Origin of the sequence: Actinopolymorpha singaporensis (genome assembly GCF_900104745.1) — a bacterium.
GTDB classification, from domain to species: Bacteria; Actinomycetota; Actinomycetes; order Propionibacteriales; family Actinopolymorphaceae; genus Actinopolymorpha; species Actinopolymorpha singaporensis.
Genome location: NZ_LT629732.1, coordinates 281,814 through 339,484 on the forward strand (window position 1 = coordinate 281,814; position 57,671 = coordinate 339,484).

A 57,671-nucleotide genomic window follows, 5' to 3' on the forward strand; every position below is an offset into this window, starting at 1 on the left:
TCCAGCGCCGGGTGTGGGCGGCGCTGAGGGAGATCCCGTACGCCGAGACCGAGACCTACGGCGAGCTGGCCAGGCGGATCGGCTCGCCCACCGCCTCCCGCGCGGTCGGGGCGGCGAACGGGCAGAATCCCATCGCCATCGTCGTGCCCTGCCACCGCGTGGTGGGCGCCAACGGCAAGCTGGTCGGTTTCGGCGGCGGGGTCGACCGCAAGGTGGTCCTGCTGGAGCGGGAGGCGAAGGTCCGGCTCGAACGCGACTTCGGCTGATCGGCGACTCCTCGGGACGACCGGCCCGGCCCGGCGGGACGGTCACCCGGGCCCGATCCGGCCGGTTCCGGGCCCACCGGCCGCTCGGTGCGGGCCGACCGGCCGGTCAGCGTGGCCGAACCCAGCCAGGTTCGCCAAGCCGGGGATAAGCGCGGACCCCTGTGCCAAAGTGAATTCTCATGCGGGTGGTGGTGATCGGCGGGGGCATCGTCGGAGCGAGCGCGGCGTACCACCTGGCCGAACGCGACGTCGAGGTCGTCCTGGTCGACCGGGGGGACCCCGGCCGGGCCACCGACGCCGGCGCCGGAATCGTCGCCCCCTGGTTGTCTCGTTCGACCGCCGACCCCGACGCCTTCCGGCTCTACGTCGCCGGCGCCTGCTACTACCCCGAGCTCCTGGCCCGGCTGGCCGACGCCGGCGAACCCGACACCGGCTACGAAGCGGTCGGTGGCGTGCAGGTCGACGCCGACGAGGACAACCTGGCCGCGGCGTACGAACTCACTCGCGAACGCGCCGCCCGGATCCCCCAGGTGGGAACGGTCACCCGGCTCACCCCCGCGGAGGTTCGCAGGTTGTTCCCGCCGCTGCACCCGGACCTGGCGGCGGTTCACGTGAGCGGCGGCGGGCGGGTCGACGGCGCCCGGATGCGCGGCGCGCTGACCCGCGCGGGCGCCCGTCGTGGAGTCCGGCTGGTGACCGGGTCGGCCCGGTTGCTGCTGGTCGACGGACGCGTCGGCGGCGTACACCTGGACAGCGGCGCGAGCGAGAACGGCGGCGACGGCGAGACCGGCACGATCATCGGCTCCGACGCGGTGGTGGTCGCCGCCGGCGCCTGGTGCGGCGAACTCCTCGAACCCGCGGGCGTCAAGCTCGCCTTGGCACCGCAGAAGGGCCAGATCGTCCACCTGTCGCTGACCGGCGCCGAGACGTCCGCGTGGCCGGTCGTCCAGCCTCCCGGCGGCCACTACCTGCTGGCGTTTCCGGGCGGCCGGGTGGTGGTCGGTGCGACTCGCGAGACGGGTTCGGGGTACGACCACCGGGTCACCGCCGCCGGCCTGCACGAGGTGCTGAACGCCGCGCTGACGGTCGCACCCGGCCTCGCCGACGCGCGGGTGCTGGAGACCCGGGTCGGGTTCCGGCCCACCAGCGAGGACGGACTGCCGTTGCTCGGGTGCGTTCCCGGGATCGAGGGTCTGGTGCTCGCCACCGGCCTCGGCGCCACCGGGCTGACCGCGGGCCCCTACACCGGCGCGGTCGCCGCCGCGCTCGCGGTCGGCGAACGCCCGGAACTCGACCTGACCGCGTACGATCCGCTGCGCCGGTGACGACCCGACCACGATGTGGCACACGGATCGGCACTGTCGGCGACTACCGGTAGGTTCGAGCACGGTTCGCCCCACCTCGACAGCGCAGTCACTTCGGAGGTAATCGTGGACGGCATCCGCAGGGTCTACATCGGCTCGTTCACCAAGGACGCGGGCGGGGAGGGCACCGGCATCAGCCTGGCCCACCAGGACACCGGGACCGGTGCGCTCCGTTTCGTCGACGTGGTGGCGCAGACGACGTCTCCGGCGTTCCTGGCCTGGCACCCCGACGGCACCCACCTGTACGCGGTCAACGAACGCGGCGACGCCTCCGTCACCGCCTACGCGGTCGGCTCCGACGGCGGCCTGAGCGAGCTCAACACCGAACCCACCGGCGGCAACGGCGCGTGCCACCTGACCGTCCATCCCTCCGGCCGGTTCCTGCTCACCGCCAACTACGGCAGCGGCCACCTGTCGGTGCACCCGATCCGGCCGGACGGCTCACTCGCCGAACGCTCCGACCTGATCCAGCACGAGGGGTCCGGGCCGCGCCCCGACCGGCAGGAGGGCCCGCACGCCCACCACATCCGGGTCGACCCGAGCGGCCGGCACGTGCTGGCCGTCGACCTCGGCCTGGACGCGGTGCTCACCTACACCCTCGACCTCGACGACGGGACCCTCGCACCCGGTCCGGTGGCCGAGACCGCACCGGGAGCGGGGCCGCGGCACCTCGCGTTCGGGCCGGACAACCTCGTGCACGTGGCCGGTGAGCTCGACTCCACGGTCACGACGTACGTCCTCGACCCAGCCACCGGCGCGCTCACCCACCAGGGCGTGGCGCCGTCCACCCTGGCCCAGGCGCCGGACGACAACTACCCCTCGGAGATCGGGATCAGCGACGACGGGCGCATGCTCTACGTCGCCAACCGCGGGCTGGACGTCATCGGCGCGCTGTCGGTACAGGGCGGGCGGGTCAAGCCGGTCGCCGACGTGCCGACCGGAGGGGCGTGGCCGCGGCACCTCGTGGTGTCCGGGCAGCACCTCTACGTCGCCAACGAGCGCTCCCACCAGGTCACGCACTTCGTGCTCGACGCCGCGACCGGGGTGCCCGAGCAGGCCGACGACGTGCTGGAGATTCCCAGCCCGGCCTGTGTCCTGCCCGCACCGCAGTAGCCACCGGTCACAGCAGGGGGGTCCGTACGTGCGTGACGCCCGGTCGGTTTCCCGACCGGGCGTCGTGCGCGTGCAGCCTGCCGTCAGCCGGCGACGCCGGCCGGGAAGACGAGCACCTTGCTGGAGCCGTCCCTGCCCTCGGCCAGCGCCCGGAACGCCGACGGCGCGTCGGCCAGGCTGACCCGGCCCTCGACCAGCCGGGCGAGCTCGGCCGGCCCGTCCGCGACCCAGGCGGCGGTGCCGGCGAAGTCCTCGCGGGTGTAGCAGTAGCTGCCCACGACGCTGCGCTCGGCGATGCTGACGGCGTACGCCGACAGGCTGACCTGCGGCTCGTGCATGCCCACCAGCACCACCCGCTCGCCCTCCGCGGCCACCGTCAGCGCGTCCCCCAGGGACCGCGACGATCCGACCGCGTCCACGACCAGGGTGGGGTTGGCGGCACCGGCCTCGGCGAGGGTGTCGGCCAGCGGTGCGGCCGCCGGGTCCACCGCCGTCACACCGATGTCGGCGAGCAGCGCCCGCCGCCCCGGATGCGGCTCGGAGACGGTGACCCGGCCGGCGCCCAGGCGCCCGGCTGCCAGCGCGCAGGCCTGCCCGATCGGGCCGCCGCCGACCACCAGCACGTTGTCGTCGGGTCCGCACCGGCCACGCACCATAGCGTGGTAACCGACCGTGAGCGGCTCCACCAGCGCGCCGTACTCGGCCGGCATGTCCTCCGGCAACGCGATGGCGTTCGCGGCCGGCACCACCATCAGGTCGGCGAACGCCGCGCTGATCGCGGGCGCGACCCCGATGATCTGTTTGGTCGGGCACCGGTGGTCCTGTCCGGACCGGCACGCGTCGCACGTGCCGCAGGCGAGCACCGGGTGCACGGTCACCAGCGCACCCTCGGTCAGCCGCGCGGACGCCGGCACGTCCGGCCCGACGGCGACCACCCGGCCCACCGTCTCGTGTCCCATCACCTGGCCCGGGAACCGCCGGCCGTTCTCACCGGTGTAGCCGTGCAGGTCCGACCCGCAGATGCCGGTGGACACCACACCGACCACGACCTCGCCCGGACCTGCCACCGGGTCGGGCCGATCCTCGACCGCGAGGTCCCAAGGACCGCGAAAAACGAGTGCACGCACCGGACGCCTCCCCACGTTGAACGATCCCCGCACCATACTCAGGCGGCCGCGGCGATGGCACCGCCGCGTCAGCAGGCTGACACCAGTACCGCCGAAGGCGTCCTGAACCGGTCGGCGCCGGTACGCCCCCTTCGACCGTCAGGCCGCGAGCAGCGCGGACCAGCGTTCGTGGTCGCGGGGTTCGTACGTGCGCAGGTCCTGGGTCCGCCGTACGACGTCCCTGGCCTCGGCGCGGTCGACGAGTACGCCGTGCGCACGGGCCTGGACGAGCAGGTTGCCCAGCGCCGTCGCCTCCACCGGCCCGGCGACCACGGGAAGCCCGCAGGCGTCCGCGGTGAGCTGGCAGAGCAGGGAGTTCTGCGCGCCGCCGCCGACGACGTGCACCACGTCCACCCGACGTCCGGACAGCCGCTGGGCGGCCGCCACGTTGCGCGCGTGGGCCAGCGCGAGGCTGTCCAGCACGCATCGGGTGACCTGGGCCGGCGTGGTCGGCTCGGGCTGGCCGGTGTCGCGGCAGTGGGCGCGGATCCGTTCGGGCATGTCGCCGGGCGCCAGGAAGTCCGGGGACTCCGCGTCCACCACGCTGCGCAGCGGCGGCTCGGCCTCGGCGTCGGCGAGGAGCCGGGCCAGGCCGACCGGCCGGCCCTCGTCCCGCCAGGTGCGCATGCTCTCCTGCAGCAGCCACAGCCCCATCACGTTGCGCAGGTAACGGATCGTCCCGTCGACGCCGACCTCGTTGGTGAAGTTGGCCGCCAGGCCGGCCGCCGACAGCACCGGCGAGCCGAGCTCCATGCCCACCAGTGACCAGGTGCCACAGGAGACGTAGGCGAAGTGGCCGTCGTGCGCCGGGACCGCCGCGACCGCCGACGCGGTGTCGTGCGAGGCCACCGTGGTGACCCAGACGTCGCGGGAGACGCCGAGCGGCCCCCGCAGCTGCGACCGGATCGGCCCGAGCAGGTCGCCGGGCTCGCGCAGCGGCGGGAGCAGCCGGCGGGGCAGGCCGAGCCGGCGGACGAGGTCTTCGGACCACGTGCGGCCCCGGACGTCGTACAGCTGGGTGGTGGAGGCGTTCGTGCGTTCGGCACCGATCCGTCCGGTGAGCCGGTGACAGATCAGGTCCGGCATCAACAGCATCGTGCGTGCCTTCCGCAGCGTCGCCGGATCCTCGGCCAGCAGCTGGTAGGCGGTGTTGAATCCCATGAACTGCACGCCGGTGGTGGCGTAGAGGGTGCGGTCGCCGACGTCGGCGCGTACCCGCTCCATGATCCCGTCGGTACGGGAGTCACGGTAGTGAACCGGTGGCGCGAGAAGCCGCTCGGCCTCGTCCAGCAGACCGTAGTCGACGCCCCACGAGTCGATGCCGACCGACGTCACGCCGCGTTCGCCGGCCTCGCGGATCCCGGCGAGAATCCCGCGCCACAACGAAGGAAGGTTCCATGACAACCGGCCGTTGACATCGACCGGTTCGTTGGGAAACCGGTGGACGACCTCGGTGTCGAGGTGGTCCGGGCCCACCGTGCCGACCAGCACGCGCCCGCTGGACGCGCCCAGGTCGACCGCGGCGGCCCGAAGTCGCACGTCGTCGCTCATCCCCCAGCCCTTCCGTAAGCCGTGCCTGCCTGTCGTGGAAGCCGGTCCTCCCTCAGCGCAGGAAGGCCGCGGCCACCCCGCTGTCCACCGGGATGTGCAGACCGGTGGTCTGGGCCAGGTCGCCGGCGGTGAGCGCGACCACCGCCGCGGCGACGTGTTCGGGCAGCACCTCCTTCTTCAGCAGGGTGCGCTGGGCGTAGTACTCGCCGAGTTTCTCCTCCGGTACGCCGTACACCGCGGCCCGCTGCGCACCCCACCCGGAGGCGAAGATGCCGGAACCGCGCACCACGCCGTCGGGATTGATGCCGTTCACCCGGATGCCGTGCTCGCCGAGTTCGGCCGCGAGCAACCGCACCTGGTGGGCCTGGTCGGCCTTCGCCGCGCCGTAGGCGACGTTGTTGGGACCGGCGAAGACGCCGTTCTTGCTGGAGATGTAGATGATGTCGCCGCCGAGTCCCTGCGCGATCATCGCCGCCGCGGCCGCCCGGGACACCAGGAAGGACCCGCGGGCCATCACCCGGTGCTGCACGTCCCAGTCGGCGGTGGTCGTCTCCAGCAGCGGCCTGGAGATCGACAGGCCCGCGTTGTTGACGACCAGGTCCACTCCGCCGAAGGCCAGCGCCGCCTCGTCAAGCGCGGCTTGCACCTGCTCCTCGTCGGTGACGTCAACGGACACGGGTACGGCGACGTCGGTGCCGCCGATGCCCTTGGCGACCTCCGCGGCGGCCTCGGTGTTCAGGTCGGCGACAACAACACAGGCGCCCTCGGCGGCGAGGCGTTCGGCGATGGCCCGTCCGATCCCCGACCCGGCGCCGGTGACGAACGCGACCCGCGTGGCCAGCGGCTTCGGCTTGGGCATACGGGCCAGCTTGGCCTCCTCCAGTGCCCAGTACTCGATCCGGAACTTCTCGCGTTCCTCGATCGGGCGGTAGGTGGAGATCGCCTCCGCACCACGCATGACGTTGATGGCGTTGACGTAGAACTCCCCCGCCACCCGGGCGGTCTGCTTGTCCTTGCCGAAGCTGAACATCCCGACACCCGGCACCAGCACGATGGCCGGGTCCGCGCCGCGCATGGCCGGCGTGGCGTCGTCGGCGTACCGCTCGTAGTAGGCGCGGTAGTCGTCGCGGTAGGCCGCATGCAGGGCGCGCAGCCGCTCCTCCACCTCCGCCAGCGGTGCGGTCGCCGGCAGGTCGAGCACCAGCGGACGCACCTTCGTACGCAGGAAGTGGTCGGGACAGGAGGTGCCGAGCGCGGCGAGGCGGGGGTGGTGCTCGCGGGCCACGAAGTCGAGCACCGCGTCGCTGTCGGTGTAGTGGCCGACCTGCGGGCGGTCGGTCGAGGCGAGGCCGCGAATCAGCGGTGCGAGCGCCGCCGCCCGGGCCCGGCGCTCCTCCGGCGGCATCGGCTCGTACCCCGCCACCACCGGGCCGAACGGATCGGGCCTGCCGTTGCGCTCGATGTACGCCTGGCAGGCCCGGATGATCTCCAGCGCGTGTTCCTCGCACTCCTGCGACGTCGCACCCCACGCGGTGATGCCGTGCCCGCCGAGCACCACACCGATCGCCTCCGGGTGCTCGGCGTGGATCCGGGCGATGTCCAGCCCCAGCTGGAATCCCGGCCGCCGCCACGGCACCCAGGCCACCCGGTCGCCGAAGCACTCCTTGGTGAGCGCCTCCCCGTCGGCCGCGGCGGCGAACGCGATCCCGGCGTCGGGATGCAGGTGGTCCACGTGCGGGGCGTCCACCAGGCCGTGCATCGCGGTGTCGATCGAGGGAGCCGCTCCGCCCTTGCCGTGCAGGCAGAAGTCGAACGCGGCCACCATCTCGTCCTCGCGTTCGACACCGGGATAGACGTCGACCAGCGCCCGCATCCGGTCCAGCCGCAGCACCGCCAGCCCGGCCTCGGTGAGTGTGCCGAGGTCGCCGCCGGAGCCCTTCACCCACAGCAGTTCGACGTCGGACCCGGTCACCGGGTCGGGTTCGGCACCCTTGCAGGACGCGTTTCCGCCCGCGTAGTTGGTGATCGTCGGGTCGGCGCCGAGCCGGTGGCTGCGCTCGATCAGCTGGGCGACCTCAGGGTGCATGCTGGCCTCTCCTCGACATCTGTGGGTGTGCGGTGGTCGCGACCGTGGAGGTCAGGCGCCCCAACCGGCGGCCTGGCCGCCGCGGCGTTCCTCGCGTACGCGCTCGGCGTGGCCGGTTCGGCGGTAGGCGGCGATCGGGTCGGGGTCGAGACCGAGCTCCTCGCGAACCTCCTTCAGCAGCGGCCGGACGTCGTTGTTGTAGGCGTCCATCAACACGGCGTTCGCGCCGAGCACGTCCCCCTCGCGCTGCGCGACGGCGAGCGCGTCGGCGTCCACCAGCAGCGCCTTGGCGGTGGCCTCCTGGACGTTCATGATCGACCGGATCATCGCCGGCACCTTCGGCTCGAGGTTGTGGCACTGGTCGAGCATGAACGCGATGTCGGCCGACTCCTCCAGGGCACCGGCCTGCACGATCTCGTGCATGATGCGGAACAGCTGGAACGGGTCGGCGGCACCCACCATCAGGTCGTCGTCGGCGTAGAACCTGCTGTTGAAGTGGAACCCGCCGAGCTTCCCCTGCCGGAGCAGGAACGCCACGATGAACTCGATGTTCGTCCCCGGCGCGTGGTGGCCGGTGTCGACCAGCACCTGCGCCCGCTCGCCGAGGGTGACGCAGTGTGCGTACGACGTTCCCCAGTCGGGGATGTCGGTGGCGTAGAACGCCGGCTCGAAGAACTTGTACTCCACCAGCATCCGCTGGTCCGCACCCAACCGGTCGTACGCCGCCGACAGCGCCTCGGCGAGCCGGTCCTGGCGGGCGCTCAGCGAGTCCTGCCCGGGATAGTTGATCCCGTCGGCGAACCAGAGGCTGAGGATCGAGGAGCCGGTGGCGTCCATGATGTCGACGCACTCCAACAGGTGGGCAAGCGCCTTCTTGCGTACGGCAGGGTCGGGGTTGCAGACGCTGCCGAGCCGGTAGTCGTCCTCCTGGAAGACGTTGGGGTTGATCGCCCCGAGCCGGATGCCGGCGTTCTTCGCGTGCGCGGCGAGGTCGGCGTAGTCGTCCACCTTGTCCCACGGGATGTGCAGCGCCACGCTCGGCGCGACCCCGGTGAGCTTGTGGACCAGTGCGGCGTCGTCGACCTTCTCGTAGGCGTTGCGCGGGATGCCTTCCTGCGCGAACACCTTGAACCTGGTGCCGGAGTTGCCGTACGCCCAGGATGGGGTCTCGATCTGCTGCGCGCGCAGGGCGGACTTGACAGTCTCGATCGTGGTGGCGGCCATGCCCTTCATCTCCCGTCCAGCCGGCTCAGTCGAGGTGGAAGACCTCGGTGAGCGGTCGCATGTCGGTGTCGGCGCTGCCCGACTCCAGGTCCTCGAAGAAATCCGCCATCTCACTTTGCCAGCGGCGGTTGATCTCCCGCTCCGCCATGCCCGCCTTGGCCGCCTCGAAGTCCTCGGTCTCGAGATAGCCGACCAGCAGACCGTCGTCGGTCAGGAAGAGCGAGTAGTTGTGCCATCCGGTCTCCCGCAGCGCCTGCTGCATCTCCGGCCAGACGGCTCGGTGGCGTTGTCGGTACTCGTCCAGGCGGTCAGGCTTGACCCGCAGCAGAAAGCACACCCGTCGCACGGCACCGCCTCTCGTCGTCATGTCGTTGTCGTGGTCGAACTTCCCGGTGGATCCCGTGGGCCGTTCGGGTGGTCGGCTCGTGCGGTCGAAAGGGTCGAAACGGTCGACTGAATCGTTTCACGGATGGTAGGGACCTGCCGGGAACGCGGTCAACGACCGGGTCCCGGGCCGGACAGGCCGGTTCCGGAACGCTCGGAATCAGCGTTGCTCGCCGCCCCGTCGCGTCCTGGTCGCGGCCCGTCGCGGGATCACTGCGGTCCGCTGCCGGAGGTCCACCAACCGTGTGCGATTCGTCGCCGAACTGGAGGTGAGTGCTCCCAGCGGTGAGCTAGTGCGCAAGAAAACGCATTCGCCTGGCACCATCGGGAGCGGACCACTGACGACCGGTGGGCGGCGCCGGATCATCCGGACGCCGAGCGCCCCACCCGCGACACCTGGGAGCACATGGTGACCGAGGAAACCCTTCCGACGACCGGGCGGCCGGTGACGATCGCCATCCTGGGTGCCGGCAACCGCGGCTCGGTCTACTCCCGGTGGGTGGCCGCCAATCCCGACCGGGCCAGGGTGGTGGCGGTCGCCGAGCCGCGCGACTACCAGCGCAAGACCCTCGCCGAACTCCACGGCGTCCCCCCCGAGCGCACCTTCTCGTCCTGGGCCGACCTGGTGGCCGCCGGCGACGCCGGCAAGCTGGCCGACGCGGCCGTCGTCGCCACCCAGGACAACGACCACGTCGAGCCGGCCACCCGGCTGGCCGAGCAGGGCTACCACCTGCTGGTGGAGAAGCCGATGGCGCCGACCGAGGAGGGCTGCCGGGCGCTCCTGGACGCGGTCCAGCGCACCGGCGTGATGCTCGCCGTCTGCCACGTGCTCCGCTACACGCCGTACACCCAGCTGCTCAAGGAGGTGCTGGACTCCGGCCGGATCGGCGAGATCATGAGCATCCAGCACCTGGAGCCGGTGGGCTACTGGCACCAGGCGCACTCCTACGTACGCGGCAACTGGCGGCGCGAGGACGAGTCGTCGTCCATGCTGCTGGCGAAGTCCTGCCACGACATCGACTGGATCCGTTACGTCGTCGGCGCGCCGATCGAGAAGGTGTCGAGCTTCGGCCGGCTGTCGTACTTCAAGCGGGAGAACCAGCCCGCCGGCGCCGCCGACCGCTGCCTGGACTGCGCGGTGGAGCCCACCTGCGCCTACTCCGCCAAGAAGCTCTACCTCGGCATGATCAAGCGGGGCGAGACCGGCTGGCCGCTGCACACCGTCACCAACGACATCACCGAGGAGGGCGTCACCAAGGCGCTGGCCGAGGGTCCGTACGGCCGGTGCGTGTGGGCCTGCGACAACGACGTGGTCGACCACCAGGTCGTCTCGATGGAGTTCGCGGGCGGGGCCACCGGCACCTTCACGATGACCGGGTTCGCGGAGAAGGGCCACCGGCGTACGCAGATCTTCGGTACGCAGGGCACCGTCGACTGCGACGGCGAACACGTGACGGTCTTCGACTTCCTCACCGACCGGACCGAGGTGCTGTCCGTGCCGCCGACCGGACACGACGCGGGCTCGGGCCACGGCGGCGGCGACGCCGGCCTGATGGACTCCTTCACCGCCGCGCTGGCGGCGGGTGATCCGTCGCTGATCAGGTCGGGTGGGCTGGAGTCGCTGGAGACCCACCTCGCGGTCTTCGCCGCCGAACGCGCCCGGCACGCGGGCTCGGTCGAGCCGGTCGACGTCCCTGCCGCCCGCGGCTGACGTTCTCCTTCTCTCACCGGCCCAGGGCTGGTCCTGGCGGAGCCTCGACCAGCCCTGCGGCGGCTACTACAGTCCGGCGGCATGAAGCCTGCTGATCTTGGCCTGGTGCGTACTCCCGGCCCGCCTACTCTCTCCCCGGACGGGCGCACCGCCGTCGTGGCCGTCACCCGGCTCGACCTCGAAGCCGACGCCTACCGCGCCCAGCTGTGGACCGTGCCGACCGACGGCGCCGAGCCCGCCCGGCCGCTCACCCACGGCTGGAGCGACCAGGCGCCGTCCTTCTCCCCCGACGGGCGGTGGCTGGCGTTCCTGCGCGCGGCCGGGAAGAGCGGCAAGGAAGCGAGGCCGCAGCTGTACGTCATGCCCACCGACGGCGGCGACGCGCGGCCGGTGACCACGGTCGAGCACCACCCGCTCGGCGCCGGCGCACCGGTCTGGAGCCCGGACTCGACCCGGATCGCCTACGTCGCGAGGGTTCCCGACGAGGGCCGCTACGGCACCCGGGAGGACGTCGCGCCCGAGCAGGAGCCGCCGCGCCGGATCACCAGCCTGCGGTACCGCCTGGACGGCGTGGGCTTCGTCCTCGACCGGCGGCCGCAGGTCTTCGTCGTCGACCCGTTCCACGACGGGCCGGCACCGGTGCAGGTGACCTCGGGCGACTTCGACCACGCCGACGTCGCGTGGAGCCCCGACTCCAGCCTGCTGGCGTTCACCAGTGCGCGCCACGACGGCCGGGACCGCGACCTGCGTGGCGACGTGTTCGTGTGTACGCCGGACGGCAAGGACCCGCGCCAGCTCACCGACACCACGCTCAGCGTGAGCCAGCCGGCGTTCGGGCCGGACGGTCGTACGGTGTACTTCCTCGGCAGCGAGGTCGGCCCGAGCGGGCTGGACTTCGTGGCCCGCCACACCGGGCTGTACGCGGTGCCCGCCGACGCGGCCGAGGGCACCCCGACCCGGCTCACCCCGGGCGAGACCCACCACCACGGCGACAGCACCGGGCGTACGGTCGTCACCGCGGACGGCGTGCTGTTCGGCAACGAGAACCGCGGCGCCGTGGATCTGTTGCTGGTCCCGTTCGACGGCGGTGAGCCCCGCCTGGTGTTGGGCGGGCAGCGGCAGGCCGTCGGCTTCGACGCGGCTGCCGGAGTGGTGGTGGCCAGCGTCACCACGGGCGACAGCGCCGGTGAGCTCGTCGCCGTCAGCGACGGGACCGAGCGTGCCCTCACCGCCTTCGGATCGGAGCTGGCGCGAACCGGGCGGGTGCGCGTCCCGGAGGAGCTCGACGCCACCGCACCGGACGGCTACCCCGTGCACGGTTGGCTCGTCCGGCCCGAGGGGCCCGGCCCGCACCCGGTCCTGCTGCTGATCCACGGCGGTCCGTTCGCGCAGTACGGCTGGACGCTGCTGGACGAGGCGCAGGTCTACGCCGGAGCGGGCTACGCGGTGGTGATGGGCAACCCACGCGGCTCCTCCGGCTACGGCCAGGCACACGGCGCCGCCATCCGGTACGACGTCGGCGAGCGTTCCGCGGCCGACCTGCACGCGCTCCTGGACCATGCCCTGGCCACCCGACCGGACCTCGACGCGGACCGGATCGGTGTGATGGGCGGGTCGCACGGCGGCTTCATGACCACCTGGCTGGCCGGGCACTCCGACAGGTTCCGGGCGGCGATCAGCGAACGCGCGGTCAACGCGCCGGACAGCTTCACCGGCTCCAGCGACATCGGGTGGTACTTCGCCGAGCAGTACTACGGCGACGCCGACCTACGTGCCCGGCGGTCCCCGCTGGCCGCCGCCGACGACATCTCGATCCCGATGCTGATCATCCACTCCGAGCACGACTGGCGGTGCCCGGTCGAACAGGCACAGCGACTGTTCGTGGCACTGAAGCTGCGGGGCGTGGAGACCGAGTTGCTCCTCTTCCCCGGCGAGGGACACGAGCTGTCCCGGTCGGGCCTGCCCAGCCACCGGATAGCCCGCTTCGACGCCATCCTCGACTGGTGGGAACGCCACCTGCGGACCAGTTGATCCCCCGGGCGGTCGGCGGTCAGGAGCGAAGGACGCGTCGCTGCGGATCGGACCATTCCGGGGGTGTGTATTCGGGGTGGCCGTGGGTGCCCATGCGGACTTGCCAGCCTTTGTGGTGGATGGTGGTGTGGTGGTGGCGGCACAGGAGTACGCCGTTGGCGAGGTCTGTCGGGCCGCCGTGGTCCCAGGCGGTCATGTGGTGGGTGATGCAGCGTGGTTCGGGGATCTGGCAGCCGGGGAAGTTGCAGTGGTGTCCGTCGCGGATGGCCAGTGCACGGCGTTGTTGTTCTTTGAAGAACCGGTCGGAGCGGCCGAGGTCGAGGACTTGCCCGTCGCCTGCGAGGACGGCGGGGATGAGGTCGGCCTCGCAGGCGAGCCTGCGCACGGTGGCGGCGGAGATGGGTTTGCCGTCGGTGCCGAGGTAGCGGGCTGACCCGCCACCTCCACACGTCGGGCACCCGTCATGCGGGTCGACGGCAGCCCCCGGGCCGAGGTCAGCCTTCGACGCCGCCTCACCCTTCTCGGGTTCAGCTGATCGCCGTTTCTCCTTACCTACTTGACCGTTCGGCTGCGGCCTCTCCTTCGGCTCGCCGGTATCGGCGGGCTTCTCGTTGCTCTGTTTGGCGTACTTGGGGTCTGTGCAGGGGCAGGTGCACGGCCTGGGACGCACAACAGTGGCGGTGTCGTCGACCGTCCCCGCACCCGTGCCCTTCAGGAGGGTGTCGAGTGGGATGGTGACCGCGACCTGTGGTGGTCTGCCGCCACGGACGGGTGCTTTCGCAGCAGCGGCGAGCATGCCGATGAGTTCGGCGAATGCGTCGCCGCGGCGCTGGTCGATCGGCCGCCTGTCTGGGTCTGCTCCTTTGACGGGTTCGGCGAGGGGTTCGATGAGTTTGCGGAGCAGTTCCATCTCCCACACCGGCAACGTGATGTGCACCGACTCCGACTGCGGAACCCCGTTCGGGGAGTAGCGCAGGGACCGTTTCTGCTCGGCTCTGCGGTCCTTCCTGGCCAGTTCCTCGCCCAGCTGCCGGTAGTACTCCTCCGGCGCGACCCGTTCCAGAAGCTTCGTACCCAGCACCCGCAGCTCCTCCGGATTGTGGAAGCAGGCCTTGCCGATCAGGAACCCCTCCGCCTCGACCCGTTCCTCCGGACCCACGTAGTCGGGGAGCTTCTTGACCGCGTCGGCGATGACCTGCGCCTGCCGCACCGACACCGCACCCCGAGCCAACGCCTCCCCGGTCGACGGGACCGCTATGTCCAGGTCGCGGGCCAACCCCACCACAGCAGAGGACTCGTGCCTGCTCATCCGCAGAGCCGTCCGAAGGTAGACGGTGGCGTTCGGCGCACCGGTGATCTTGCCGACATCACAGGCCTCCGCCTGGCGGACGACCTTCAGCTGGGCCGCCTGCAGTCGGGCGATCTCCCGGCCCAGTACCTCCAGCGCCTGCCCGGCCTGCTCGGCCGTCAACGACACCACAGACGTCGACAACACCACGTCGTTGCCGGCGGTGACCATGCCCAAGGCATCCAGCAACGGATGCGGCGGCCTACCGCCACCCCCATCACCGGAAGACACCTGGAAGCTCGAAGACATGTTCGAACCCTACCGGCCACCACCGACAAGAACCCGTGGTCACAACCGAGATTCGTCAACGTACAAAGGGCTTTGTCGTGCTTGCCGTCGACTACCGGGAGACTCCGCGCCTCCAGCGTCTCGACCCTTACCGGCAGGTCCGCGAGCGGCCCAGGGGCCTGGCAGGCGAGGAAGGCACCCCCGGCCAGGCGGTGCATGATCGGGGAGGGTTCCAACCAGTTCGTGGAACGCACTCTGGTCCAGACGACTCGGTTCTGCGAAGATCGGCGTTTACAGCGATGTAATGATCGTCGCCGGCGATGCCGACGACCCCTGCACCGACCACGCCCGCATCACGCACCGCACCACGCAGGAGCCCCCGTGCCCGAGGAGCCCACCACCATGACCTCGACCGCGACCTCGACCGCGACCTCGACCGCGACCGCGACCGCGACCGCCCAGCCTCGCCCGGAGTACCCGCGACCGCAGTTCGTCCGTCCCGACTGGCTCAACCTCAACGGACGCTGGCAGTTCGAGATCGACCGGGGCGACTCCGGCCTCGAGCGCGGTCTCCTCGAACGCGACCTCGGCAGCGAGATCCTGGTGCCGTTCTGCCCGGAGTCGGAGCTGTCCGGGATCGGTGACGTCGACTTCATGGAGGCGGTCTGGTACCGCCGTACGTTCGCGGTCCCCGAGCAGTGGCGCGGACGGAACGTGCTGGTCCACTTCCAGGCCGTCGACCACGACACCACCGTGTGGGCGGACGGCGTCGAGGTGACCAGGCACCGCGGCGGATCGACGCCCTTCAGCGCGAACCTCGGCGACGTCGCCGGCCGCGAGGTGACGCTTGTGGTCCGCGCCCGCGACCACAAGGCGGGGCCGCAGGCCCGCGGCAAGCAGTCCGACCGCTACGCCAACCACGACTGCCACTACACCCGGACCACCGGCATCTGGCAGACCGTGTGGCTGGAACCGGTGCCCACGTCGCACCTGAACAGGCCGCGGATCACGCCGGACGTCGCCGGCAGCGCCTTCCACGTGGAGGTCCCGCTGGCCGGGCCGCGTCGCGGGCTCACCGTCAAGGCGACCTTGTCAGACGACGCCGGTGTGGTCGCCACCGCACAGGCACGCGCCGACCTCGACCTCGCCGTCCGGCTCACCCTCGCCGTGCCGGCCGAGCGCCGCAAGCTGTGGTCGGTGGGCGCGGGTCACCTGTACGACCTTGCTTTCGAACTCGTGGACGCAGACGGCACCGTGGTCGACCAGGCGGCGAGCTACGCAGGTCTGCGGTCGGTCAGCATCGACGGCAAGGCCGTGTTGCTCAACGGGGAAGCCGTCTTCCAGCGGCTGGTGCTCGACCAGGGCTACTACGCCGACGGGCTCCTCACCGCGCCCGACGACGCCGCCCTCGTCGCCGACATCGAGCTCTCCCTCGCCGCCGGGTTCAACGGTGCCCGCCTGCACCAGAAAGTGTTCGAGGAGCGTTTCCTCTACCACGCCGACCGGCTCGGCTACCTCGTGTGGGGCGAGTTCCCGGACTGGGGGTGCAACGTCGGGCGGGACGGCGACAACCAGCAGCCCACCGCGACGTACGTCACGCAGTGGCTGGAGGCGGTCGAACGCGACTACTCCCACCCCTCGATCGTCGGCTGGTGTCCGCTGAACGAGACCTGGCAGCGGTTGCACGACCGGCTCACCGTGCTCGACGACGTGATGCGCGGAATGTTCCTCGCCACCAAGGCCGCCGACCAGTCCCGGCCGGTGCTGGACACCTCCGGCTACTCCCACCGGGTGCCCGAGACCGACATCTACGACTCGCACAACTACGAACAGGACCCGGCGAAGTTCGCCCAGGCGATGAAGGGCCTCGCGGAGGGCAAGCCGTACGTCAACGAGGGCGGACTGGACAAGCCCTGGTCGGTGCCGTACGCCGGCCAGCCCTACTTCTGCAGTGAGTTCGGCGGGATCTGGTGGAACCCCGACGCGCGACCGGACGAGGACTCCTGGGGGTACGGCGAACGCTGCCGCACGCTGGAGGAGTTCTACGCCCGCTTCGAGGGACTGGTCGCGGTGCTGCTGGACGACCCGGACATGTTCGGCTACTGCTACACGCAGCTGACCGACGTCTTCCAGGAGCAGAACGGCATCTACCGCTTCGACCGGTCGGAGAAGTTCGACCTGGCACGCGTTCGCGCCGCCCAGATCCGGACGGCCGCGATCGAGAAGGGCCGCGGCTGAAGCGCGGCTGAGACGGCCGCTGGGGCCGGGGCCGGGCGAAACCGTCCGGCCCCGGTCACTCGTTTCCGGTCGCGAACCCCTGCCGGCCGGTGCGCGTCCCACTGTCATGACCACTGATCCCGTCGCCGTCCTCACTACCGGCGTGGACAGCTTCTCGCCGTACGTACAGACGTCGGGCGAGTTGCACGATCCGGTTTTCGACGAGCCCACGCAGTACGGCACGGCCTACCACGCGTACTGTCAAGCCGTTCTTGCCGAGGCCGGGCCGACCGGCGAACGCGCCGAGCGGCTCGAGCGGGCCGGGCGCGGACTGGACGCGGCCCTCGCCCACACCGAGAATCCCGACCTCCCGCCGACCGGTGCGTCCTTCTCCCGCGCCGACGGGTCGGTACGCCGGTCCAACCACCGCGACTTCACCTGGCCGCCGATCCTGAAGACGTTCCGCGTCCTGCGCGACGCCGGTGACGAGCGGGCGGCCGGGTTCGCCGACCGGATCGCCGCGGTGGACATCCTGCGCTCGTTCCGGTCCAGGCCGCCGTCCAACTGGGCCTCGGTGTGGCTGTCCGGTGAGTGGATCCGCATCCGGGAAGGACTCTCGCCGTACTCTGTCGAAGACGTGGACGAGTGGCTGACGGTCTTCCTCGCCGACCTGCTCCGCCCCGAGGACGGCTTCTACTTCGAACCCGGCAAGCCGAACTCCTACGACCTGTTCACCCGCCTGCACGTGGCGGACCTGCTGGTCGAGGGGTACGACGGCAGGCACCGCCCCGCGCTGGAACGGCTGATGGAGACCGGCCTGGAGCGCAGTCTCGCCGTGCAACTGTCCGACGGGTCGCTGGCCTCCGCGCACCGCAGCGCCGGGCAGACGTGGACGCTCGGCGCGCAGGTCGCGTACTTCACCCGCGCGCGGGCGTACTTCGCCGCGCGGTGCGACACCGAGCGCGCGGACCGGGCCGCCGAGGCCGCCACCCGGTCGTACGTGTCAATGCGGCGTTGGCAGCGGCCGGGTGCGACGTTCAGTCCGGTGGAGAACGTCCTGCCCGAGGGCTGGCGGGTGGGGTACGAGGCCTACACGGCCGACGGCCACTACGCCAACCTCGCGCTGGCGTTCCTGGCTGCCGCGGTGCGGGCCGGGTTCACCGGGGACCCACAGGTGACCGCGGACCGGACGCCTGCCACCCGGGTGGAGCACGCTCCGATCTTCCGCGGCGTGGCGAGCGCCGGCCGCTACTCCGTCGCGGTGAACGCCGACCCGGCGCCGGCGTACGACGGGTTCGGCATCACCGACCTCACGGCCGGACCGGACCGGCACCTGCAGTTCGCGTCCAGCGTGCGGCACCCGGAGACCGGGCGGTTCCTCAATCTGGGAACGGCTCTGCGCTCGGGAGGAGTCCGCGGTGAACTGGACGTACTGGCGCAGCGCACGTTCACCCTGGACGCACCGATCGAGGCTCTGGACCGGCCAGGCGCGCGTGCCGGCCTGCGTCTGCGGGGACGGGCCGACCGTGGCGACGGTGACGACGCGATGCCGTACCTGCTCGAGCTCGGCGTGTACGACGACGGCGTCCGCGTCGAGGAGGCCACTCCGGGGGTGGCCGGCGAGCGGAGCCTGCTGGTGCCGTACCTGCGCAACCCCGGAACCGGCGTGCACACCGAGGTCGAACGCACTCCCTACGGCGTGCGCCTCGTGCATGGCGCGGAGGTCGTCGCGGTGACGGTCGAGGCTCCGGTGCAGGCGATGGTGCACCTTCCCTACGGGTTCGAGAACCGCCGCGGCCTGTGCGGCCTGGTCCGCCTCGACCTGGCAGGCATGCACGACACCGTGCGCTTCACCGTCGCCGTCGCACGCTGACCACCTGTCCGCGAACACGGAAGGGCCCCGCATCGCCGAAGCGATGCGGGGCCCCGAGGCGCCAGGACATCCCCGGCCAGGCCAACCAGGCCAACCAGGCCAACCAGGCCAACCAGGCCAACCAGGCCAACCAGGTCGACCAGGCCAGGCAACCAGGACGCGTCTCGCCCTAGTCGCGCAGGTCCAGCCAGCGCACCTCGTCCGGGGTCAGCTCCACCTGCAGGCCGGGCAGCGAGCTGTGGGTCTCCGCCAGCGCCCGCGGCCCGATCAGCGGGAACGTCGGGAAGTCCTGGTGCAGGACGTACGCCAGCGCGATCGCGGTCGGGTGCACGCCCCGCTTCTGCGCCAGCGACGTGGCCCGCGCCAGCCGCTCGAAGTTGTCGTCGCTGTACCAGCAGCGCACCAGCTCGGCGTCGGAACGGTCCTCGGGCTTGGCCCGCCCGGTGAAGAAGCCCCGCGCCTGGCTCGACCAGGGCATCAGCGCCAGCTGGTTCTTCTCCAGCCACTGCCGGGACTCGTCGTCGCTGACGGCCAGGCAGCCGGCCCAGGGAACGTCCAGCGCCCTTGCCAGGCTGAAGTTGTTGCTCACCGCCACCATGGGTTGACGGCCGTTGGCCTCGGCGTAGGCGTTGGCCTCGGCGATGCGCTCGAGGGTCCAGTTCGAACCCCCGTACGCCTTGATCCGGCCGGCGCGGTAGTGCTCGTCCAGCACGTCGATGAACTCACCGACCGGGTAGTCGAGGTTGTCCCGGTGCATGAAGTAGACGTCGACGTAGTCGGTCTGCAGGCGTTCCAGCGACTCGTGCAGCTGCCGGGTGATCGACTCGGGGTCGCAGTGCGGCGTGTGCGCGCCCTTGCCGATGACCACGACGTCCTCGCGGACGCCGCGGTTGCGGATCCACTGCCCCAGAACCCGTTCGCACTGCCCTCGCCCGTAGATGTAGCCGGTGTCGAAGGTGGTGCCGCCGCGCTCGAAGAAGTCGTCGAACATCGCGGTGCCGTGCGAGAGGTTCATCTGGTTGTCCACGCCCATCACCAGGCGGGAGACCTGCTTGTCGACACCCGTGATCTTGCCGTACTTCATGGTGTGGTCGTCGCGTCGCCGCAGCGGCCGCCGGTGCACCGTGGGCCGGTTGGCGTCGAGCCGCTCCGACGGATACTCCAGTCCGATCTCGGCACGCCACTTGTCCAGGGTGGCCGCCGTGCCGAGGGAGTCCGCCCAGGTCATCGCCGGCGCCTGCCGGTCGGCCAGGTGCGCGGCCACCGTGTCGGCCTCGGCGGCGTACAGGGGAACCGTCTCCACCTCGACGTGCCGGTCGTCCTCGCCGACGCGGTGCACCTCGATGCCCGCGCTGCTCCCGTCGCGGGCCGGCAGCCACGGGTTGGGCACCACGAGGTAGCCCTCGCTGCCGGTCACCCGGACGACGTTCTCCGCCGACTTGCGGATGCCGGTCACGACGTGCGCGGACACCCCACCAGGGAACGTGAGGTTGGCCGCGGCCCACTCGTCGACGCCGGTCTCACCGACGCGGCCGACCGCGGTGACCGAGGTGGGTTCGGCGAACGGCTCACCGGTCGCGACGCCGGCGATCAACCGGGCCATCGTGACGGGATAGCCACCCACGTCGAGGATGCCGCCGCCGGCGAGGTCGGCGTCCCACAGCCGGCTGCCCGGCCGCGGTGACCCGCCGAACGCGAACGACGCCTCGATCTGGTGGACCTTCCCGATCGCGCCCTCGCGCAGCAGGTCCAGCAGGGCCGCGGTCTGCGGCACGCAGCGGTACATGTACGCCTCCATCAAGAAGACGTCATGCTCGCGGGCCGCCTCGATCACGGCCATCGTCTCGGCGTGGTTGACGGTCAGGGGCTTCTCGCACAGGATGTGCTTGCCCGCCTCGGCCGCCCTGATCGCCCACTGCGCATGCTGAGGGTGGGGGGTCGAGATGTAGACCGCGTCGACCTCGTCGTCGGCGAGTAGCTCCTCGTAGCTGCCGTAGGCGCGGGCGCCGCCGAACTCCGCGGCGAACGCCTTCGCCTTGTCGAGGTCGCGGCTGCCCACCGCCACGAGCACGCCGGTGCTCGACGCCGGAAGGTCTCCTGCAAAGCGGCGGGCGATGTTGCCCGGGCCGAGAATTCCCCAGCCCAGCTTTCCGTCCGCACGTGTGATGTCTGGTGCCATGAGCCCAAGCCTTCCAGGCTGTCCGGGCAACCTCGGCGCCGAGCCGCTACCGGTCGCCGGACTGGCCGAACTCGGACACCGCAAGGCGGGGTTGGCGGTTTTCGGCGACCCTGGGTCGTCTCCACCCACCCCGGCGTGTTCGGCAGTGTGATCGTCCCTTGCCAGATGCGGGGCTCGATGTCATCTTCTGGTGCTCACACGGGGTCAGCGAAGTGTGCGGAGCGCGACGATCAAGCGCGACAACAAAGGAGTGCGATGGTCATGCCGGCAGCACGCATCTCGCGCCGACGGGCGATCCAGGCCCTCGGCGGGCTTGGCCTGGGCGCGATGGGCCTCCTCACCGGAGGTTGCACGTTCACCAAGGGCACGCCGCCCATCACCGACGTCGGTCTGGACAAGAAGCCGGCTCCGGGTCGCAAGACGAACATCGAGATCTACAGCGTCTGGGGTTCGACGGTCGGAGCGGGGATGGTCAAACTCGCGACGCTCTTCGAGCAGGCCCAGCCGGACATCGGCGTTCGGGTCACCTACGCACCGGCCGGGATGGGCGGCGGAGCGGTCCAGCAGAAGCTGTTCACCGCCATCGCCGGTGGCAACCCGCCCGACATCGGGCAGCTCGTTCCGTCCCAGGCACCGCAGTGGGTCGAGCTCGGCATCATGACCGACCTCACCGATCGCTACCGCGCCGCGGGCCTTTCCAAGGACGACTTCTTCCCGCCGGTCTGGGAGAGCATCACCTACCAGGACAAGGTCTGGCAGATGCAGTGGGACGCCGACCCGAACTTCCCCTTCTTCTGGAACAAGCAGGTTTTCGAGGACGCCGGCCTGGACCCGGAAAAGCCGCCGAAGACGCTGGACGAGGTCGACGAGTACTCCGCGAAGATCCTGAAGAAGTCGGGTGCCAACGTCACCAGGATCGGCATGATCCCGTGGGACTCCTACGGCTACTCCAACTCGCTGTTCACGTGGGGCTTCGGTTTCGGCGCGGAGTTCTACGACAAGGAACGCGAGGAGGTGACCCCCGACCACGAGTACGCCGTGAAGGCGCTGGAGTGGATCGTCAGGTACGCGAAGTCTGTAGGCGGCGCGGACCGGGTGACGGTGACCCCGCCGGGCCTGCAGCTGCACCCGTTCAGCACCGGCAACATCGGCATGGCCCCGCTGGTCGCACCGAACTACCGCGACATCAAGACCAACGTCAAGGACATGAAGATCGGCGCCGCCCTCCTTCCGTTCGAGCCGCCCGGGGCGAAGGCCCCTGGCGCCGGTGCCTGGATCGGCGGCTGGGGGATGTTCATCCCGGCGACCGCCCGGCACAAGGACGAGGCCTGGGAGTTCATGCGCTGGGCCGGCGCCACCGACGAGGGCACCAAGGCCCAGTGGGAGACGATCGGGTTCCCGCCCGGCTACCGCAAGGCCGCGGTCCTGGCCGAGATCCGCGACGACCCGGTGATGGCGCCGTTCTACGACGTCCTCACCACCGCCACCAACATCCGGCCGCCGGTGCCGGTGGCCGACTTCTACTTCACCCAGCTCGACGAGCAGATCAGCAACGCCGTGCTCGGCTTGAGCACACCACTGCAGGCCCTGCGCACGGTCAAGGAGAACGTCATGGGCGAGTGGGACAGGTTCCGTAAGGAGGTCGAGGCATGACCACGACCACCGCACCGTCGACGCCGGCCGGTGGCCGGTCTGCCACCAGACGGTCCACACGCACGCCCCAGCAACGCCGCAACTTCTTCTGGGGCCTGGTGTTCACCTCCCCGGCGATCATCGGGCTGCTGTGGTTCACCGCCTATCCGGTGCTGGTGTCGCTGTACTACAGCTTCACCTCGGCCACGATGATGAAGCCCGCGGAGTGGCTCGGGCTCGGCAACTACGAGTCGCTGCTGTCGGACTCCTCCTGGTGGAGCTCGCTCGGCAACACCCTCTACTACATCGTGGTGAGCGTGCCGCTCGGCATCGCGGTGGCGTTGTTCCTCGCCATCCTGCTCAACCTGAACGTCCGCGGGCAGTCGATCTACCGGGTGATCTTCTACCTGCCGGCGATCGTCCCGCTGGTGGCTTCCGCGGTGGTGTGGTTGTACGTCTTCAACCCGCAGTACGGCGTCCTCAACACCGTCCTCGGGTGGTTCGGCATCACCGGGCCGGGCTGGCTGGCCAGCCCGGAGTGGGCGATGCCCGCGCTGATCATCTTCAGCACCTGGGGCGCGGGCAACCTGATGATCATCCTGCTGGCCGGCCTGCAGGACGTGCCGCAGGACCTGCACGACCAGGCCAAGGTGGACGGCGCGGGGGTGTTCCGGCGCTTCCGGCACGTGAGCCTGCCGTTCCTCAGCCCGCACCTGTTGTTCGCCCTGGTCACCGGTCTGATCGCGGGATTCCAGTTCTTCACCCCGGTGTTCGTGCTGACCAACGGAACCGGCGGCCCGGCGGGCAAGACCCTCGTCTCGGGGCTGTACCTGTACCAGAACGCGTTCCAGTTCTTCAAGGTCGGCTACGCGAGCGCGATCGCCTGGGTGCTGTTCATCATCGTCGGCCTCGGTACCGCGCTCGTCTTCCGCCTGGTCGGCCGGCGCGTCTACTACGGCGGAGCATAGGAGGGCTGAGAAAAGATGGCAGTCGCACAACGCACCGCCCTCCCCGCCCAACGCGGCGCGGGCTGGAACAAACTCGCCGAGAAGATCGTCGCGCACGCGTTCCTGATCGCGATCAGCGTGATCTTCATGGTGCCGTTCTTCTGGATGGTCTCCGGCTCGATCAAGACCGGTGCCGACCTGAACGCCTTTCCGGTGGTGTGGTTTCCCAAGACGCTGACGCTTGAGAACTACATCGCCGGGCTGCAGGTGTTCCCGTTCGCCCGGTACCTGTTCAACACGCTGGTGATCTGCGCCTTCTCCATGCTCGGCGCGGCGCTGTCGAGCTCGTTCGTGGCGTACGGGCTGTCCCGGATCGAGTGGCGGTGGCGCACGCCGTTGTTCGTGGTGATCCTGTCCACGATGATGATCCCGTTCTACGTCACGATGGTGCCGCTGTTCACGATGTTCCGAGCGATCGGGTGGACCGACACCTATCTCCCGTTGATCGTTCCGCACTTCTTCGGCGTGCCGTTCTACATCTTCCTGCTCCGGCAGTTCTTCCTGAGCATCCCGAAGGAGATGTCGGAGTCGGCCCGCATGGACGGCGCCAACGAGCTGGTCATCTACTGGCGGATCATCCTGCCGCTTGCCAAGCCGGCCTTGGCGGCGGTGGCGTTGTTCCAGTTCCTCACGTCCTGGAACGACCTGCTGGGCCCGCTGATCTACCTCAGCGACGCCGACAGCTACACGCTCTCGCTCGGACTGACGTTCTTCCGCAGTGAGTACAGCTCGCAGTTCGGGCCGCTGATGGCGGCCAGCACGGTGGTGGTGATCCCGGTGATCGTGGTGTTCTTCTTCGCCCAGCGGACGTTCATCCAGGGCATCACCCTCACCGGCGTGAAGGGCTGACCGCGGCCGGCCTCGGCCGAACCTCGGGCAGTCGTCAACCCGAAGCTGCCACAACCTGTCCTGCCACCTCCTGAAAGAGCCAGAACCCGAAGCAGGAACGACGAACGCCCGGCCGAGACCATTCGGCCGGGCGTTCGCGTTGCGCTTTTCGTCACGCTCGGTGGTAATTCCGGCCCGATTCCCGGCCAACAAGGTCGATCACAACCTGGTAACGATCCCACACGGAATGCCGTTCGCCCTGGAAAGCCCTCTCCGAGCACGGAGCCCTCACCAAAAAAACCGCTGGGCGGATGCCGTCTGGCACCCGCCCAGCGGGAGGTTCGGTAGGCGACCGACGGGCCGAGCGCTTCGTTGCGCTGCGACTCGCCGGCGCGGGGAGAGCTGCTTCGAACCCTGCTGGGGTTCTAGATCAGCCCGTTCCTCGCGGCCCAAGCGACGACCTGAATCGGCGCCCGGGCACCGAGTCGGTCGCAGAGCGCCCGCGAACGCCGGCGCACCGTCCGATCGGAAAGCGCTAGCCGACGCGCGATGGCTTCCACCGGAAGCCCGTCGGCCAGCAGTGCCAGGAGCCTGATCTCGTCGTCGGTCACACGGCGCCGTAGATCGGTCGTCGTCGTGACGTGACTTGGAACGTGACTCGGAACATGACTGGGAACATTGTGATGCGTCGTGGTGACAGCTGGCGCACTATAGATGCCCTCATTGGCGACACCAGCCGGTCGAAGAGCCCTCACTACGCCATGGCTGAGATCTGACATGCCCATCCGCCTTCGCGTTGACCCCGTACCCTGCGTTCGCGTTAACCCCGTGTTAAAAGAAGCGGCCTGAGTCGTTTCAATGTCCACCTAAGGTACGGGCGCCGCATCGCCTAGTCAACGGTCGGACGCACGCTGTTCCCGACTACTTCCCGCTATCAATAAACGCTTCGTGAGCGCGCGAACTCGCCTTGTCACGTTGGGTTCGTTTCCTGCAGGTAACACCGATCAAGCTACGCGGACACCGTCCGATGACTGCCGTTCCACGCCCGGTCACCTCGACGCGTGACCGCCGCGAAGTCCGTCCCGCACCCCCTTCCGGATGCGGACACCGGAAAGCCGACGGCCCCCACACCGTGTGGTGTGGGGGCCGTTGGTGGCGTCGTGCGTCGAACGCTTCAGGCCGCGGCTCAGGCCACGTCGGGGGTCGCACCTTCCGGTACGGCCGCCGGGCGCTCCACCGTGCTCTCCACCTCGACCGGGGCGCCGCCCCGGGTGCCGGACTCGAGCAGCGACTCCATCACGTCGAGCACGTGGTAGGCGAGCTCGCCGCTGGCCCGGTGCCGTCCGCCGTCGCGGATCGCCCGTGCCATGTCGGCCAGGCCGTAGCCGCGGCCGGAGTCGGCGTACCCGCCGGCCACCTGCGCCACCGACCACTCGTGGCTGCCGGGCTTGAACACCTCGACGTCACCGGCGAACGTGTTCGGGTCGGGCACCGACAGCGAGCCCTCGCTGCCGTAGACCTCGATGCGGGGCAGCTTGGCACCCCACACGTCGAAACTGGTGACGATCGAGGTGAGGACACCGGACTCGTGCTCGAGGACGCCGGTCACGTGCGTGTCCACCTCGACGGTGAACGTCGTCCCCTCCTTGGGACCACTGCCGACAGTGCGCTCCTGCCGGGCCCGGCCGACCCGCCCGGTCACCCGGGCGATCGGGCCGAGCAGGTTGATCAGCGCGCTGAGGTAGTAGGGGCCCATGTCCAGCAGCGGGCCGCCGCCCGGCTTGTAGTAGAACTCCGGGTCCGGGTGCCACGGCTCGGGGCCGGGGCTGACGAAGAACGCGGTCGCCGCGATCGGCTGGCCGATCTCCCCGCGGTCGAGCAGGGCCCGGGCGGTCTGTGTACCGGTGCCGAGCACGGTGTCGGGCGCGCAGCCGATCCGCAGGCCGGCCTGGGCGGCGGCGTCGAGCAGCGGCCGCGCCTCCTGCCGGGTCACCGCCAGCGGCTTCTCGCCGTAGACGTGCTTGCCCGCACCGAGGGCGGCCAAGGTCACCGAGGCGTGTGCGGCCGGGATGGTGAGGTTGAGGATGGCCTCCACCTCCTCGTCGGCGTACAGCTCGTCGGGAGTCATCGCCCGGACGCCGTACTTTTCGCCGGCGGCCTTGGCCCGCGAGATGTCCAGATCGGCGGCGGCGACGACCTCGGTCCCCGGCAGCTTGGCCAGGTGCTCGAAGTACGTCCTGCTGATCGTGCCGGTGCCGACGACGCCAACCTTCAGCGGCTCGCCCATAGCAGTCCTCTCTCGATGATCGTGCGAACCTCGGGGGTGTCGAGGTCGTCAAGCTTGTGGCCGACCGTACAGACGAAGACCCGGCCCGAACCCCAGGGCTTGGTCCACACGGCCGGCATGGTCACGCCGTCGATCCAGGGGTAGTCCGGGTGAGCGGCGAAGGTCGTGGACGCGAGCACGTCGATGCTCGGGTCCGCGTGTACGTAGTACTGCTCGGTGTGGACGGCAAACCGGTCGACACCCGCGACGATCGGGTGGTCGGCCCGCTCAGGAAGCACCCGGACCTCGTAGTCGACGAAGCCGCCCGGGTGGCAGATGAACTGCCCGCCGACCATGAAGTTGTACTCGAGGTCGGCCCGGAAGGCGTCGGCGATGCCGCCGTGCCAGCCGGCGAGCCCGGTGCCCGCCCGGACGGCCGTGTCCAGGCCCTTGCTCTGCTCGGGGGTGATCTGGCCCATCGTCCAGCACTGCACGATCAGGTCGGTCGAGGCGAGGAGGTCGGCGTCGAGGTAGGAGTCCAGGGTGTCGGAGACCTCCACGGTGTAACCGCTCTCCCGCAGGAACGGGACGAAGCGATCGGTTGCCTCCACGGGCACGTGGCCCTCCCAGCCTCCGCGTACGACCAGCGCGCGGCGCGATCCGGCGGGACCCGGCGATGTTGTCACGGGCGTCAGCTCCTCCTGTGCGAGCCCAAAAGCGAGGGCTTGACGGTATGGCGCGCGGTCACGCCCGGCAACGCCGCCCCCCTTCGCGTTCACCATGTGAGAACCGCTCCCGCGCGGGGTGTCCGGAGCTCGCCAGCAGCGGGTCCCGTTGGAGCGTTGGCGACCTGCGTCCTGCGGCAGGGGGCACGGCGTCCTGTGGCTGAAATGTGCCAGCGCGCTGCCGAACGGTTTACGACTGCCGGTGAGCATGGCCATACTCCCCGTCGACCGGGCCGCCGGCCTGCTCTCTCCCGTCGGCATGGTCTGTTCAACGTCTCCGCACGTGGTGCGCGTCGTCGTAGCGCTGGCGCCTGCACAACTTCGTCGCGGCGGCCTGCGGGTGTGGTTCGACCCTGGTGGCCGACTACCTGCCCACGCTCGGCCACACCAGGACCGAGTACGTCACGGCCCGTCCGGACGTCGGCGTCCAGCCCAGCTGGCAGTACCTCTACGACAACCCCGGCGACGTGATGTACGCCCGGGACCTGCCGGCGTACCAGCTCGGGCAGCACACCGGCGAGGACTGGCTGGCCGCGCCGTTCTCCCCCGGGCCTGCCAACTCCGAGTTGACACTGAGCGGTGCGCGGCGGGCGAGCACGCGGTTCGGCGACACGCTGACCTACGACATCGCCCCCTGGACCGACTCGGCCGGGCACTGGACCCAGTCGCTCGGGCCGGCGACTCGCGGAGCCGGGGTCGGTGTCGTTGCGGGTCACCGCCGACGACGGGGCGGGCAGCACCGTTGACCAGACCCTGGTCCGGGCGTACCACCTGACCCACCGCTGAGCGCCTGGCGCCGAGCACGGGCGGAGGGAAGCACGGGCGGGGAGCGGGCACCCCTAAGCTGAGCGGATGCCCGCTCCCGCGTTCGAGGTCGTCTGCGAGGTCGAGCCGCCTGCGCGGCCGGACCTCGCCCACGTCCGCCGGCAGATCGAAGTGCTGGGTCCGGTCGCCGACGCCTTCCTGGCGCCGGACAACCATCTGGGCCGCGCCACGATCTCCAGCGTCGCCGTCGCGCACGAGATCCAGCGCGCCGGCGGCCGCGGGCTGGCCTGCCTGAACGCCCGGGACCGCAACCTGCTCGGCCTGCGCCGCGACCTCCTCACCGCGGCGGCGTACGGCGTCGAGCGGTTCGTGTTCGTCTACGGCGACAAGCCCACCTCCGGCAACCGGACCGGTGACCTGACGGTGCGCGCCATGCTGGAGGAGGTGAGGAGGTTCGCGGAGGAGCCGGAGCTACGGGGCGGCGGGTTCCGCGCGGGGGTCGCCGCCGGCCCGGGCCCCCTGCCGGCGTGGAAGCGGGCGGCGGACTTCGTGTTCACGCAGGTGGGGTTCGACGTGACCGGGCAGGTGCGCTGGCGGGAGACGCACGGCCCGGACTGCCCGGTGTACGCCGGGGTTCTCGTACTCTCCAGCGAGGCGATGGCCCGCCGGCTCGCGGCGAGCATCCCGGACCTGAACGTCCCCGAGGAGCTGATCCGCCGGGTCGGGCAGGACCGCCGGGCCGGTGTCGAGGCGGCGTGTGAACAGGTCGAGCGGATCCGGGACAGCGGCGCCTTCGACGGTGTTCACCTCGTCACCGGCGTGCGCTTCGGTCCGATGGCCGAGGAACTCACCCGACGCGGACTGGCACGTCCAGCGCAGAGCGGTCCCGGGCTCGGTCCAGCAGCACGGTGAGTCCCGACCAGTCGGGCACGTAGTCGGGCCAGACCCGCGCGGCGAGCTCGTCGAAGAGTCCTGCCGAGGCGTCCACCAGGTCGAGCACGCTGTCCCGCCCGGAGTCCTGCTCGGGCATCAGGTCGAGGACGTGGTCCCAGACGTCGTTGCCGGCGCCGCCGAACCGGTGGTGCACGTCGTCTTCCGCGCGGTCGCGCAGGAGCATGGCGAGGACCAGGCACAGCCGGGGCAGTTCCAGCGCGAGGTGGCCGCCGATCAGCAGGTCGTCGCGAGCGTCCTTGGCCACGGCGAGCGCGGCGGTGAACCGGAACTGGTGCACCAGGGCAGGTAGCTCCGCCTCGTCCGAACCAGGACCCTCGTGGCCCGCGGCACCCGCCTCGCTCACTGTCAGGTCGATCCGGCGCCGGTCGGCCGGAAGCACGTCCGGGTCGTCGACGGCACTGAGGTCGACCCGCCGCCCGTCGCGGAACACCGCCCGGACCAGGGCGCCGCCATCCCGGTCGGAGCACTGGAAGGTCCAGAGCGGGCCGAGGAACGCGAGCCAGTCCGGCGCCGCGATCTTGTGCGGGTCCTCACCGGCGACCACCAGTCCGATGTCGAGGTCGCTCCACTCGTCGAGCTCACCACTCGCCCCGGAGCCGTACACCCAGGCCTGGGTGACCGCACGGTCGGCTGCGGCCGCCGCGGCGATGCGGTTCAGCGCGTCCGAATGCCAGCTGCGCATGAGCGCCCCCTTGTCGTCGTACTCTGCCTGCCACCAGGGCATGTCCAGGGCATGTCAAGGACACCTCTCGCTTCGGCGCCGCCGCGATGTCCTGGCGTGTCGACGTCTTCGCGCAGCGTTACGACGCACCGTCGCCACATGCTGGTTCCCATCCTGCCGGGGCCGATTCCGGGCAATCCGGCCAGGGCCGGTCCTCCTCGCCCGCTCCGGCTGGGCTGCTTGCCGGAAACCTTCCCTGCTCTTGGACTAAATCACAGGTCGCTCTCAGGTTGACCCGCGAAGCTCCCCCGCGTAGCCAACCCCTATTCCGACCCCTGAGGACCGCCGGTGTTGACCTACTGTGACCTGGAACTCGACGAGCACGCCCACGAGGTTCGCCGCAGCGGCGTCACCGTCAGGCTCTCCCCCACCGAGTTCAACCTGCTCCGTTACCTCCTGATCAACGCGGAGAAGGTCGTGAGCAAGACCCAGATCCTGGACCGGGTGTGGGACTACCAGGCGGGCGGCGACAGCCGCATCGTCGAGTCCTACATCAGCTACCTGCGCCGCAAGATCGACAAGCAGGACCCGCCTCTCATCCACACCGTGCGCGGCGTGGGGTACACGCTGCGCAGGCCCCGGGGCGCGGCCGTGCGCTGACCGTGCGCCGACCGGGGTGGGCGCCCAGGTGTCTGGAAGCGCGGTCGGGCCGGAGCACGGCCGGCCGTGCTCCATCAGGTCATGGCCGGCACCTGGAAGGTGTACGAGCCCGAACCCACCCGGACCAGCGTCTCCCTACCGTCGGTGCTCGGCTCCGCCGCCAGGCCGTCCGCCGCGGCGAGCGGCTCGCCGCCCTCGGTCACCCCGGACGCGTCCGCCGTCGGCAGCCAGACCTCGCCGGTGACGTTCGGGGGCAGCGTGACCTCCAGGGTGAACGCTCCCTCCGGTGTCTGCCGCCAGCGCGTCGACACCTTGCCGTACGGCGTCCGCAGTGACGCCCGCGCCCAGCTGACGTCGCCTCCGGCGCGCGGGCGGACCACCACCTTCCGGTAGCCCGGCTCTCCCGGCGCGATCCCGCCGAGCGTCTGGTAGATCCACTCACCGACCGCGCCGTAGGCGTAGTGGTTGAACGACGTCATGCCCGGGTCCTGGAAGCCGCGCGAGTCGCTCCAGGAGTCCCAGCGCTCCCACATCGTGGTGGCGTCGCCGTGCACGACGGGGTAGAGCCAGGACGGGAAGGTGTCCTGGGTGAGCAGCCGGAACGCGACGTCCTCGAAGCCGAACCTCGACAGCACCGGCAGGAGGTAGGGCGTGCCCAGGAAGCCGGTGGCGAGGTGCCAGTTGCGGGAGGCGATCTCCTCCACCAGGTGCCGGGCGGCGAGTGGCTCCTCCGCGGGTTCGAGCAGCCCGAAGTGCAGGGCGAGCACGTACGACGTCTGGGTTCCGGACTCCACGCGCCCACCGCCGCGCACGTAGCGGGCCCGGAACGCCGCCCGCACCTGCTCGTACAGCTTCTCCCAGCGAGCCGCGTCGTCGGACCGGTCGAGTTCGGCGGCCAGCTTCGCGGCGACGCGGGCGGCGTAGGCGAAGAAGGCGGTGGCCACCAGGTCGGCCGGGGTCGGCGTCGGCGCCAGCCAGTCGGCGAACCCCTCGGCCGGGCGCACCAGGTCGGTGCTGTGCGACTCGAGGTAGTCGAGCCAGGAACCGACCGCGGCGAGGTTCTCCGCGACCACCCGGCGGTCGCCGTACGCGCGCAGCAGCTCCCACGGAACGATCTCGATCGCGTCGCCCCATCCGGCGGCACCCGCGGCCGCGCGTCCGTCACCGCCCATCTGGAACGACTGGGGCGACAGCACGTCCGGTGCGACGTGGGGAACGCCGCCGTCGGGCTGCTGGCCGTCGCGCAGGTCCCGCAGCCACTTGCGCAGGAACGAACGGACGTCGTAGTTGTACGCCGCGGTCGACGCGAACACCTGTGCGTCGCCCGTCCAGCCGAGCCGCTCGTCGCGCTGCGGGCAGTCGGTCGGAACGCTGAGGAAGTTGCCGCGCTGACCCCAGACGATGTTGTGCTGCAGCTGGTTGAGCCGTGGGTCGGAGCACTCGAACGTGCCGATCTGCTCCATGTCGGCGAAGACGACCTTCGCCTGTACGTCGGCCGGGTCGAGATCGCCTTGCAGGCCGACGATCTCGGCGTACCGGAACCCGTGCACGGTGAAGCGGGGCTCGAACACCTCACCGTCGGGGTCGCCGCGCAGGACGTACTCGTCGGTGGCCCGGGCGTCGCGCAGCGCCTCGACGTAGAGCTCGCCGCGATGGTCGAGTACCTCCGCGTGCCGCAGCAGCAGCCTCGTGCCCGCCTGTCCGCGTACGCGCAACCGGACCCAGCCGACGAGGTTCTGGCCGAAGTCGACCAGGTGCACGCCGGACCGCGGTGAGGTGACGGTGACCGCGGGCAGGATCTCCTTGACACGGATCGGCGGAGCGACCTCGGCCTCCAGCGGACCGTGCGTGGGCGAGCCGGCGACCGCGTGCTGCCAGGCGGAGTCGTCGAAGCCGGGCAGGTCCCACCCGGTGGGCTCCAGCCGGGCGTCGACGACCTCGCCGTTCTGCAGGTCGGCGTACCTCGTCGCACCCTCCCCCGCCCGCCACGACTCGTCGGTGGCCACGACGGTGCGGGTGCCGTCGGTGTGCTCGACCTCCAACCGTGCGCGGAACAATCGGTGCCGGCCGTACTGGAACGGACCGAACCAGCAGACGTTGCCGGCGTACCACCCGTCGGCGAGCACGCCCGCGAGGACGTTGTCGCCGGACCGCACCAGGTCGGTCACGTCGTAGGTCTGGTACGGCACGCGCCGGGCGTAGTCGGTCCAGCCCGGCGCGAACCGGTGGTCCCCCACCCGCTCGCCGTTCAGCCGCGCCTCGTACAACCCGAGCGCGGTGGCGTAGAGGCGGGCGCGGCGAACCGGCGCGTCGGTCCGGAACTCCTTGCGCAGACAGGGACTTGGGCGGTAGCTGAGCGGTGAACGACCGTGCGGCGCGACGCCGTGCAGGCCGAACGCCTGGGCCAGTTGCCACCTCGAGTCGTCCTGGCCGTCCGTCTCCCAGCCATCGCCTGCGGTCTGCGAGCACCGCCAACTGTCGTCGCTGGTCACCACGACATGGTTGCCGCCCGACTCGGCGTCGAGCCGCACCACCAGACCCGGCAGGCCGACGAGGCTCGTGTCGCTGCCCGCGCCTGCGCGCCCCTCGGTGTTGCCCTCGACGGCGACGGCGAGAACGTTCGTGCCCGAACGGATCGTGTTCGCCTCGATCGGGCTGCCGTCCGCGGCCACCTCGCGTCCGTTGCAGTAGACCCGGACCCGCGCCTCGTCCGCGTCGGCCAGCAGGCGTACCCGCTCGGCGTCGAAACCCGCCGGGACCTCGAACCGCGTCCTGAAGTAGGCGGTGCGCGCGGCCGACGAAAGGGCGCCGGGCAGCCACACGCGCTGGATCCTGTGCGGCCGGCCGGCGTAGTCCAGCGACACCGCGTCGGCGAGGTCGTCCTCACCGGGCGCGCCGATCCACCGCGTCTGGACCCCGTCAGCCTGCCAGTCGGCCTCGGCCGGCAGGCCCATCTCGAACTCCGCCGGCTCGCTCCACCCCGAGTCACGGCCGGCCTCGTCGGTCACCCGCACCGCCCAGGCGTAGCGCTCACGGGCGGCCAGTACCGGACCGGCGTACGTCACCCCGGCCGACTGGTCGGACGTCACCTCGCCGGAGTCCCACACCACGGCCGGGTGTGCGTCGGCACCGTCCGCGAGGGGTTCGGCTCCGGCCGCGGCAGGGAAAAGCCGGATTCGGTAAGCGCGCTGAGCTCTGCTCCGGCCGTTTCCGGTCAGTTCCCAGGCCAGAAGCGGCGTGGGTTCGTCCAGGCCGAGGGGGGATTTCGCGGTCTCTGTCCGAAGATTGTGCGGCCGAAGGGGCCCGGCGGTTTCGTCCACGTCACTGTCCGTCCGTTGAATTGGGCGGTGAAACCTTTCAAGATTCGCGCGAGTGACGCTATTGTCGGCGCAGCGGACTGTCAAGGGCCTCCTATGCTGGATCCCAAGCCTGGTTCGCGTATGGGCAGTAGCCCGGTGGTTGGGGGGCGCTTTCGCGGCCGGCCGGCGGGTGCGTTTCATGGCCGGTCCGGGGAATACCTTTTCCGGGCGGGCCTTACCTGGGAGGGATTCATGGCGGCGATTGCCGAAAGTGTGGGTCGTACGCCGCACAGCGCCGCGCGACGCCGGGGTATTCGGGACGTGGCCGAACTCGCCGGCGTGTCCGTCGGGACCGTTTCGAACGTGCTGAACAAACCCGCACTGGTGGCCGAGGAGACCCGGCACAAGGTGGAGGAGGCCATCGCGACGCTCGGCTTCGTCCGCAACGGTTCGGCCCGCCAGCTCCGCGCCGGCACCAGCCGTGCGGTCGGGGCGATCGTTCTCGACATCGCCAACCCGTTCTTCACCGACGTCGCCCGCGGCATCGAGGACCGCCTCGCCGAGGACGACCACATCCTCATCCTGGCCAGTTCCGACGAGAGCAACGAACGCGAACTCCGCTACCTCCGGCTGCTGGAGGAACAAGGCGTGCAGGGCGTCCTGGTCAGTCCCGCGGAGGAGGACCTCACCTGGCTGGACCAGGCCCGCGACCGCGGCACCGCCGTCGTACTGCTCGACCGCAGCGACGGCGGAACGATGTGCTCGGTCGGAGTGGACGACGTACGCGGCGGCGAGCTCGCCGCCGCTCACCTGATCTCGCTGGGACACCGCCGCATCGCGTTCGTCAACGGGCCAACGAAGATCCGGCAGTGCGCGGACCGGCGCAAGGGCGTGCGGAAGGCGTTGAAGGCGGCCGGTCTCACCCTGTCCGGTTCGCTGGTGGAGGTGACCGTCAGCGCGCTGAACGCCGACGGCGGCGAGCAGGCCCTCACCCGGGTGCTCGACCAGGCGGACGGCGTCACCGCCATCGTCTGCGTCAACGACCTCACCGCGCTCGGCGTGCTGCGGGGGCTGCGCAAACGTGGTCTCAGCGTGCCCGACGACGTCGCGGTGGTGGGGTACGACGACGTGGAGTTCGCGGCCGTGCTCACCACTCCGCTGACGTCCATCCGCCAGCCGCGCTACCAGATCGGCCGGGCAGCCGCCGACCTCCTCCTCGCCGAGGCCGGGGCCCACGGGCAGCACGAGCACGAACAGGTGTTGTTCCAGCCCGAGCTGGTCGTACGCGAGTCCAGCGGACCACACCAACCGCGTTGACCCGACGTCGGCGAAGACGTCCGCGAACACGTCGGCAAAAACTGCGACAAGGATGCTGGCAACGACTCTGACAAGAGCGGGTTGACAGCGGCAGGGGGGTGTCAACGCCGGCTTGCCCGGGGTGCCGGTTCGCGGACTGCCGCTCTCAGCGGCGCATCGCCAGCACCCGGCGGATCGGGATGGCGACGTCCACTCCGGCGTCACGACCGTGCGCGCGTTCGGTGAGCCAGCCGATCGCCGCCGCTCGTCGCTCCTCCGACAGCTCCGGCAGATACAGGGCGGTGACCAGCAACTCGGCGTCGGCCGCGTCGCGTACGCAGAACACGAAGCGTTCGCGGGCATCCTCGACAACGTGCAGGCCGGCGCCTTCCAGAAGGTCACCCAGCCCGCCGAGCTCGGCCCACCCGGGAAACCGCGGCGGCCTGCGCAACCTGGCTGTCAGCGGCCCGAGGACGCGAAGGTCGCTCGCCCGCAGCGGCACCGCGGCGGCAACTGTCGCCGTCAGCATCCCACCCGGGCGCAACACCCGCGCGATCTCGGCCAGGGCCTCCGCCAGCGGCTGCACCACCATCAGCCCCATCGAGCACACGACCGCGTCGAACCTGCCGTCGGTGAACGGCAGCCTGGTGGCGTCGGCACAGAGCACCTGGGCGTGGTGGCGCTCGCGGGCGACCTCCAGCTCCCGCCGCGACCGGTCGATCCCGACGATCATGGGATCGGCGATGCCCTCCCGGTGGTACTGCTCCAGGTGCAGCTCACCGGCCACCGCCCCACTGCCGCACGCGACGTCGAGAACGCGGCGTCCCCGACCCGCCACCGGCCGTAGCACCCAGCCGTACGGCGTGAGGTCGCCGGCGCGGCAACGGCGCAGCAGATCCTCGGTGACACCGGCGTGGCGGAGGTGGAAGTCGTCGAGATAGCCCGGCCAGTCAGACGTCACGGCGGGTCAGCCTCCTTCGCGGAGGACGGGGGCAGGGCAGGTCGAGGATAGGACCCGGGTCCGACGGCCGGCGCCGGGGTGCCCTACAGACGCCGGACGAAGATGTGGCCGGCGTGCTGGTGGGCGATCTCGGCGGTCGCGCCGGCGATCCGGGCCGACCCGTCGCCGCCCACCTCGTCGCCGTCACCGCCCCGGACCAGGACACTGTCCGGTCCGGCCGTCACCGTCACCGTCTGCCCCGGAAGCGCACCCGCCCTGCGCAGCACCTCCATCAACTCCGGCGTGGTCTGCAGCGGCTCGCTGATCCGGCGTACGACCACCTTGGTCTCCTCGCCGGTCCCGGCCGTGGCGACCACCTGCTCCAGCGACTCCACCTCGGCCAGGAAGTCCTCCACCGCGCCGGAGTAGCCGAGCTCGGAAAGGCCGGGGATGGGGTTGCCGTAGGGCGAGACCGTCGGCTCACCGAGGATCGTCACCAGGCGGCGTTCCACGTCGTCGGAGATCACGTGCTCCCAGCGGCAGGCCTCGACGTGCACCAGCTCCCAGTCCAGGCCGATCACGTCGACCAGCAGGCGCTCGGCGAGCCGGTGCTTGCGCATCACCCGCGTGGCCAGTGTCCGGCCCTTCGGCGACAGCTCCAGGTGCCGGTCGCCCTGGACGGTGAGCAGTCCGTCCCGCTCCATCCGGGCAACCGTCTGGCTGACCGTGGGGCCGGACTGGTGCAGGCGTTCGGCGATCCGGGCACGGAGGGGGACGATCCCCTCCTCCTCCAGCTCGTACACGGTGCGGAGATACATCTCCGTGGTGTCGATCAGATCGCTGTGGCTCACGCCGCGTGCTCCTTCTTAGGTCTGCCTGCCCAAAGGATACGCGGCGGCGTCCGGACCTGGCCGCGGTCAAAACGGGCGAAAGGCTGGCAGGGTGCGCCGTAACCGTCGTAACGGGCTATCGACGCTCGGGCTCGGCATCATAGGCCGAAAGGCGCCCACACATGCCGTACCTCTCCCGGGCGGGTACGGACTGGCCGAAGATCCCGCCCGCACCCAGGTGGGCGACGTCACCTGTGGCCAGCGCGGTGAGCTGGCGCCCGGACTCCTCCGCGGCGGCCAGCGGACCCCGCTCCCACCGCTCCCGCCAGCTGTCCAGCCGCGGCGCGACGAGCCGCCGGGCGGCGGTGTAGAAGTCGGCCAGCGCGCCCGGACCCTCCGCCTCCACCCGCGCCCGGAGCGCGAGGAACCCTCGACGGCGAGGTCTCGCCGCGCACGCGCGGCGGGCTCGTCGCGGGGGTCGAGCGCGGCCGGCCAGCCGAGCCGGGTGGCCTCGGCGTACCGCTCGGCGTCGGCGAGCAGCTCCGAGGGCAGCGTCATCACCGCGTCACCGGCCTCGGGCAGCCCGGCGTTCTGCATCACCACCAGGATGTCCAGGTCACCGTCGTTCACCGCGCGGTGGATCACGCCCGGCGTGAACCAGACGATCTCACCGCGCCGCAGCGGCACCTCGACGTAGCCGTCCGGGCCGAGCGTCTGCAGCCGGCCGGAGCCGCCGAGCACGATGTAGCCATCGGTGCAGAGCAGGTGCACGTGCGGTGACCCGCCCCGTAGTCCGTCGGGAGTGGGCCAGTCGTAGATGCGGATGCGGGAGATCGCCGTGCCGCCGGGGAAGGCCCCGACCGCACGGCGAACGCCCGCGGGCGACGGCATCGCGGTCACCTGCTCTTGCGTGCCGCGCCTCTCTCCTCTGCCTTGCGCCTGTCCCGCTCGCGCTTGCGGCGGGTGCGTTCCTTCGTCCAACGAACCTTCGCTCGCGATCCTCGTCCCATGCCCGGAGCCTATCCCTACGTACGCTCAGGCCAGCAGGTCCAGCCGCGCACGGTCGACCGCATGCGCGAAGTCCTCGCCCCGCGCGAAGCGTTCCACCTCGTCCACCGCGAGCGCACCCATCCGGTGCACCTCGTTGCCCAGCGACCCGGCGATGTGCGGCGTCAGCACGACGTTCGGCAACCCGAACAGCGGCGAGTCGGCGGGCAGCGGCTCCGGGTCGGTGACGTCCAGTACCGCGGACAGCCGGCCGCTCACCGCCTCCGCCGTCAGCGCGTCGGTGTCCACCAGTCGGCCGCGCGCGGTGTTGACGAGCGTCGCGCCGTCCGGCATCAGGGCCAGCCGGCGGGCGTCGAACATGTGGTACGTCGCCGGTACGTCCGGCGCGTGGATGCTCACCACGTCCGAACTGGCGGCGAGTTGGTCCAGGTCGACCAGCCGGGCGCCGAGGTCGGCCGCCTGCGCAGCGGTCAGGGTCGGGTCCGCCAGCAGGACGTTCAGGTCGTACGCCGCGAGCATGTCCAGCACCCGCCGGCCGACGTGCGAGGCGCCGACGATCCCCACGGTGGTGCCGTAGTTGCCCAGGCCGGGGAACCGCGCCGCCCAGTCCTGCCGCCGCGCGTCGGCGCGGTAGGCCGCCTGGATCGGGAACGCCCGCTTGCCGGCCAGCACCACCATGGCCACGGTGTACTCCGCGACGGGTACGGCGTTCGCGGCGACCGCCGAGGAGACCCGGACGCCGTGGTCCCAGGCGGCCTGGGTTACCAGGCTCTTGACCGAGCCGGCGCCGTGGACGATGGCGGCCAGCCCGGGTGCGGCGGCGACCGCCTCGGCGTCCACGGGCGGAGCTCCCCAGCAGGTGAGCAGCACCTCCGCACGCCCGAGCGCGGCCCGGGCGCGCGCACTGCGGTACTCGTCGAGAACGAGGTCGAGGTCCACGTCGGCGAGCATCGCGAGGCGCTGCCGTTGGTGGTCGTCGAGCAGTCGGGGCAGGTTCGCCGGGGACATCGCGAGGACGACTCCAGGTCGGCGCGCTTGGACCATGTGCGGCAGCGTAGCGCGCGAGGGTAAGCGCTTCCCCAGCCGCGCGAAGACGGTGGTGGCCACGTCCGGCGCGAGCTCGGCTGTGCCTTGGGGATCGGTGCGGTCAGCCGCGCACTCTGCGGGTGCTCTCCCGGAGCACGACCTCGCCGCGTACGCGCACCAGCCGGTCCTTGTCCGGAGCGTCGAGCTCCAGCGCCAGCTCCGCGGCGCGCACGCCCATCTCCTCCAGCGGCAGCCGGACCGTGGTCAGCGGCGGGACCAGGTCGCGCAACGTCTGGATGTCGTCGAAGCCGGCGATGGAGAGGTCACGCGGAACGTCGACGCCCTCGTCGCGACAGGCCGCCATCGCACCGACCGCCATCACGTCGTTCACCGCGAAGACGCAGGTGACGCCGAGCCCGCGGGCCACCAGCTCACGCGCCGCCTCGTATCCGCCGTCGCGGGTGAAGGGCCCTTCGACCACCGCGTCGGGCGCGAGCTCCAGGCCCTTCTCGGCCAGGCCGGCCTTGAACCCCGCCAGCCGGTCGCGCGCGGTCAGCAGAGGACGCGGGCCCGCGAGTACGCCGAACCGCCGGTGCCCGAGCTCGGCCAGCTTCACCGCCAGCTCCCGTGCCCCCGCGCGGTTCTCCGGAAGCACCGTGTCCGCCGGAAGCTTGTGCTGGCTGACGCACGCCACCCGGCCGCCGGAACGCCGGAACGCCGTCACCTCCGCGGCCAGCCGCTCGGTCTGCTCCCTGTCGGCGGTGCGGGTGCCGGCGAGGATCACCGCCCGGGCACGCTGGGCCCGCATCATCGCGACGTACTGCAACTCGCGGTTGGGGTTGCGCGACGTGGTGCCCAGCGTCACGATCAGGCCGCGCTCGTCGGCGACGCGCATCACCCCGGAGGCGATCGCGGAGAAGTACGGATCGGCGATGTCGTGCATGACCAGGCCGACGGTCGAACTCGTACCGCGTGCGACCGCCTGGGCGTGCAGGTTGGGCGTGTAGCCGAGCTCGTGCGCAGCCTTCAGCACCACCACCCGAAGGTCCTCGTTGACCCGCCGGGTGCTGCCGTTGAGCACCCGCGACGCGGTCGCCAGCGACACCCCGGCCCGCCGGGCGACGTCGCCGAGAGTGACCACCGTGGGAAGGCTCATGTGTTCCGTTTCTCCACCCGCAGTTCGGCCCGGCGTACGTCGGTGTACGCCGGCGTACCTCGGCCTGGTCCGACGTACGCGGTCCAGCATGCCGGATCGAGCACACAGGCGGGCAGCCAGACGCACCGGCGAGCCAACCGGCGCAGGAAAATTACCTTTACGTGTCGGCTTGTCGTAAACCCTTGTTGGCACGCTCGGCGCCGCACTAAAGTGCTCGCACTCCACGATCAGTCGGCGGCCGTGACAGACCGTCACGGCGACCGCTTTCCGGTCCCCTTCGCGGACTCCGCCGGGGCCGACCTCGCACGACGCACCGCGCATCACACGACGCACCGCGCATCACCTGACGAAGCAACGCATCGCCTGACGTACCGACGTATCGACGCACTGATGCATCGCACGACGTAATCAGGAGGAACGATGACCGAGCATCCCCCGTTCGCCGGCCTGGACCGCCGACAGTTCCTGCGCCGTGCGGCCGCGCTCGCCGCCGCGGCCACAGGCTCGTCCGTGCTCGGCGCGTGCGCGACCAGCGGCGGAGGTGGCGGAGGCAGCCCGGCCAAGCCGAAGTCCAACGGCAGGGCGGACGCGAAGAACCCCTTCGGCGTCGACCCGAAGGCGCCGCTCGACGTCGTCATCTTCAAGGGCGGCTTCAGCGACGAGTACGCGAAGTACCACGAGAAGATGTACCAGAAGCGCTATCCGCAGGCGAAGGTCCACCACCTGGGCACCCAGGAGATCACCGCGCAGCTGCAGCCCCGCTTCGTCAACGGCAACCCGCCGGACGTCATCGACAACTCCGGCGCCCAGGACCTCGACACCGCCACCCTGGTCAACCAGGGTCAGCTGACCGAGCTCGCCGACCTGCTCGAGGCACCCTCGTGGGACACGGCCGGCAAGAAGGTCGAGGACACCGTGGTCGAGGGCACGTTCGACCCGCTGACGTTCGACGGCAAGATCTACGGCCTGCCGTACGCCTTCAACATCAACGGTCTGTGGCACGACGCCAGGCTCTTCGGCGACAACCAGTGGGAGACGCCGAAGACCTGGGACGAGCTGATGGCGCTCGGTGCGAAGACCAAGGCCAAGGGCATCCCGCTGTGGACCTACCAGGGGCAGTACCCCGCCTACATGCTCACCGTCTTCAACGCGATGGTGCAGAAGCACGGCGGCAAGGAGGTGCTGAAGAACATCGACAACCTCGAGGACGGCGCCTGGCAGCAGCAGGCCGTACGCGACGTCGCCGAGGCGTTCTTCGAGCTGAAGTCGAAGGGCTACATCCTGCCCGGCACCGCCTCGCTCAGCCACACCCAGGCGCAGGCCGCGTGGCTGCAGCGCAAGGCGGCGATCATCCCCTGCGGGTCGTGGCTGAAGAGCGAGATGAAGTCGCAGGTGCCGAGCGACTTCGAGATGACCATCACGCCCACCCCGTCGTTGGACGACAGCGACAAGTTCCCGTACGAGGCGATTCCGAACACGCCGACCGAGACCTTCATCGTGCCGTCCAAGGCCAAGAACGTCCCCGGCGGCCTGGAGTACCTCCGCATCATGTTGTCCAAGGAGGGCGCGCAGAAGTTCGCCGAGCTGACCTACACGCTGACGGTGGTCAAGGGCGCGCACGAGGCCCAGGCGCAGGACCCCGTGCTCAAGTCGTCCCTCGCCGCGCTGGAGGCGGCCCAGAAGGTCGACCGGCTCGACACCCCGACGTACGGCACGTGGTACCGCCCGCTGACCGAGGAGGCCGAGGCCGCGATCGGCGTGCTGCTCACCAGCAAGCTGGACGCCAAGGGGTTCGTCGACCGGGTGCAGCGCAAGGCCGACCAGGTGAAGAAGTCGAACATCAAGAAGTTCAAGCGCTGAGCCCAGAGGCGACGGGAAGCGACGAAAGGCGGGGACAGCAGGCGATGCGCAAGGGCCGGGTGCCGTTCATCATCACGTTCCTCACTCCACCACTGGCGCTCTACGTGGTCTTCGTCCTCTCGCCGTTCGCGCAGGGGATCCAGATCTCGTTCACCGACTGGACGGGGTTCACCCCGGAGTTCAAGTACGTCGGGCTGGCCAACTACACCGCGCTGATCCAGGACTCCGCGTGGTGGCACGCGGTGCTCAACAACGTGAAACTGTTGCTGGTCGTCCCGCTGGTCACGCTGGCGCTGGCGCTGGTGTTCGCGACGCTTCTCACCCGCGGCGGGACGGGCGGGGCCCGGGAGGGGTTGTTCGGGTCCCGCTTCTACCGGGTGGCCTTCTTCTTCCCCCAGGTCATCCCGGTGGTGATTGTGGCAATCATGTTCCAGTTCATCTACAGCACCCAGGGCGGGCTGCTCCAGCAGACGCTCGCCTTCTTCCACGTCGACCTGCTGTCGGTCATCCCCAACGGCCCGCTCGGCAACCAGGCCTTCATCCTGTGGGCGATCATGTTCGCGGCGATCTGGTCCGCGGTCGGTTTCTACATGGTGTTGTTCATCGCCGGGATGCAGCAGATCCCGCGTGAGCTGTTCGAGGCGGCCGCGATCGACGGCGCCACCCGGCCCAGGATGTTCCGCCACCTCACGCTGCCGCTGCTGTGGGGGCACGTCCAGGTGTCGCTGGTCTACATCGGCGTCGGGACCCTGGACATGTTCGCGCTGCTGTCGGTGATGGCGCGCAACGGTGTCTCCGCCGACTTCGGCGCGGACGTGATGGCGACGCAGTTGTTCCGTACGGCGTTCGCGCTCAACTCGCAGTTCGGGTACGCCTCGGCGATGGCGACCATGTTGCTGATCTTCTCGCTCGTCCTGGCGGTGGTGACGTTCCGGGTCACCCGCCGGGAACGCCTCGAGTACTGAACGAAAGACGACCCCCATGACGAGCCTCCCCACGCCCACCGCCACCGGCTCCCCCGGCGATCCCGGCGCTTCGGGCGCTTCGGGCGCTTCCGGCGCATCCGCGCCGCCCTCGCCACACCTGCCGGCACCCGCCTTCCGCGGCGCCCGGCTGCTCGGCGACGGCATCCCGCAGCTCTTCCTGGTCGCCTGGGCGTTGCTGGTGATCCTGCCGATGGCGTGGGTACTGATCTCCTCGCTGAAGACCAACAAGGAGATCTACGACAGCCCGTTCGGGCTTCCCGCCACGCCGCAGTTCACCACCTACGTCGAGGCGTGGCAGACCGCGAACATCGGCCGGTTCTTCCTCAACACGGTGATCGTGGTGGTGTGCGGCGTCTTCTTCACCCTGCTGCTGTCGTCGATGGCCGCCTACGTGCTGGCGAGGTACGCCTTTCCGGGCAGCAGGTTCATCTACTACCTGTTCCTCGTCGGCATGACCTTCCCGCTGTTCCTCGCGATCGTCCCGCTCACCAAGGTCACCCAGAACCTCGGCCTGCAGCAGACCCTGCCCGGCCTGGTCATCGTCTACGTGGCGTTCTCGCTGCCGTTCTCGGTGTTCTTCCTCACCGCGTTCTTCCAGTCGCTGCCGAACGAGCTCGCCGAGTCGGCGTTCATCGACGGTGCCGGTCATTTCCGTACGTTCTTCTCGATCATGTTGCCGCTGGCCAAGCCGGGGCTGATCAGCATCGGGGTGTTCAACTTCCTCGGCCAGTGGAACCAGTACCTCCTGCCGCTCGTGCTCAACACGCCGAAGGACAACGAGCGGAGCAACTTCCTGTTGACCCAGGGTCTGGCCGACCTCGCGCTGCGTACGCGCTACGAATCCAGTTCGACCTCTCTGGCACAGATGTTCGCCGGACTGGTCATCGCGATGATCCCGGTCCTGGTGGTCTACGTCGTGTTCCAGCGACGGGTCGAGGAAGGCCTCACCGCGGGCGCCCTGAAGTAGCCCCGCGGTAGTCCCGCAGTAGTCCCGCGGGCTGGCCCGGCCCGGACCCGCCCGGGGTCTGCCCAAGCTGGCCTCAGCCGTGTCCGTCGCCGGGCTTGCTCCCGGTCGACCGGCTCCGATAGGCTCGCTGGAAAGCGTTTTCCACCTGTTTCCCAGAGCAGGTTGTTCAGCGGGAGGAACCGATGGCCGTGCGTGAAGTCGGGGTCGTCATGAACGGCGTGACCGGCCGGATGGGGTACAACCAGCACCTGGTGCGGTCGATCCTCGCCATCCGGGACCAGGGCGGCATCGAACTCGCCGACGGGACCCGCGTCGTTCCCGACCCCCTCCTGGTCGGCCGCTCCGAGCAGAAGCTGCGTGACATCGCCGACCGCCACGGCCTCACCCGGTGGACAACCGACCTCGACACCGCCCTGTCCGACCCGTCCACCCTGATCTACTTCGACGCCCAGACGACCCGCGCCCGGGAGAAGTCGGTGCTCGCCGCGATCGCCGCCGGCCGGCACGTCTACTGCGAGAAGCCGACGTCGGACTCGGTGGCCGGCGCCCTCGAACTCGTCCGGGCCGCCCGCGAGGCCGGAGTGAAGAACGGCGTCGTCATGGACAAGGTCTTCCTCCCCGGCCTGCGCAAGCTCCGGCGGCTGATCGAGGGCGGGTTCTTCGGCCGGATCCTGTCCGTACGCGGGGAGTTCGGCTACTGGGTGTTCGAGGGCGACTGGCAGCGCGCGCAGCGGCCGAGCTGGAACTACCGCGCCGAGGACGGCGGCGGGATCACCCTGGACATGTTCTGCCACTGGAACTACGTCCTGGAGGCGATCGTCGGCCGGGTCCGCGCCGTCACCGCACTTTCGGTGACCCACATCCCGCAACGCTGGGACGAGCAGGGCCGCCCCTACGACGCCACCGCCGACGACGCGGCGTACGCGATCTTCGAGCTCGAGGACGGCACCATCGCCCAGCTCAACTCCTCCTGGGCGGTGCGCGTCTACCGCGACGAGCTCGTGGAGTTCCAGGTCGACGGCACCGAGGGCAGTGCGGTCGCCGGGCTTCGCAACTGCCGGATCCAGCACCGGTCGACCACCCCGATGCCGGTGTGGAATCCCGACCTGCCGGTCACCGAGCCGTTCCGCCAGCAGTGGCAGGAGGTGCCGGACAACGCGGTGTACGACAACGGCTTCAAGGCGGAGTGGGAACAGTTCCTGCGGCACGTGCTGGAGGAGGACGCCGCGCCGTTCCCGTACGACTTCCTGGCCGCTGCCCGGGGCGTGCAGCTGGCAGAGCTCGGCATCCAGTCGTCCCGCGAGGGCCGGCGGATCGAGGTGCCGGAGGTCGGCGTATGACCGGCGTGCGGTTGAACCTTCCCGAGCCGGACGGGTCGATGCGTCCGTACGACTTGACGGCACCGCGGCAGTGGGTCCGGCGAAGTGAGGGCTTCGCCTCCCGGGTCGCCTTCGCCGCCGCGCACGTCGTGGCAGACCCGTTCGCCGACAACACCCCTGGCGCCCCGGCCCGGCTGGACTGGGACGCGACGCTGGCCTTCCGCCGGCATCTGTGGGCGCACGGCCTCGGTGTCGCCGACGCGATGGACACCGCGCAGCGCGGCATGGGCCTGACCTGGGACACCACGGCGGAACTCATCCGGCGCAGTGCCGCTGAGGCCGCGGCCTGTGGCGGGCGGGTCGCCTGCGGCGCCGGCACCGACCAGCTACCGGCCCTCGGCGGTGCGGACACCTCCGGGCCGCCTGGCCTGGACGACGTGGTCGCGGCGTACGAGGAACAGCTCGCGGTGGTCGAGGACGCCGGGGCGCAGCCGATCCTGATGGCCAGCAGGCACCTTGCCGCCGTCGCCCGAGACGCCGACGACTACCGCAAGGTCTACGACCGGCTGCTCGCCCAGGTACGCGGGCCGGTGATTCTGCACTGGCTGGGGCCGATGTTCGACCCCGCACTGACCGGCTACTGGGGGTCGGCGGACCTCGCCGCCGCTACCGGCACGTTCCTGTCGCTGGTGCGAGATCACGCCGATGTCGTCGATGGTGTCAAGGTCTCCTTGCTGGACGCCGACCACGAGATCGCCGTCCGGTCTGGCCTGCCAACAGGCGTACGCCTCTACACCGGGGACGACTTCAACTACCCCGACCTGATCGCCTCCGGGTCCGACGCCCTGCTCGGAATCTTCGCGGCCATCGCGCCGGCCGCCGCCACCGCGCTGGCCGCGCTGGACGCCGGTGACACCGCGGCCTACGACGAGGCGTTCGGGCCGACGGTCCCGTTGTCGCGGCACCTGTTCGGCACTCCGACGTACTACTACAAGACCGGGATCTGCTTCCTGGCCTGGCTTTCCGGCCACCAGGAGGCGTTCACGATGGTGGGCGGGCTGCAGAGCGCACGTAGTCTTCCCCACCTGGTGGAGGCTTTCCGGCTCGCCGACCGGGCCGGCCTGCTGCCCGACCCGGATCTCGCCGCCGCACGGATGCGAACCCTCCTCGCCCTGCACGGAGTCGCCGCGTGAACACCAGTCCCGTCGGCAGTGACGCCGGGAGCCATACCGGGAGCCATACCGGGAGCGGCGTCAAGCCGGACCTGACGCGGCTGTCCCTCAACCAGAAGACCACCAACACCTGGGGTGTCGCGGAGGCTGTCGCCGGCTGTGTACGCAAGGGGATCCCCGCCATCGGCCTGTGGCGCGAACCCGTGCAGGACGTCGGCCTGGAACGCGCGGTCGAGCTCGTGCGCGACGCGCGCCTTCGGGTCTCCTCGCTGTGCCGGGGCGGCTTCCTCACCGCCGCCGAGCCGGCCGCCCGTCAACGCGCACTTGACGACAACCGGCTTGCCGTCGACGAGGCCGCCGCGCTGGGCGCACCCTGCCTTGTGCTGGTCGTGGGCGGCCTGCCGGACGGGTCGCGGGACCTCCCCGCAGCGCGTGAACGGGTGGCCGAGGCCATCGCCGAACTCGCGCCGTACGCCGGTGAACGTGGCGTACGCCTCGCACTCGAACCCCTGCACCCGATGTACTGCGCGGACCGCGCCGTGCTGTCCACCCTGGCGCAGGCACTCGACCTCGCCGAGCAGTTCCCGGTCGAGCAGGTCGGCGTCGTCGTGGACACCTTCCACCTGTGGTGGGACCCGGAGGTCTGGACCCAGATCGCCCGCGCGGGTGCGCGGATCACGTCGTTCCAGGTGTGCGACTTCAACCTGCCCATCCCCGCGGACGCGCTCCTGGCGAGGGGGATGATGGGCGACGGCGTGATCGACTTCCGGCCGTTCCGGGAGGCGGTCGACGCCGCCGGGTACACCGGCGACATCGAGGTGGAGATCTTCAACGCCGAGGTGTGGGCCGCCGATCCCGACGAGGTGCTCGCCACGATGATCCAGCGGTACGCCGAACTCGTGCTCTGACCTGCCCCGCCGCCCGGAGGACCCGCCCGACGGATCAGGTCAGGCTGCGCGAAGAACCCCCAGCAGGCGGGCCACCTCGGCGGCCACCGCGTCGCGTCCCGGCGCGAGGTACTTGCGGGTGTCCACGACCTTCGGGTTGGCGGCGAGGTAGTCGCGTACCGCTCCGGTGAACGCCTGGTTCAGCGAGGTGGCGATGTTGACCTTCGTCATCCCCGCCTCCACCGCCCGGGTCAGGTCGGCGTCAGGCACTCCGGACGAGCCGTGCAGCACCAGCGGTACCGGCACCGCCTTGCGGTTGGCGGCGATCAGGTCGAAGTCGAGCGACGCGGTCTTCTCCAGCATCGCGTGCGAGGTGCCCACCGCGATGGCGAGCGCGTCGATGCCGGTGGACTCCACGAACGCGGCGGCCTCGTCCGGGTCGGTACGCGCGCCCGGAGCGTGCACGCCGTCCTTCCCGCCGACCTCGCCGAGCTCAGCCTCGACGAACACCCCGGCAGCGTGGCAGTGTTCGACCACTTCCCTGGTGGCCGCGACGTTCTCGGCGTACGCCAGGACCGACGCGTCGTACATCACCGAGCCGAACCCCAGCGCGACGGCCTCGTGCACGAGTTCGGGCCGGGTGGCGTGGTCGAGGTGGACCGCCACCGGCACCGACGCCGTTCGCGCCACCGCGAGCGTGGCCAGCCCGATCGGCTCCAGGGCACGGTGGTACTTCACGGCGTTCTCGCTGATCTGCAGGATCACCGGCGCGCCCGCACGTTCGGCACCGTCAACCAGCGCTTGCGCGTGCTCGAGCTGGATCACGTTGAACGCGCCGACACCGCGGCCGGCCCGCGCCGCGTCCCCTACGATCTGTCCGGTCGGCACAAGCGGCATCGCAGATTCTCCTTAGTCAGTGGGAAAACAGCTCGTCGGCGACCGGTTCGGGCGACACCCACGCGCCGCGCCGCATCACCCTGGCCGCCCGCAGGTCTTCGTCGAGGACCACCAGGTCGGCGAACAGCCCCGGTACCAGGGCACCAACGTCGGTGAGCCCGAACGTGGCGGCCGGTGTGGTCGCCGCCATCCGCGCCGCGTCGCACAGGTCGAAGCCGGCCTCGCGGACCACCAACCGGAACGCCGCGTCCATGGTCAGCGTGCTGCCCGCGATCGAGTCGCCGTCCACCAGCTTCACCAAGCCGTGGTCGACGCGTACGGACTGTCCGCCGAGGTCGTAGATCCCGTCGGGCATCCCGGCGGCGTCCATCGCGTCGGTGACCAGCGACACCCGGCCAGGCCCTGCCGAGCGGGCCGCCACCGCGATCACGCCGGGGTGCACGTGCATGCCGTCGGCGATCAGCTCCACGGTCACCCGAGGGTCCTCCAGCAGGGCTCCCACCGGCCCCGGTGCCCGGTGGTGCAGCGGCGGCATGCCGTTGAACAGGTGCGTCGCCACCCGCGCGCCGGCGTCGACGGCGGCGAGAACGGTGGCGTAGTCGGCGTCGCTGTGCCCAACCGCGACGACCACCCCCGCGTCGGACACCTGGCGTACTGCGTCGAACCCACCCGGCAACTCCGGCGCCAACGTCACCATCGACACCGTGCCTTTGCCCAGGCGGAGGAGCCGGTCGAGTTCGGCGGGGTCGGCCGGTCGAAGGTACGCCGGGTCGTGCGCGCCGCGGCGGACCTCGCTGATCCACGGGCCCTCCAGGTGCATCCCGGCGACCACGCCGTCGAGCACGAGGTCGGACAGCGCGGCGACCTGGCGTTCCAGCTCCTGCGCGGTCGTGGAGATCAGGCTGGCGAACGTCGTGGTCGTGCCGTGCGCCCGGTGGAACGCCGCCACCCGGGCGGTCACCTCCGGATCGGCCCGGAGATACGACCCGCCGCCACCGCCGTGCACGTGGGTGTCGACGAAGCCGGGTACGACGGTCCGCCCGGCAAGGTCCAGGTCGACGGGCCGGTCCGGTGTCCCGGAGCCGACGCCGACGATCCGCTCGCCGTCCACCTCCACCCAGCCGGGCTCGAGGATCTCCTCCGGTGTCACGACCTTGGCGTTGGCCAGCAGCGTCACGGGCTCCTCCGTCGCGTCAGTGCTTCGTGCCTTCGGCCAGCAGGGCCGCGCCCAGACATCCTGCCTGATCACCCAGCGCGGCCCGGACCAGCCTCGGCCGCCGCTGGAACGTCAGCCGCTCCTCCAGCCCACGCCGCAGCGGGTCGAGCAGGAGGTCCTCGGCCTCGGCCAGGCCGCCGCCGACGATGACGACCTCCGGGCCGAGCAGAGTCACGGCCGTGTGCAGCACCGTCACCAGAGCGTCGACGGCCTCGTCCCAGACCGCGCGGGCGTCGGGGTCGCCGTCTCGGACCCGCAGAGCGACGTCGGCCGCTCCGGACACCGGTGTCCCGGTGCGTGCGGTGTAGCGGCGCGCCACGGCCGCCGCGGAAGCGATCCGCTCCAGGCACCCGCGCCCGCCGCAGCCGCACGGCTCACCGTCCGGCTCGACGACGATGTGCCCGACCTCGCCGGCGTACCCTCCGGCCACCAGCGGCCGCCCGTCCACGATGCAGCTCGCCGCGATCCCGGTGCCCAAGGCGATGAAGAGCACGTCCCGCGCCCCGGCACCCGCGCCGAGAACGCTCTCGGCCAGCCCTCCGCCGCGTACGTCGTGACCGAGTGCGACGGGAATGCCGAGCCGGTCCTGCAGCGTGGCCACCAGGGGCGCGTCCTGCCAGCCGATGTTCGCCGCCACGACAGCTACGCCGCGGGCCTCGTCGACGATGCCGGGCACGACCAGGCCGGCGGCCACCGGTGCGTCCAGTCCGGTCTCGGGTGCCCGCGCGGCCAGCGCCTCCAGCGCGAAGCCGATCTGGTCGACCACGGCGTCCGGTCCGTCGGCGACCGGGGTCGGGAAGCTCATCCGCGCGCGGACCCGGCGCTCGGCGTCGACCAGGGCACCCTTCATGGAGGTGCCGCCGACGTCGAGCGCGGCGACGCAGCCGCGGGAGGCGGAGTCGGTACGGGAGGCGGAGTCGGTACGGGAGGCGGAGTCGGTACGCGGGGCGGAGTCGGTCACGCCTGGACCGAGTCGTTCGCGGTGTCCAGGACGACCGACCTGGTGAGGTTACGCGGCCGATCGGGGTCGAGTCCCTTGGCCGCGCCGATCTCCACGGCGAGCCGCTGGATCCGGATCAGCTCCGCCATCGGGTCGCGCGCGGGCTCGCAGACCACGAGCGCGCCGAACTTCTCCACCTCGTCCAGAAGGCCGGGGGGCGGCGTACCGAGGAACCACACGACCGACGAACCGTCGGTGATGCTCATCGGTCCGTGGCGGTACTCCATCGCGGGGTAGGCCTCGGTCCACGACAGCGACGCCTCGCGCATCTTCAGCGCGGCCTCGTTGGCCAGGCCGATCGTCCAGCCGGTGCCGAGGTAGGTGAACTGCCGGAGCTCGGTGGCGCCGGCCGGGAGCGGCTCGGCGACCGTGGTCTCGGCGTCGGCGATCGCGCCGGTGAGGTCGGCACCGAGGTGGGTGCGCAGGAGGGCGAGTACCGAGGTGGCGAACCGCGTCTGGACGACGGACTGCTCGTCGGCGAAGTCGAGGACGACCGTCTCGTCGGAGCACTCCATCACCGGGGTGTTCGGGTCCGCGGTCAGGGAGACCGTGGGCACCCGGCCGCGCAGCCGGGTCAGTGCGGCGAGCACCTCGCTCGTGGTGCCCGAACGCGTGATCGTGACCACCCGGTCGTAGCGCCGGTCGGCGGGCAGCTCGCTGGCGGTGAACGCGTCGGTCTCGCCCTGGCCCGAGCCTTCCCGCAGGCTGGCGTACGCCTGGGCCATGAACCACGACGTGCCACAGCCGAGCACGGCGACCCGCTCGCCGGGGCGGGGCAGCACCGCCGCGGCGGACTCGGCGAGCGCGACGGCACGCCGCCAGCACCCGGGTTGGCTGGCGATCTCCTCGGTCACGAATTCCATGCCTGGTCCCTTCCGCGAATTCGGCTGCCCGCAGCATAGGGCATGGAACGCCCATTTGTGCATGCTTCGAGCTATAAATGAGCACTCCCGTGCAAGATCATCGGGGGGAGAGTCCCGAGGGTCCTACCCCGGGTGATTGTTCCCGGATGTGCGTTCAAGCACCAGCCTTGCAGGCTCCGGGCACTCTATGATCGGTTCTCCCACCACACGCGCAGCTTCGAACAGCTCGAAGCGGAAGAGCCGCGGTACCGAACAGAGGCGATGCCCATGAACCGCTACGAGCGGCTCAACGCGATTCTCGAGCTCGTCGCCGAACGCGGCCGGATCGACGTCGAGACCCTTGCCGGCGAGCTCGCCGTCTCCACCGCCACCATCAGGCGCGATCTCGACCACCTCGCCCAGCAGCAGTTCCTCACCCGCACCCGCGGCGGAGCGGTCGCGCACAGCGTCGCCTACGACCTCCCCCTGCGCTACAAGACCGCCCGTCAGGCCACCGAGAAGCAGCGGATCGGGCAGGCCGCCGCCGACCTCGTTGCCGTCGGCATGGTGATCGGCATCAACGGCGGTACCACCGCCACCGAGGTGGCCCGCGCCATCGCCACCCGCACCGACCTGCGGTCACCGAACGAGGGACGCCGGGCGATCACGATCGTCACCAACGCCGTCAACATCGCCAACGAGCTCACCGTCCGCCCCCACGTCAAGATCGTCGTCACCGGCGGTGTCGCCCGGCCGCAGTCGTACGAACTCGCCGGGCCGCTGGCCACCCACATCCTGGAGGGCGTGAGCCTCGACCTCGCCATCCTCGGCGCGGACGCGGTCGACCCGCTGTACGGCGCGAGCGCCCACCACGAGGGCGAGGCGGACATCAACAAGCTCATGGCCTCACGCGCCCGGCGGGTGGTCGTGGTCGCCGACAGCTCCAAGGTCGGCGGCCAGGCGTTCGCCCGGATCCGACGGCCGGAGGAGATCGACATGCTGATCACCGACGTGGGCGTCGGCGACGACGCGGTGGCGAAGTTCGAGGAGGCCGGCGTTCAGGTGATGCGCGTCTGAGACTGGCCAGACGGGATCCGAGACTGCCGGCGAACGCACCGCGTGCGGTCTGGGACAGTCAGGCCATGCGCATCCTGCACATCTCCGACCTGCACGTCGAGCCCGCGCCGGAAGAACGCCTCCCCGGGCTGATGGCCTCCCTCGACCGCGACCGGGACCCTCTCCGGCGCGTGGGCGCCGAGCTGATGATCGTCTCCGGCGATCTGACCACCTACGGCAGCTCCCGGCCCGAGCACCTCGCCCTCGCCCGGGAATGGCTGGACTCCCTCGACATTCCGTACCTCGCCGTGCCCGGCAACCACGACCTCGGGCCGAGCCCGGCCCGCGGCGAACGCAGTCCCGTGCAGGAGGCGTACGAGGACGTGCCGTACGCACGGACGGGGTACGGCCGCACCTTCGGCACCGACCCGGTGCAGGTACGCGACCTCGGCGAACTGCGGGTCGTGGGCGTCGGGGTGCGTGAGGACGACCCCGACGGCGCGCTCCCCCGGCTGGCGGAGACACTCTCCGCCGACACCCGGCCGGTGATCCTTGTCGGCCACTATCCGCTCGCACCGACCCGGGACCCCAAGCCACACGAGGAGTTCGGGTCGGAGGCGTTCGTGCCGCACACCGGCGCGGCACTGCTCGACCTGGTCCGCCGGCACCCGAACGTCCGCCTGTACGCGTGCGGCCATGTCCACGTCACGTCCGTACGACAGCTCGCGCCGCACTGCACCCAGGTGACGGCCGGCTCGCTCGGCCAGGGCGCGAGCACCTACCGCGTCTACGACGTGGACCCGGCAGGCCTCACCTACGCCACCGCGCTGGGCGCGGGACCGCTGGGGTTCTGGCACACCGTGGACCCCAACCTGTCCGGGGAGTTCTCCCTCGGCACCAGCGCGGAACGATCCGGGCGCCTCGCCTGGTGACGAGCGCCCGCCGGCGAGGGTTCGCCGGCCGTCTCATCTGGTGAGGTCTCGGTGGAAACCTTGTTGTCTGTTCCGCCGGCACCGCGTACGGTCGGGCGTACACGAGGAAGGAGGTGGTCCAACGCATGCATAGCTTTGGGACTCGTGAGGTGGCTGTCCGCTAGCCGCTGTCCCCTTAGTAAGGACTGACTGCCGATCACCGGCTCGTCCTGAGGGTGCCCGCGCCAACGCGTGTGTGTGCACCGGATGGCGGTCGGCGAATTCAGGGCAGCCACCCGACCCGCGGGCGCTGGATCTAGTCCCTCCAGCACAAAAAGCCCGCGGGTCGTCCCATGCCCGAAACCGTTCGGGCCGCGGCAGGCGTTCAGGGCGCCAGCCGCTCCGTGATCCAGTCTTCGTCCGTACGCCGGTACCGCACCCGGTCGTGCATCCGGCCCTGCCGGCCCTGCCAGAACTCCACCACTTCGGGGCGTACGCGATATCCGCCCCAGAAGTCCGGAAGCGGCACGTCCTCGATGCCGGCGAACCGCTCTGCTGTCTCCGCGTACGCCCGGTCCAGGCTCTCCCGGTCGGCGACCACCTGCGACTGCGGGCTCGCCCATGCACCCAGCCTGCTCTCCAGTGGCCGGCTGGCGAAGTACGCGGCCGACTCCTCCCGGCTCACCCGGGCGGCGGGCCCGGTCACCCGCACCTGGCGTTCCATCGCGTGCCAGGGAAAGACCAGCGCGGCTTTCGGGTGGGCGTCCAGGTCGGCGGCCTTGGCCGAGCCGTAGTTGGTGTAGAAGACGAAGCCGCGCTCGTCGAGCCCCTTGAGGAGTACGGTCCGAGCCGACGGGACGCCGTCCGCGCCGACGGTGGCGACCACCATCGCGTTCGGCTCGGGCACCTTCTCCGCCAGCGCGTCGGCCAGCCAGGTGTGGAACAGCACCAGCGGATCGCCGGGGAGTTCGCTCTCCACGAGTTCACCGCGTCCGTAACGGCGGCGCAGCTCGGCCAGCCGGGCCGCCGACGGCAGCTGCGCCGGTGGGGCGCTGCGATGCACTTCCCTTTCGAACGAGGCCGGTTCGCTGCCGAACGGCGGCTCCGCACCCAGTGGAGGCTCCACACCCAGGGGCGGCTCGGGCCGGACCGGCGGCTCCTCACCGGCAGTCCGCGGTCCGCGGCGCGTTCCACCTGTCTCGTCGTCGTGTGCGTCCATGAATCCCGACACTAGGGCATGCCCGGAACCCACCCTGGCATCCCGCAGCGGACCTTGACGCGGAGCGCACGGGAAGTGCGACCGTTGGACCATGAGCGAGCACACTCGTGAGGCTCCGCGTTCCTGGCTGCTGGACAAGCCGCTGACCGGGTTCGCGTTGCCCTCCGGCCGGCTGGGGTCGCTGCAGGGCTGGCTGATGGGCAGGCTGAACGGCGACGAGCAGAGCGAGGCCGGCGCCCTGCTCGCCGCCCGGCCCGGCGAACACGTCCTGGAGGTCGGGTACGGGCCCGGCGTCCTGGTGGAGCGGACCCTGGCCGCGGGCGCCCACGTCACCGGCGTCGACCCCTCGCCGCAGATGGCCGCGCAGGCGCGGCGCCGCAACGCCGCCGCCGTCGAGGAGGGGCGGGCCGACCTGCGGGTCGGTACCGCCGAACGCACCGGGCTGCCCGACGGCACCTTCGACGCGGTTGTCTCGGTGAACAACGTGCCGATGTGGTCCGACCTGGACGCCGGGATGCGGGAACTGCACCGGGTGCTGCGACCCGGCGGCCGGGCGGTGGTCACCTGGCACGGTGGCGACCGGCCGAGGTTCGTCGCCCGCCGGATCCTGCTGGCCGACGACGTACTCGAACGGATCGTGGCCGGCATGCGGGCGGCGTTCGGGACGGCCGAGCTGCACCGGGGCGACCGCCTGGTGGCGATGCTGGCCCACCGCGCCCCGGCCGAGCCGGACGGAGCCAGGGCCGGGCGCCGCCGGCCCGGTCCACCCGGCTGACACAATGGCGGGAGCCGGACACAGACGTCTGGGTGACCCGTTTGTCCCGCTCCCCGCCCGTCCGCAGAGGTGGCACCGTGGCTGACGCCCTCGATCCCGCACGCATCACCATCCCGTCCGACCGGCTGCCCGGCGACGGCCGGTTCGGCTCCGGCCCGTCGAAGGTCCGCCCCGAGGCGCTGGCCACCCTCGCCGGCCCGGCCGCCTCGCTGCTCGGCACCTCCCACCGGCAGGCACCGGTCCGCAAGCTCGTCCGGCGCGTACGCGAGGGGATCGCCGCGCTGTTCGAGCTCCCCGACGGCTACGAGGTCGTTCTGGGCAACGGCGGCAGCACGGCGTTCTGGGACATCGCGGCGCACAACCTCGTCCGCGACCGGGCGCAGCACCTGTCGTTCGGTGAGTTCTCCGCGAAGTTCGCGTCGGTGACCGACGGGGCGCCGTTCCTGGGCAAGCCCACCGTCGTCCGTGCGGAGCCGGGCACGCTCGCCTCGCCGACCGCCGAGGCCGGGATCGACGCGTACGCCTGGCCGCACAACGAGACCTCCACAGGAGTGATGGCACCAGTGCGCCGGGTGCCCGGCGCCGATGACGACGCGCTGGTCCTCGTCGACGCCACCTCCGGCGCGGGCGGCCTGCCGGTCGACATCACCGAGGCCGACGTCTACTACTTCGCCCCGCAGAAGTGCTTCGCCTCCGACGGAGGGCTGTGGCTCGCGGTGATGTCGCCGCGGGCGTTGGCCCGGGTGGACGAGATCGCCGCGTCCGGCCGCTACGTGCCGACGTTCCTCGACCTGCCGACCGCGATCGACAACTCGCGCAAGGACCAGACGTACAACACCCCGGCGATCGCCACCCTCGTCCTGCTCGCCGAGCAGCTGGACTGGCTGCTGGGCCTCGGCGGGCTCGCCGGTGCGGTCGACCGTACGACCGACTCCTCCAGCCGGCTCTACACCTGGGCGGAGAAGTCGGAGTACGCCACGCCGTTCGTGACCGACCCGAACGCCCGATCGCTCGTCGTCGGCACCATCGACTTCGACGACGCGGTGGACGCCTCGGCAGTGGCGAAAGCGCTCCGGGCGAACGGCGTCGTGGACGTCGAGCCGTACCGCAAGCTCGGCCGCAACCAGCTGCGGGTGGCGATGTTCCCCGCGGTCGAGCCGGCCGACGTGGAGGCCCTGACCGGCTGCGTCGACTACGTGGTGGAGCAACTCCGCGCCGGCTGAGGGTCGCCGCCGCTCGCGATCCTTCGGGATCACGGCCCTTCGGGATCACGGCCCTTCGGGGTCGCGGTCGGTGTCGCGGTACAACGGTCGCCGGCGCCGGCCCTGGCCGTGCTCCTCACCCCGCCGCCGCGAGCTGTCGGTCGGCTCCTCGGGCCAGTCGGTCTCGGCGGGCGGCCGGGCCGCGGGTGGCCGTGCACGTCGGCCGGGTGAGCCGGCCGAGCCCGAGCGGCTTGTACCAGACGAACCCGACGAGCGGGCCGATCCGGAGGACCGCGGCCGGCCTGCCGGGCGGGGTGGCGGTACGTCGTTCCCGCGTTCTCGCCGCCAGTCCTCGTCCTCCCACGGAAGCGGAGTGTCGTCCTGCCAAGCCTGCTGGGCCGGCTCCTGAGCCGACTCCCGGGCCGATTCCCTGGCCGGGCTGTCGGTACGTCGCCGCCCGCGCCGGCCCTCGGACGGCTCGGACGGGTCGGCCGGCCAGCTCGGTCCCCGGCCCACGTCGCCGTACCCAGCGGCCTGTACCGAGCCGGGCGGGCGGGCGTACGCCTGCGTCCACCGCTCCTCCCCCGGATCGGCCGACGGCAGGCTGGACGGTACGGGCGGGCGGCGCGACCCCTGCGCCCGGCCGGGGCCCGGGCGTGGGCGCCGGCGCGAGGCCGGGTACGCCGCGAGCCCGGCCAGCAGGGCGGCGGCAATCACCAGAAGCAGGATCCAGCGCGGGAGACCGCTCATCAGGGAGCCGTCACTGCCGGCGGAGGTGGGCGCCTGCGCGGTCGGGGACGGGCTGGGCGACGGGGTCGCGTTCGGAGCCCGACGCGAGGGAGCGGACGCGGCCGCGGTGAACGGCAGCTCGTACACCGCCGAGTTGGCGCCCTCGCTGCCCAGGAACAGCCGCTTCCCGTCGGCGCCGACGGCGAGGGACTCGCCCTGCCGCTGCGGCTGGCTCAGCGGGATGGTTCGTTCGGGCTTGCCGCCGGGCCAGCGCAGCACCCGCACGTCGGCGTACGTCCGCAGCACGATCGCCGAGCCGTCCGGAAGGAACGCACCGTCGGTCACCATCGCGGGAGCGTCGGCGACCTTGGTGAGGGGGGCGGTGGTCCCGGCGACGAGGTTGGCCGGCGCGGCGTAGATCGCGCCGCCGCCCGGGTCCTTGGTCACGACGTAGACCCGGGCGGTACGCGGGTCGACCAGCAGCGCCTCCGCGTCGTGCGCGCCGTCGGGATACCTGAACCGGAAGCGGCTCCACTCCACCGGCTGGTCGATCGGCGACTCCGGCTCCCGGAACCGGTAAATCGTGATCCGGTCGCGAACGCGTGTGTTGTCGCCGATGTCGCCGACCCAGATGCGCCGTTCCGGTCCCGGCGCGATGGCCTCCCAGTCGACGTTCTCGGCGGTCCGGAGCGAGATCGTGCCGGCCACCCGGCCGCGCGGGTCGACCAGGAAGACCCGAGGCTCGTCGCCGGAGTCGTTGTGGGTGTAGAAGTAGCCGCGGTGGACAGCGCTCGCCGCCAGCCCGCTGGACTCGGTGATCCGGGCGTCGCCGATGCTGA

47 protein-coding genes (2 of these 47 cut by a window edge) are annotated in these 57,671 nt (G+C 71.0%); 24 read left to right on the top strand and 23 right to left on the bottom strand.

What is annotated here, in order from left to right; genetic code table 11:
• The 3 genes from BLU27_RS01315 to BLU27_RS01325 form a co-directional block, all read left to right on the top strand.
• On the top strand, positions 1-266 hold the 3' portion of the coding sequence (locus BLU27_RS01315) for a methylated-DNA--[protein]-cysteine S-methyltransferase (RefSeq protein WP_092649792.1). Its footprint begins 244 nt before the window's first position; 266 of the gene's 510 nt are visible here — the last part of the coding sequence; its start codon lies beyond the left edge, outside the window; its stop codon occupies positions 264-266.
• Positions 267-445: 179 nt separating this feature from the next.
• Positions 446-1,591 (top strand): NAD(P)/FAD-dependent oxidoreductase, encoded by a 1,146-nt coding sequence (locus tag BLU27_RS01320; RefSeq protein WP_092649794.1) that lies wholly within the window; start codon positions 446-448, stop codon positions 1,589-1,591.
• Between the two features lie 105 nt (positions 1,592-1,696).
• Positions 1,697-2,743, top strand: a complete 1,047-nt coding sequence (locus BLU27_RS01325; RefSeq protein WP_157728144.1) for a lactonase family protein — start codon at positions 1,697-1,699, stop codon at positions 2,741-2,743.
• Positions 2,744-2,826: 83 nt separating this feature from the next.
• Here BLU27_RS01325 and BLU27_RS01330 read toward each other — a convergent pair whose 3' ends face one another.
• From BLU27_RS01330 to BLU27_RS01350, 5 genes are all read right to left on the bottom strand, one after another.
• Positions 2,827-3,870: a zinc-dependent alcohol dehydrogenase gene (locus tag BLU27_RS01330; RefSeq protein ID WP_092649798.1), complete on the bottom strand. Its 1,044-nt coding sequence runs from the start codon at positions 3,868-3,870 to the stop codon at positions 2,827-2,829.
• Positions 3,871-4,008: 138 nt separating this feature from the next.
• Positions 4,009-5,460 (bottom strand): rhamnulokinase, encoded by a 1,452-nt coding sequence (locus tag BLU27_RS01335; protein WP_092649801.1) that lies wholly within the window; start codon positions 5,458-5,460, stop codon positions 4,009-4,011.
• 52 nt (positions 5,461-5,512) lie between these two features.
• Complete coding sequence (locus tag BLU27_RS01340; protein WP_092649803.1) at positions 5,513-7,546, bottom strand: bifunctional aldolase/short-chain dehydrogenase; 2,034 nt, start codon at positions 7,544-7,546, stop codon at positions 5,513-5,515.
• A 51-nt stretch (positions 7,547-7,597) separates the two neighbouring features.
• On the bottom strand, positions 7,598-8,770 hold the full coding sequence (rhaI, locus tag BLU27_RS01345) for an L-rhamnose isomerase (RefSeq protein ID WP_092656992.1): 1,173 nt from the start codon (positions 8,768-8,770) through the stop codon (positions 7,598-7,600).
• 25 nt (positions 8,771-8,795) lie between these two features.
• A complete protein-coding gene (locus BLU27_RS01350) occupies positions 8,796-9,137 on the bottom strand; it encodes an L-rhamnose mutarotase (RefSeq protein WP_241827718.1) in 342 nt (113 codons plus the stop codon).
• Positions 9,138-9,560: 423 nt separating this feature from the next.
• On the opposite strand from BLU27_RS01350, the gene BLU27_RS01355 reads away from it, so the two are divergent.
• Positions 9,561-10,865: a Gfo/Idh/MocA family protein gene (locus tag BLU27_RS01355; protein WP_092649805.1), complete on the top strand. Its 1,305-nt coding sequence runs from the start codon at positions 9,561-9,563 to the stop codon at positions 10,863-10,865.
• An 81-nt stretch (positions 10,866-10,946) separates the two neighbouring features.
• Entirely contained in the window at positions 10,947-12,896 is a 1,950-nt protein-coding gene (locus BLU27_RS01360; RefSeq protein ID WP_092649807.1) for a S9 family peptidase, read from the top strand.
• Positions 12,897-12,915: 19 nt separating this feature from the next.
• Here BLU27_RS01360 and BLU27_RS30160 read toward each other — a convergent pair whose 3' ends face one another.
• Complete coding sequence (locus BLU27_RS30160) at positions 12,916-14,493, bottom strand: HNH endonuclease signature motif containing protein (RefSeq protein ID WP_241827719.1); 1,578 nt, start codon at positions 14,491-14,493, stop codon at positions 12,916-12,918.
• A gap of 381 nt (positions 14,494-14,874) precedes the next feature.
• Between BLU27_RS30160 and BLU27_RS01370 the strand changes: the two genes are divergently transcribed.
• Both BLU27_RS01370 and BLU27_RS01375 read left to right on the top strand, forming a co-directional pair.
• A complete protein-coding gene (locus tag BLU27_RS01370; RefSeq protein WP_092656998.1) occupies positions 14,875-16,710 on the top strand; it encodes a glycoside hydrolase family 2 protein in 1,836 nt (611 codons plus the stop codon).
• A 106-nt stretch (positions 16,711-16,816) separates the two neighbouring features.
• On the top strand, positions 16,817-18,562 hold the full coding sequence (locus tag BLU27_RS01375) for a hypothetical protein (protein WP_092649809.1): 1,746 nt from the start codon (positions 16,817-16,819) through the stop codon (positions 18,560-18,562).
• A 169-nt stretch (positions 18,563-18,731) separates the two neighbouring features.
• Here BLU27_RS01375 and BLU27_RS01380 read toward each other — a convergent pair whose 3' ends face one another.
• A complete protein-coding gene (locus tag BLU27_RS01380; RefSeq protein WP_092649811.1) occupies positions 18,732-20,741 on the bottom strand; it encodes an aldo/keto reductase in 2,010 nt (669 codons plus the stop codon).
• Positions 20,742-21,002: 261 nt separating this feature from the next.
• Between BLU27_RS01380 and BLU27_RS01385 the strand changes: the two genes are divergently transcribed.
• From BLU27_RS01385 to BLU27_RS01395, 3 genes are read left to right on the top strand one after another with little or no spacing between them, the layout of a single operon-like run.
• The gene (locus BLU27_RS01385; RefSeq protein ID WP_241827720.1) at positions 21,003-22,394 is read left to right on the top strand and encodes an extracellular solute-binding protein; all 1,392 of its coding nucleotides are present in this window, start codon (positions 21,003-21,005) and stop codon (positions 22,392-22,394) included.
• Positions 22,391-23,341 (top strand): carbohydrate ABC transporter permease, encoded by a 951-nt coding sequence (locus BLU27_RS01390; RefSeq protein ID WP_092649813.1) that lies wholly within the window; start codon positions 22,391-22,393, stop codon positions 23,339-23,341. Before BLU27_RS01385 ends, BLU27_RS01390 begins: the two co-directional genes overlap by 4 nt.
• A gap of 15 nt (positions 23,342-23,356) precedes the next feature.
• Entirely contained in the window at positions 23,357-24,229 is an 873-nt protein-coding gene (locus tag BLU27_RS01395) for a carbohydrate ABC transporter permease (RefSeq protein WP_092649815.1), read from the top strand.
• Between the two features lie 404 nt (positions 24,230-24,633).
• On the opposite strand, the gene BLU27_RS01400 is transcribed toward BLU27_RS01395, so the two are convergent.
• The 3 genes from BLU27_RS01400 to BLU27_RS01410 all read right to left on the bottom strand — a co-directional run bounded on the left by BLU27_RS01400 (position 24,634) and on the right by BLU27_RS01410 (position 27,160).
• Positions 24,634-24,993, bottom strand: coding sequence for a response regulator transcription factor (locus BLU27_RS01400; protein WP_197681629.1), 360 nt, complete (start codon positions 24,991-24,993; stop codon positions 24,634-24,636).
• A gap of 401 nt (positions 24,994-25,394) precedes the next feature.
• Positions 25,395-26,495 (bottom strand): Gfo/Idh/MocA family protein, encoded by a 1,101-nt coding sequence (locus BLU27_RS01405; protein ID WP_092649817.1) that lies wholly within the window; start codon positions 26,493-26,495, stop codon positions 25,395-25,397.
• On the bottom strand, positions 26,480-27,160 hold the full coding sequence (locus tag BLU27_RS01410) for a ThuA domain-containing protein (RefSeq protein ID WP_241827721.1): 681 nt from the start codon (positions 27,158-27,160) through the stop codon (positions 26,480-26,482). Before BLU27_RS01410 ends, BLU27_RS01405 begins: the two co-directional genes overlap by 16 nt.
• A 395-nt stretch (positions 27,161-27,555) precedes the next feature.
• Between BLU27_RS01410 and BLU27_RS01415 the strand changes: the two genes are divergently transcribed.
• Both BLU27_RS01415 and BLU27_RS01420 read left to right on the top strand, forming a co-directional pair.
• Positions 27,556-27,945: a hypothetical protein gene (locus tag BLU27_RS01415; RefSeq protein ID WP_092649820.1), complete on the top strand. Its 390-nt coding sequence runs from the start codon at positions 27,556-27,558 to the stop codon at positions 27,943-27,945.
• 106 nt (positions 27,946-28,051) lie between these two features.
• A complete protein-coding gene (locus BLU27_RS01420) occupies positions 28,052-28,876 on the top strand; it encodes a methylenetetrahydrofolate reductase (protein ID WP_092649822.1) in 825 nt (274 codons plus the stop codon).
• On the opposite strand, the gene BLU27_RS01425 is transcribed toward BLU27_RS01420, so the two are convergent.
• A complete protein-coding gene (locus tag BLU27_RS01425; RefSeq protein ID WP_092649823.1) occupies positions 28,812-29,642 on the bottom strand; it encodes a nucleotidyltransferase domain-containing protein in 831 nt (276 codons plus the stop codon). The two genes, BLU27_RS01420 and BLU27_RS01425, sit on opposite strands and share 65 nt — an antisense overlap.
• A gap of 285 nt (positions 29,643-29,927) precedes the next feature.
• On the opposite strand from BLU27_RS01425, the gene BLU27_RS01430 reads away from it, so the two are divergent.
• Positions 29,928-30,239 carry a winged helix-turn-helix domain-containing protein gene (locus BLU27_RS01430; protein ID WP_422386069.1) on the top strand — a complete coding sequence of 104 codons (312 nt, stop codon included), beginning with the start codon at positions 29,928-29,930 and terminating at the stop codon, positions 30,237-30,239.
• 74 nt (positions 30,240-30,313) lie between these two features.
• Here the strand turns inward: BLU27_RS01430 and BLU27_RS01435 are convergent, their stop codons facing one another.
• The gene (locus BLU27_RS01435; RefSeq protein ID WP_172804844.1) at positions 30,314-33,559 is read right to left on the bottom strand and encodes a family 78 glycoside hydrolase catalytic domain; all 3,246 of its coding nucleotides are present in this window, start codon (positions 33,557-33,559) and stop codon (positions 30,314-30,316) included.
• Positions 33,560-33,790: 231 nt separating this feature from the next.
• Between BLU27_RS01435 and BLU27_RS01440 the strand changes: the two genes are divergently transcribed.
• Entirely contained in the window at positions 33,791-34,855 is a 1,065-nt protein-coding gene (locus tag BLU27_RS01440) for a LacI family DNA-binding transcriptional regulator (RefSeq protein WP_172804845.1), read from the top strand.
• 145 nt (positions 34,856-35,000) lie between these two features.
• On the opposite strand, the gene BLU27_RS01445 is transcribed toward BLU27_RS01440, so the two are convergent.
• The 5 genes from BLU27_RS01445 to BLU27_RS01465 all read right to left on the bottom strand — a co-directional run bounded on the left by BLU27_RS01445 (position 35,001) and on the right by BLU27_RS01465 (position 39,794).
• Positions 35,001-35,795 (bottom strand): class I SAM-dependent methyltransferase, encoded by a 795-nt coding sequence (locus BLU27_RS01445; protein WP_092649829.1) that lies wholly within the window; start codon positions 35,793-35,795, stop codon positions 35,001-35,003.
• A gap of 83 nt (positions 35,796-35,878) precedes the next feature.
• Positions 35,879-36,625 (bottom strand): iron-dependent transcriptional repressor DtxR, encoded by a 747-nt coding sequence (locus BLU27_RS01450; protein ID WP_092649831.1) that lies wholly within the window; start codon positions 36,623-36,625, stop codon positions 35,879-35,881.
• A 66-nt stretch (positions 36,626-36,691) separates the two neighbouring features.
• Positions 36,692-37,495, bottom strand: coding sequence for a cupin domain-containing protein (locus BLU27_RS01455; protein ID WP_197681630.1), 804 nt, complete (start codon positions 37,493-37,495; stop codon positions 36,692-36,694).
• Between the two features lie 144 nt (positions 37,496-37,639).
• Positions 37,640-38,656, bottom strand: coding sequence for a hydroxyacid dehydrogenase (locus BLU27_RS01460; protein WP_092649833.1), 1,017 nt, complete (start codon positions 38,654-38,656; stop codon positions 37,640-37,642).
• A 103-nt stretch (positions 38,657-38,759) separates the two neighbouring features.
• On the bottom strand, positions 38,760-39,794 hold the full coding sequence (locus BLU27_RS01465) for a LacI family DNA-binding transcriptional regulator (RefSeq protein WP_092649835.1): 1,035 nt from the start codon (positions 39,792-39,794) through the stop codon (positions 38,760-38,762).
• 420 nt (positions 39,795-40,214) lie between these two features.
• Here BLU27_RS01465 and ngcE point away from each other — a divergent pair, with 420 nt between their 5' ends.
• The 6 genes from ngcE to BLU27_RS01495 all read left to right on the top strand — a co-directional run bounded on the left by ngcE (position 40,215) and on the right by BLU27_RS01495 (position 47,006).
• A complete protein-coding gene (ngcE, locus tag BLU27_RS01470; RefSeq protein WP_092649837.1) occupies positions 40,215-41,654 on the top strand; it encodes an N-acetylglucosamine/diacetylchitobiose ABC transporter substrate-binding protein in 1,440 nt (479 codons plus the stop codon).
• A gap of 44 nt (positions 41,655-41,698) precedes the next feature.
• On the top strand, positions 41,699-42,619 hold the full coding sequence (locus BLU27_RS01475; RefSeq protein WP_092649839.1) for a carbohydrate ABC transporter permease: 921 nt from the start codon (positions 41,699-41,701) through the stop codon (positions 42,617-42,619).
• A 16-nt stretch (positions 42,620-42,635) separates the two neighbouring features.
• The gene (locus BLU27_RS01480; RefSeq protein WP_092649841.1) at positions 42,636-43,607 is read left to right on the top strand and encodes a carbohydrate ABC transporter permease; all 972 of its coding nucleotides are present in this window, start codon (positions 42,636-42,638) and stop codon (positions 43,605-43,607) included.
• A gap of 182 nt (positions 43,608-43,789) precedes the next feature.
• On the top strand, positions 43,790-44,947 hold the full coding sequence (locus tag BLU27_RS01485; RefSeq protein WP_092649843.1) for a Gfo/Idh/MocA family protein: 1,158 nt from the start codon (positions 43,790-43,792) through the stop codon (positions 44,945-44,947).
• Positions 44,944-46,119, top strand: coding sequence for a dihydrodipicolinate synthase family protein (locus BLU27_RS01490; RefSeq protein ID WP_092649845.1), 1,176 nt, complete (start codon positions 44,944-44,946; stop codon positions 46,117-46,119). Before BLU27_RS01485 ends, BLU27_RS01490 begins: the two co-directional genes overlap by 4 nt.
• Positions 46,116-47,006, top strand: coding sequence for a sugar phosphate isomerase/epimerase family protein (locus BLU27_RS01495; RefSeq protein WP_092649847.1), 891 nt, complete (start codon positions 46,116-46,118; stop codon positions 47,004-47,006). Before BLU27_RS01490 ends, BLU27_RS01495 begins: the two co-directional genes overlap by 4 nt.
• Positions 47,007-47,045: 39 nt before the next feature.
• Here BLU27_RS01495 and BLU27_RS01500 read toward each other — a convergent pair whose 3' ends face one another.
• The 4 genes from BLU27_RS01500 to BLU27_RS01515 are packed head-to-tail and all read right to left on the bottom strand — an operon-like array spanning position 47,046 to position 50,961.
• Entirely contained in the window at positions 47,046-47,882 is an 837-nt protein-coding gene (locus BLU27_RS01500) for a class II fructose-bisphosphate aldolase (RefSeq protein WP_092649849.1), read from the bottom strand.
• Positions 47,883-47,898: 16 nt separating this feature from the next.
• A complete protein-coding gene (gene nagA, locus BLU27_RS01505) occupies positions 47,899-49,059 on the bottom strand; it encodes an N-acetylglucosamine-6-phosphate deacetylase (RefSeq protein ID WP_092649851.1) in 1,161 nt (386 codons plus the stop codon).
• A gap of 16 nt (positions 49,060-49,075) precedes the next feature.
• Positions 49,076-50,059 (bottom strand): ROK family protein, encoded by a 984-nt coding sequence (locus BLU27_RS01510; RefSeq protein WP_241827722.1) that lies wholly within the window; start codon positions 50,057-50,059, stop codon positions 49,076-49,078.
• On the bottom strand, positions 50,056-50,961 hold the full coding sequence (locus BLU27_RS01515) for an SIS domain-containing protein (protein WP_092649853.1): 906 nt from the start codon (positions 50,959-50,961) through the stop codon (positions 50,056-50,058). Before BLU27_RS01515 ends, BLU27_RS01510 begins: the two co-directional genes overlap by 4 nt.
• 267 nt (positions 50,962-51,228) lie before the next feature.
• Here BLU27_RS01515 and BLU27_RS01520 point away from each other — a divergent pair, with 267 nt between their 5' ends.
• Positions 51,229-52,017: a DeoR/GlpR family DNA-binding transcription regulator gene (locus BLU27_RS01520; RefSeq protein WP_092649855.1), complete on the top strand. Its 789-nt coding sequence runs from the start codon at positions 51,229-51,231 to the stop codon at positions 52,015-52,017.
• 65 nt (positions 52,018-52,082) lie between these two features.
• Positions 52,083-52,928, top strand: a complete 846-nt coding sequence (locus BLU27_RS01525; RefSeq protein ID WP_092649857.1) for a metallophosphoesterase family protein — start codon at positions 52,083-52,085, stop codon at positions 52,926-52,928.
• 364 nt (positions 52,929-53,292) lie between these two features.
• On the opposite strand, the gene pdxH is transcribed toward BLU27_RS01525, so the two are convergent.
• On the bottom strand, positions 53,293-54,126 hold the full coding sequence (pdxH, locus tag BLU27_RS01530) for a pyridoxamine 5'-phosphate oxidase (protein ID WP_092649859.1): 834 nt from the start codon (positions 54,124-54,126) through the stop codon (positions 53,293-53,295).
• A gap of 91 nt (positions 54,127-54,217) precedes the next feature.
• Between pdxH and BLU27_RS01535 the strand changes: the two genes are divergently transcribed.
• Complete coding sequence (locus BLU27_RS01535) at positions 54,218-54,901, top strand: class I SAM-dependent methyltransferase (protein WP_092649861.1); 684 nt, start codon at positions 54,218-54,220, stop codon at positions 54,899-54,901.
• Positions 54,902-54,978: 77 nt separating this feature from the next.
• Positions 54,979-56,124 carry a phosphoserine transaminase gene (gene serC, locus BLU27_RS01540; RefSeq protein WP_092649863.1) on the top strand — a complete coding sequence of 382 codons (1,146 nt, stop codon included), beginning with the start codon at positions 54,979-54,981 and terminating at the stop codon, positions 56,122-56,124.
• A gap of 45 nt (positions 56,125-56,169) precedes the next feature.
• Here serC and BLU27_RS01545 read toward each other — a convergent pair whose 3' ends face one another.
• Positions 56,170-57,671: the 3' portion of an SdiA-regulated/phytase-like domain-containing protein gene (locus BLU27_RS01545; protein WP_092649865.1), read on the bottom strand. 184 nt of this gene lie beyond the right edge of the window; only the last 1,502 of its 1,686 coding nucleotides appear in the window; the start codon falls outside the window, past its right edge; the stop codon is at positions 56,170-56,172.

Coding starts and splice junctions, on each gene's coding strand:
- pdxH (WP_092649859.1), bottom strand. CDS start 54,126: ATGGACGCACACGACGACGAGACAGGTGGAACGCGCCGCGGACCGCGG.
- BLU27_RS01405 (WP_092649817.1), bottom strand. CDS start 26,495: ATGGGCGAGCCGCTGAAGGTTGGCGTCGTCGGCACCGGCACGATCAGC.
- BLU27_RS01335 (WP_092649801.1), bottom strand. CDS start 5,460: ATGAGCGACGACGTGCGACTTCGGGCCGCCGCGGTCGACCTGGGCGCG.
- BLU27_RS01465 (WP_092649835.1), bottom strand. CDS start 39,794: ATGAGCCTTCCCACGGTGGTCACTCTCGGCGACGTCGCCCGGCGGGCC.
- BLU27_RS01350 (WP_241827718.1), bottom strand. CDS start 9,137: ATGACGACGAGAGGCGGTGCCGTGCGACGGGTGTGCTTTCTGCTGCGG.
- BLU27_RS01515 (WP_092649853.1), bottom strand. CDS start 50,961: ATGGAATTCGTGACCGAGGAGATCGCCAGCCAACCCGGGTGCTGGCGG.
- BLU27_RS01460 (WP_092649833.1), bottom strand. CDS start 38,656: ATGGTCCAAGCGCGCCGACCTGGAGTCGTCCTCGCGATGTCCCCGGCG.
- BLU27_RS01500 (WP_092649849.1), bottom strand. CDS start 47,882: ATGCCGCTTGTGCCGACCGGACAGATCGTAGGGGACGCGGCGCGGGCC.
- BLU27_RS01385 (WP_241827720.1), top strand. CDS start 21,003: ATGCCGGCAGCACGCATCTCGCGCCGACGGGCGATCCAGGCCCTCGGC.
- BLU27_RS01400 (WP_197681629.1), bottom strand. CDS start 24,993: ATGGGCATGTCAGATCTCAGCCATGGCGTAGTGAGGGCTCTTCGACCG.
- BLU27_RS01380 (WP_092649811.1), bottom strand. CDS start 20,741: ATGGCACCAGACATCACACGTGCGGACGGAAAGCTGGGCTGGGGAATT.
- BLU27_RS01375 (WP_092649809.1), top strand. CDS start 16,817: ATGACCACTGATCCCGTCGCCGTCCTCACTACCGGCGTGGACAGCTTC.
- BLU27_RS01520 (WP_092649855.1), top strand. CDS start 51,229: ATGAACCGCTACGAGCGGCTCAACGCGATTCTCGAGCTCGTCGCCGAA.
- BLU27_RS01340 (WP_092649803.1), bottom strand. CDS start 7,546: ATGCACCCTGAGGTCGCCCAGCTGATCGAGCGCAGCCACCGGCTCGGC.
- BLU27_RS01480 (WP_092649841.1), top strand. CDS start 42,636: ATGACGAGCCTCCCCACGCCCACCGCCACCGGCTCCCCCGGCGATCCC.
- BLU27_RS01490 (WP_092649845.1), top strand. CDS start 44,944: ATGACCGGCGTGCGGTTGAACCTTCCCGAGCCGGACGGGTCGATGCGT.
- BLU27_RS01455 (WP_197681630.1), bottom strand. CDS start 37,495: ATGCCGTCGCCCGCGGGCGTTCGCCGTGCGGTCGGGGCCTTCCCCGGC.
- BLU27_RS01475 (WP_092649839.1), top strand. CDS start 41,699: ATGCGCAAGGGCCGGGTGCCGTTCATCATCACGTTCCTCACTCCACCA.
- BLU27_RS01420 (WP_092649822.1), top strand. CDS start 28,052: ATGCCCGCTCCCGCGTTCGAGGTCGTCTGCGAGGTCGAGCCGCCTGCG.
- BLU27_RS01525 (WP_092649857.1), top strand. CDS start 52,083: ATGCGCATCCTGCACATCTCCGACCTGCACGTCGAGCCCGCGCCGGAA.
- rhaI (WP_092656992.1), bottom strand. CDS start 8,770: ATGGCCGCCACCACGATCGAGACTGTCAAGTCCGCCCTGCGCGCGCAG.
- BLU27_RS30160 (WP_241827719.1), bottom strand. CDS start 14,493: ATGTCTTCGAGCTTCCAGGTGTCTTCCGGTGATGGGGGTGGCGGTAGG.
- BLU27_RS01425 (WP_092649823.1), bottom strand. CDS start 29,642: ATGCCCTGGTGGCAGGCAGAGTACGACGACAAGGGGGCGCTCATGCGC.
- BLU27_RS01355 (WP_092649805.1), top strand. CDS start 9,561: ATGGTGACCGAGGAAACCCTTCCGACGACCGGGCGGCCGGTGACGATC.
- BLU27_RS01370 (WP_092656998.1), top strand. CDS start 14,875: ATGACCTCGACCGCGACCTCGACCGCGACCTCGACCGCGACCGCGACC.
- BLU27_RS01395 (WP_092649815.1), top strand. CDS start 23,357: ATGGCAGTCGCACAACGCACCGCCCTCCCCGCCCAACGCGGCGCGGGC.
- ngcE (WP_092649837.1), top strand. CDS start 40,215: ATGACCGAGCATCCCCCGTTCGCCGGCCTGGACCGCCGACAGTTCCTG.
- BLU27_RS01320 (WP_092649794.1), top strand. CDS start 446: ATGCGGGTGGTGGTGATCGGCGGGGGCATCGTCGGAGCGAGCGCGGCG.
- BLU27_RS01360 (WP_092649807.1), top strand. CDS start 10,947: ATGAAGCCTGCTGATCTTGGCCTGGTGCGTACTCCCGGCCCGCCTACT.
- BLU27_RS01390 (WP_092649813.1), top strand. CDS start 22,391: ATGACCACGACCACCGCACCGTCGACGCCGGCCGGTGGCCGGTCTGCC.
- BLU27_RS01535 (WP_092649861.1), top strand. CDS start 54,218: ATGAGCGAGCACACTCGTGAGGCTCCGCGTTCCTGGCTGCTGGACAAG.
- BLU27_RS01485 (WP_092649843.1), top strand. CDS start 43,790: ATGGCCGTGCGTGAAGTCGGGGTCGTCATGAACGGCGTGACCGGCCGG.
- BLU27_RS01440 (WP_172804845.1), top strand. CDS start 33,791: ATGGCGGCGATTGCCGAAAGTGTGGGTCGTACGCCGCACAGCGCCGCG.